Genomic DNA, 57481 nt, shown 5'->3' with positions numbered 1-57481 from the left:
GGAGCTCGTCGAGGCGCCCACGCTCTCCGAGGTCATGACGCGCAGGAGCCTCACCGAGGACGAGGTCGCGAACATCGGCCTGCAAACGCTCAACGCGCTGGAGGCGGCGCACGCCGCGGGCATCGTGCATCGGGACGTAAAGCCCAGCAACATCATGGTGCTGTCCGACGGACGCGTGAAGCTCGCCGACTTCGGCATCGCCCGTGCGATGGACGACCCGGGACTGACGGCGACCGGCGGCATCATGGGTTCGCCCGGTTACATGGCGCCGGAGCTGTTCGCGGGCAAGCAGCCGTCACCGGCGAGCGACCTGTGGGCCTTGGGCGCCACCATGTTCCACGCCGTCGAGGGCCGTTCGCCGTTCCAGCGCGACACGACCGCGGCCACGATGCACGCGATCATGTACGAGGAGCCGGTCCTCCAGCGCACCAGGGGCCCGCTCGCCGACACGATCATGGCGCTGCTGAGCCAGGACGACACGAGGCGGCTCACGGCGGCTCAGTTGCGGGGACGGCTCAGCGGCGCCACGACGGTGGTCAAGCCGCTGTCGCCGTCTGAGCAGACCGTCGTCATCGGACCGGTCACGAGCTACGTCACGCCGAACGCGCCGACACAGGCGGACTGGGACGAGAAACCCAGGTCCCGCAAGAAGATCGGCATCTTCGCCGGTGCCGCGGCCGCAGTCGTGGTGATCGCACTCGCCGCGGTCTTCCTGATCAAGCCGGAGACACGGCAGGGCGAGGCGGTGGCCGCGCAACAGGGACCGGCCTCGGACCAGCCGTCCTCCACGGCGAGCAGCGCGCCGTCCAGCACGGTCTTCAGCAGCAGCAGTGCCGCCCCGAGCAGCAGCGTGGCACCGTCGTCATCGCAGGCGTCGAAGCCCGCCCAGACCACGCAGCCGACCCAGTCCTCGCAGCAGACCACGCAGCCGAAGCCGCCGCGCGAGACGCTCGCGTTCTCCCGCTACCGCAATGGAAAGGGCTGGCACTACAGCGGAACGCCGAACATCGGCGTTCCGGCCGGCTTCACGGTCGAGAACACCGGCGGCCTCGGCAAGCTCCTCGCGAAGCAGGAGGCGAACACCAAGCCGCTGTACAGCTGCGTCGTCAACAACTCGGAGGACCGCATGACGTCGGCTTCTCCCACGTGCGAGGGACAGCAGCGCTACGGCGGTGTGCTCGGCTACATCTTCACTGCCAAGCCCAGCGACGTGAACACGTTGGTGCTCCACCGTTGCAACATGGGCGGCCACCACTTCGACTCGGTGGCGGGCTGCGAGGGGTACACGAAGGAGTTCGTGCAGGGCTGGGTGCTCGCGTGATCAGCGGATGGTAGCGGGCTCCAGACCGATGAGCTGGTCGAGTCGGGCTCAGGGGTGCACGTCGACGCCACGTTCCCGCTGGAAGACGCCGGAAAAGAACATGCCCTGGGCGGGACGGGCCGCACCCAGGGCAAGATCGTGCTGGAGACCTTCTAGCGGCGCCAGGGCTTCTTGCTGCGCGCGGCGTCCCACACCAGGAAGGCGATGATCGAGACCCCGGTGACGACGAGGAAGATGTCCTCGGTCTTGCCGTGGTGGTTGCCGATCAGCATCAGGAAGCAGAAGATCGCCGAGAGCCAGCCCGCGATGCGGGTGCCCTTGGGGAACGTGCCGTGCCAGCCCCACTCGTGCGACGGCTCCTCGTGAGGGTCGACGGCAGGACGCTTGTCCAGTTCCGAGGACGTAGCCACGGTTTCCTCCACTGCTCATCCGGATTACGAAGCCATCGTCGCACATGACGGTGAGCACTGAGGTGTGAGGTACGCGGACGCCTGGGCCAAGGTCAAGACCGGCTGACGGGGAACGACCTCATCCCGCGGATCACCACCGAGTCGCGGAACGCCACCGGCCCCGTCTGCCGCAGCTCCGGCATCCGGCGGATCAGCGCGCGGAACGCCACCTCGCCCTCCATGCGTGCGAGCGTCGCACCCAGGCAGTAGTGGATGCCGCTGGAGAACGCGAGGTGCTCCGGCTTGTGCACGCGCATCACGTCGAACTTGTGCGCCTCCGGGTAGACCTCGGGGTCGCGGTTCGCGGCGCCGATCAGCAGCGTCACCCACTCGTCCTTGCCGATCTGCCCGACCTGTTCGTGCGCGATCCGGCTGGTCATCTGCACCGGCGGTGCCCACCGCAGTGTCTCCTCGACTACCGCGGACGCGAGTTCGGGCCGGGCCTTGAAGAGCTTCCACTGCGCGGGGTGGTCGAGCAGGGCGCGCGTGCCGTTGCCGATCAGGTTCACCGTGGTCTCGAAGCCCGCGACCAGCAGCAGTACCAGCGTGCCGAGCATCTCCTGCGCGGTGAGCTTCTGCTCGGCCTCCGCGGTGACCAGCGAGCTGATCACGTCGTCGCCGGGTGTCCTGCGGCGTTGGGCGATGAGGCGGTCGAACAGCGCGAGCACCTTGTCGTTGGCGTTGGCCATTTCCTGGGTCACCCCGGAGTCGAACGACGCGGCGACGAGTGCGCCGTAGTCCGCGAACTCCGCGGTGTCGGCGTCGGGGATGCCCAGCAGGTTGCTGATCACCGAGATCGGCAGCGGCGCCGCGAAGTCCGCGATCAGGTCGAACTCGTCCTTGTCGAGCAACGACTCCGCGACCTTCTCGACGCGGGACCGGTACTCGTCGATCTTCTTCGGGCTGAACGCGGGCATGGCGATCCGGCGCAGCCGGGTGTGGTCCGGTGGGTCCTGTTCCAGGAACGACTCGGGCAGCAGGCTGCCGTTGCTCGGATAGCTGCCGTCGGAGAGCCGGACGCCGAACCTCCGATCACGCAGGATCCTGTTGGCCAGTGGATGGCTCGTCGTGAGCCACGTGCCGCCGTCCTGGACCAGCGGGCCCTGTGCGCGGAGCCGTTCGTAGATCGGGTGCGGGTCGTCATGTCCGGTCAGTTGTTCCAGCACTGCTTACCCCCTCGAACACCGTGGTCAGTACGAACCGGGGAGCGTCCAACGGCGCGAGACGGCCGTAGTTGATCGCTTCCCAGGCGTTGAAGAGCCCGGCGTAGAGGGTGTGCAGGATCCACCACGCGGGCAGGTCGCGGCGCAGCTTGGTGCCCTGCAGCCGGGTGATCAGGTCGAGCACGGGCCGGTCCATCTCCTCGATGCGCGTCCTCAGTTGCTCGTCGCGCTCCAGGCCGGGGAAGCGGAGCAGGAACTCCACCCGCGGGCCGAGCGCGACCAGACGCGTCATGAGGTCCTCGATCGCGTCGTCACTGCCGAAGTCCACCTGGCACGACACGGAGTCGATCAGGTCCAGCGCGTCGTTCGCGACCGCGCGGACCAGCGCCGTCCGGGTCGGAAAGCGCTTGTGGAGTGTGGTCCTGCCGACACCGGCCGCCCGCGCGACGTCGCTCAGGGACGCGGTCGGGTCCTTGAGCAGTACGGACGTCGCCGTCTGCAGCAAGTGAACACTCATGTTCACAACGGTACACAGGTGTTCACTCGGCCGCGTAGCGCGGGATCCGTCACGCGGCTGGCCGAACTTCAAGCCAGGGCTGTCATGTCTCCCCCTGAGAGATTGATGTGCAGGAGGCGGAGCATGTCGAGACGATCATGCGTGGGGAGGGTCCTTCGAACCTCGTCGAAGCGGTTCCACGCGACCTGGGTCAACCTCGGCGTCAACTTTCGTCGCGGGAATTCGATACTCCAGCGTGCCGCGCGGACATGGGACGTCTCGTAGTTTGAGAGCGTGACTACTGCTGTGCGGACCAGGGCCGAGGCGTTCCGCGCCGACACCCTGGCCCGGCTTCGGGGGCTGACCCCGGTGCGGCTCGTCGGCGACCTGCTCGTCATGGTCGGCGTGCTCGTGCTGGACCTGTGGCCGGGGCCGTGGGCGGAGACGAAGGCGTCGGGCTGGACGCTCGTCGCCTACTTCGCCGTCTACGTGGTGATGTTGCCCCTGCGGCACCTGCTGCCGGCGACGGCCATGATCGCGGGCGCGGCGATTCCGTTCTTCGGTCCGGCCATGATGGTCGTGCTGAGCTACACGGCTGGCCGCCGGATCGAGTCGTGGGTCAAGGCCGTCGTGTCGACCACGATCACGTTCGTCGTCGTGGTGCTGCTGTGGGACTGGGACAAGCGTCCACTCGACATAGAACCCGTCTACGGCATGCTGATCCTGGTCACGATCTTCGGCGTGGGCGTGGCGCTGCCGTTCCTCGTCGGCCGGTACCTGGCGCAACGCGAGGCGCTGGTGCAGGCCATGCAGGACCGCGAGGGGCGCATGCGCGTCGAGCACAGGATGTTGTCGCGGCAGGTCCGTCTCCGCGAACGCAGCCGCATCGCCCAGGACATGCACGACAGCCTCGGCCACCGGCTGTCGCTGATCTCCGTGCACGCCGGCGCGCTGGCGCTGGACCCGTCGCTGGGGGACAAGCAGCGCGAGGCCATCGGGGTGCTGCGCTCGGCCGCGTTGACCGGCATGGGGGAGTTGCGGGCGATCATCGGCGTGCTGCGCGCGGAGGACGGTCCCGACGACGACCCCGCGACACGGACCGCGGAGTCCATCGACTCGTTGGTGAGCGACGCGCGCAAGGCCGGTGTTCTGGTCAGTCTGGTGCGCGGCGGGCAAGCACACCCGTTGCCGTCCCGTGTCTCTCACGCGGCCTATCGCGTGGCCCAGGAAGGCCTGACCAACGCTGCGAAGCACGCACCGGGCGCCGCCGTGCAGGTGACGGTGAAGTACGAGCCGGACGCGCTGGTCGTGGAGGTGCGCAACAACCCGTCGCGCAACGGTTCGCCGGTCCAGGCGCCGGGCGTCGGCCTGATCGGGCTCACCGAACGAGTGCGCGTGGCCGGCGGCATCCTGCACGTCGGCGCGTTGCCCTCCGGAGGCTTCCGCATCGCCGCCGTGCTGCCGTACGAGGAGACGCCGCTCCCCGACGAGCCCGAGGACGAGCAGGACGAGACCGAATCGCCGCGCGGCATCCGCAAGTGGGCGGGCGTCGGCTCGATAGCGGGGGCGTCGGTGGTGCTGACGATCATCATCGGCGGCTTCACCTACCTCGGCTCGCAGCCCGTCACCGACGTCGTGTCGCAGGAGAGCCTCGACAGGATCGAGGTGGGCCAGGCGGAGGCCGACGTGCGCGCGTTGCTCCCGGCCGGTGACGAACCCCTGGTCGCCGACGGTGAACGCAAGTCCCAGGCCAGCCCCGAACCGCCGGGCGCACGCTGCGTCTACCACATCACCGACGAGCAGTCGTACCTCGCGAAAGGCACCCGAGTGGTGCGTTTCTGCTTCCGGGACGGCAAGCTGGTCGAGAAGAAGATCCACGTTCAGAGGACAGGTCAATGATCCGGGTGCTCATCGCCGACGACGAGCCGCTGATGCGCGCCGGCATCAAGGCCATCCTCGGCACCGCCGACGACATCGAGCTCGTGGCGGAGGCCGGCGACGGCCGCGAGGCCCTGCAGATCGTGCGTGAACGCCGGGTCGACGTGGCCGTGCTCGACATCCGCATGCCGCGCATGGACGGCCTGGCGTGCGCGAAGGAACTGCGGGTGGTGGCACCTTCGGTCCGGGTCGTGATGCTGACGACGTTCGGCGAGGACGACAACATCGTGCGCGCGCTGTCTGATGGCGCGGCCGGCTTCCTGCTGAAGGACTCGGCGCCGGAGGAGCTTCTTCGAGCCGTGCGTGCGGTCAACAACGGCGAGGCGTATCTGTCGCCGATGGTCACGTCGCGGGTGGTCGGCATGGTGGCGACGTCGGGGCAGCCGAAGCGGCAGGAGGCGCAGAAGGCCGTCGAGGGGCTGACCGACCGTGAGGTGGAGGTGCTCGCGCTGCTCGGGCAGGGCATGTCGAACGCTGACGTCGGCGCGAAGCTGCACATGTCCGAGGCGACGGTGAAGACCTACGTGTCCCGGTTGCTGGCCAAACTGGGGCTCACGAACCGGGTGCAGGCGGCGTTGCTGGCACGCGACGCGGGCATCGCGACCTGACTGGAGCAAAGACAGAGACCGTTCGGGTGACACCCGAACGGTCTCAAACGTCTGTGCGGCTAAGCGTGACTGCGCTTGCCCGTTACCAGGCGGTAGATGCCCAGCAGGATCAGCGATCCGACGATGGCCAGCAGCCAGGTCCGAAGATCGAAGAACGAGCCCAGGTCGGTCCCGAACACCGCAGATCCGATGAATCCGCCGAGAATCGCACCCACGATGCCGAGCAGCATCGTGATGATGAAACCGCCGGGGTCGTTACCAGGCATGATTGCCTTGGCGATGGCTCCAGCCAGCAGACCGAGCACGATCCATCCGAGGATGCCCACGGAGAGTCTCCTTCCAACGACTTGACGCCGATGGAATGCCCTCGAACTGGCGACTTCACACCTTCAAGACCGCTCCGTTATCAAAGTAACGGGCTGTGCCGTGCTCTCAGGCACTCTCCGGAACAATGAGGGGCGATGAGTACTCCACGCACTGTCCTGGTCCTGGGCTCGACCGGCTCGGTCGGCACCCAGGCGCTCGACGTCATCCGGCGCAACCGCGACCGCTTCCAGGTCGTCGGCCTCGGCGCGGGTGGACGTCAGCTCGGCCTGCTGAAAGAGCAGGCAGCGGAGTTCGACGTGAAGACGGTCGCCGTCGCCAACGGCGCCGAGGTCCCCGGCGTCCGGACGCTGACCAGCATGGCCGACCTGGTCGAGGCGGTCCCGGCGGACGTCGTCCTCAACGCCATGGACGGGTCCAGGGGGCTGGAACCGTCGCTCATGGCGCTCGAAACGGGGGCCACGCTCGCCCTCGCGAACAAGGAGTCGCTCATCGCGGGCGGGCCGCTCGTGCTGAAGGCGGCGAAGCCCGGCCAGATCGTGCCGGTCGACTCCGAGCACTCGGCACTCGCGCAGTGTCTTCGGGGTGGCACCGCGGATGAGGTGCACAAGCTGGTGCTCACGGCGTCCGGCGGGCCGTTCCGCGGCAAGACCCGCAAAGACCTCGAGGCCGTCACCGTCCAGCAGGCGATGGCGCATCCGACCTGGTCGATGGGCCAGGTCGTCACGATCAACTCGGCGAACCTGGTCAACAAGGGCCTGGAGCTGATCGAGGCGCACCTGCTGTTCGGGGTCCCCTACGACCGCGTCGACGTCGTGGTGCACCCTCAGTCCATCATCCACTCCATGGTCACCTTCACGGACGGCTCGACGCTCGCGCAGGCGTCGCCTCCGGACATGCGGCTGCCGATCTCGTTGGGGTTGTCCTGGCCCGAGCGCGTCGCGGGTGCGGCCGCCGCCTGTACCTTTGACACCGCCACCTCGTGGACGTTCGAACCCCTGGACAGCGTCACCTTCCCGGCGGTCGAGCTCGCGCGGCAGGCAGGCACCGCCGGCGGTTGCCTTCCTGCGATCTACAACGCCGCGAACGAGGAGGCACTCGCCTCCTTCGTCGCCGGCCACACGTCGTTCCTGTCGATCGTGGACACCATCGGCCAGGTTCTCGGCGAGGCGAACGACTGGCAGAAGGACCCCGCGGACGTCGCGGAGGTCCTGGCCGCCGAGGATTGGGCACGCGCACGTGCCCGCGAGCTGGTTGGAAGGAACTGAACTTTCCGTGAACACATTCATCAACATCCTCGGGGTGCTGCTGTTCGCGTTCGGCATCGCGGTCTCCATCGCGTTGCACGAGTTCGGGCACCTGCTGACCGCGAAGTTCTACGGCATGAAGGTCACCCGCTACTTCATCGGTTTCGGCCCGAAGATCTTCTCGTTCCGCAGGGGCGAGACCGAGTACGGCCTGAAGGCGATCCCGGCCGGCGGCTTCTGCGAGATCACCGGCATGACGGCGCTGGACGAGGTGCACCCGGACGACCGCAAGCGCGCCTTCTACAACCAGAAGGTGTGGAAGCGCGTCGTCGTGCTGTCCGCCGGTTCGATCACGCACTTCATCCTCGGCTTCATCATTCTGCTGATCCTCGCGATGTCGCTGGGCCTGCCGAACAACAAGGACCTGCCGGTTCTCGCCGAGATCACGCCGTGCGTGCAGGACCACACCGTCGGCCTCACCGCGCCGTGCCAGCCCGGCGCCCCGGCTCCGGCCAAGGACGCGGGCCTGCAGCCCGGCGACGAGGTCATCGCCATCGCCGGCAAGCCGATCTCGACGTGGTCGGAGATGCTCACGATCACCCGTGAGCTGAACGGCCCGACCGAGTTCAAGGTGCTGCGCGACGGCAAGGAGGTCGCGCTCTCGGTGAACGTGCCGAAGGTCACCCGCGAGGTGCTGGACGGCAAGGGCGGCCGCGAGGTCAAGGAGGTCGGCGCCATCGGCGTCACCTGGCAGCAGAACTTCGAGTACAGCCCGCTCGCGGCGGTGCCGGCCTCGATCGCGTTCACCGGCGACATGTTCGTGAACACCTGGAAGGGCCTCATGCGCTTCCCGGAGCGCATCCCGGCCGTCGTCCAGGCCATCGGCGGCGGCGAGCGCGACCTCGACACCCCGATTTCAGTCGTGGGTGCGTCCCGGCTCGGTGGCGACGCCGCGGAACGGGGCCTGTGGGCGTTCTTCATCCTCATGCTGGCCGGTCTGAACTTCTTCGTCGGTGTGTTCAACCTCCTGCCGCTGCTCCCGCTTGACGGTGGTCACATCGCCGTCAACCTCTACGAACGGGTGCGAGACTGGGTGAGGAAGCTGCGCGGGAAGCCCGCCGGCGCCCCGGTCGACTACATGCGCCTGCTGCCACTCACCTACGTGGTCATCTTCATCGGCGGCGCCATCACGCTGCTGACCGTGACCGCCGACATCGTCAACCCGATCAGGTTGCAATAAGTGATCCACGGAAAGGTGCACAACCCATGAGTGACGGCGTGATGCTCGGAATGCCGGCACTGCCGCCGCCGGTGCTGTCGGAACGTCGCAAGACCAGGCAGCTGATGGTCGGCAACGTCGGTGTCGGCAGCGAGTTCCCCGTCTCCGTCCAGTCGATGACGACGACGCTCACGTCGGACGTCAACGCGACGTTGCAGCAGATCGCGGAACTCACCGCGTCCGGCTGCGACATCGTCCGGGTCGCCTGCCCCTCGCAGGACGACGCGGACGCACTGCCGGCGATCGCCAGGAAGTCCCAGATCCCGGTGATCGCCGACATCCACTTCCAGCCGAAGTACGTCTTCGCCGCCATCGAGGCTGGTTGTGCCGCGGTCCGGGTGAACCCCGGCAACATCCGCAAGTTCGACGACCAGGTCAAGGAGATCGCGGCCGCCGCCAAGGACCACGGCACGCCGATCCGGATCGGCGTCAACGCCGGTTCGCTCGACCCCCGGCTGCTCAAGAAGTACGGCAAGGCCACGCCCGAGGCGCTGGCCGAGTCGGCGATGTGGGAGGCGTCCCTCTTCGCGGAGCACGACTTCCACGACATCAAGATCTCCGTCAAGCACAACGACCCGGTGGTCATGGTGCGCGCGTACGAACTGCTGGCCGAGCAGTGCGACTACCCGCTGCACCTGGGCGTCACGGAGGCCGGCCCCGCCTTCCAGGGCACCATCAAGTCGGCCGTGGCGTTCGGCGCGCTCCTGCGCCAGGGCATCGGCGACACCATTCGGGTGTCGTTGTCCGCCCCGCCGGTCGAGGAGATCAAGGTCGGCCACCAGATCCTCCAGTCGCTCAACCTGCGCCCGCGCAAGCTGGAGATCGTCTCCTGCCCGTCGTGCGGCCGCGCCCAGGTCGACGTGTACACGCTCGCCGAGCAGGTCACGGCAGGTCTGGAGGGCATGGAGGTGCCGCTGCGCGTCGCCGTCATGGGCTGCGTCGTGAACGGTCCCGGTGAGGCCCGCGAGGCCGACCTGGGTGTCGCCTCCGGCAACGGCAAGGGCCAGATCTTCGTGAAGGGCAAGGTCATCAAGACCGTGCCCGAGCACGCGATCGTGGAGACCCTCATCGAGGAGGCCATGCGCCTCGCCGAGGAGATGGAACCGGTCGAGGGCGGAACCCCGGCCGTCACGGTCGGCTAGCACGTACGAACGAAAGGGGCGCCTCATGGCCGTGAGGCGCCCTTACCGTGTGTCCAGGCACAAGGCACTGTTGGCTGATGCCACACACGCGGTGAATCTGGCACGCTAGGTGACGTGCTGAGGCTTGCCGGAGCTCGCGTTCTCGACGAGCGCGACCTGATCGACGTGCGCGGGGTCTTCGACAACGACCCCGTGGCGGCGTGCATGGTCGCGGCACGGGTGGAAGCGGCCGGCCTCGACCCGTGGCGCCTGGGCGGCGAGATGTGGGGCTCGGACTCCAGGCCCCTCCGCGGCCGTGTCGACGGCCTGTGCTTCTCCGGGCCGAACCTGATCCCGCTCAGGGGCAGCGCGACGGCCATGCGCATGTTCGCCGATCGCGCCCGCCGCCGTGGGCGCATGTGCTCCAGCCTCGTCGGCCCCGCCGAGCAGGTCCTGACCCTCTGGGACGAGCTCCAGTCCGACTGGGGCCCGGCCAGGGAGGTCCGCGGGGACCAGCCGCTGATGGCCATCTCGACGACCCCGAAGGTCACCCCGGACCCGCACGTCCGCCAGGTCCGCCCGAGCGAGCTGAACCGCTACCTCCCCGCCGCCATCTCGATGTTCATCGAGGAGGTGGGCATCGACCCGTGCGCCGAGGACGGCGGCGCGGGCTACCGGGCACGGGTGTCCGAGCTGATCGCCGCGGGCAGGGCCTTCGCCCGGTTCGAACACGGCGAGGTCGTCTTCAAGGCCGAGATCGGCGCCATGTCCAGCAGGGTCGGCCAGATCCAGGGCGTCTGGGTCCGCCCGGACCGCCGGGGCGAGGGCATCGGCACCGCGGGCACGGCGGCGGTGGCCGACCGGCTGACCAGGGTTCTCAACAGGACCGCGAGCCTCTACGTCAACGGCTACAACCACGTGGCGCAGGCCGCCTACCGGCGAATCGGATTCGAACAGGTCGGGCAATACGCCACTGTCCTCTTCTGAACGGGCATACTCGCGCGAGTGCGCCTTCTCGCGACGATCACGGTGTTGCTGGTGACGGTGAGCGGCTGTGGGCTGTTCGAATCCGAACCAGGGGCACCGGAGATCACCAACGACTTCCTGGCGAAGCTCGCGTCCGGTGACGTGCAGGGTGCCGCCGGGATGACAGACAACCCGAACGACGCCAAGGAGACCCTCGAGAAGTTCCGGGGAGCGCTCAAGCCGGAAGGCCTGAGCAGCAAGGTCGACCAGATCCGCAAGAACGGCGAGCTGGCGTCCGAAGCGTCCGTCACGCTCGACTGGAACCTCGGCAAGAACCGCCACTGGACCTACCCGGCCAAGTTCGACGTGCGCCAGGACGGCGACACGTGGAAGGTGCACTGGGCGTCCTCGGTGGTGCACCCGAAGCTCGCGCCGCAGCAGTCGATCAAGCTCACCGAGCTCACACCGGACCCGGCGCCGGTGCTCGACCGCGACGGCACGCCGTTGCTCGCCCCCGAACGCGTCGTCTCGGTGCTGCTCGTCGGCAAGGAGGCCGGTGACGTCGCGGCGGTCACGAAGTCCCTTGCGGACGCGCTGAACCCGCTCGACCAGGCCATCACCCAGCAGACGATCACCGACGGCGTGGGCAAGACCCCGGAGGGCCAGGCCTACCAGGTGGCGGCGCTGCGGGACGCGGACTACCAGTCGGTCAAGCCGAAGATCTACGACCTGCCCGGCGTGCGGTTCAGTTCGCAGACGTCGTTGCTGGCACCGAGCCGCAACTTCGGCTCCCAGGTGCTGCCCGCGGTGCGCAAGCTCGTTGAGAACGACATCGCCGGTAACGCCGGATTCCGCGTCAGCACGGTCGACGCGCAGGGCACCGAGGTCGAGGAACTGCACTCCAAGGCCCCCGAGCCGGCCAAGGCCGTGAACATCGCGCTGTCGCGGGTGGTCCAGGCCGCCGCCGAGGACGCCGTCGAGCCGCTCACGCAGCCCACGGTCCTGGTGGCCATCCAGCCGTCCACCGGCGACATCCTGGCCGTCGCGCAGAACGACCCGGCCGACGCCCAGGGCGCGCTCGCGCTGACCGGCCGCTTCCCGCCCGGCTCCACGATGAAGGCCGTGAGCGCACTCGCCGCGATCCAGTCCGGCAAGGTCACCGCCGACACCCCGCTGCCGTGTCCCGGCAAGACCACCATCGACGGACGACGGATCGTGCCGAACTCCAGCGAGTTCGAGAAGGGCACCATCCCGCTGCGGTCGGCGTTCGCGTTCTCCTGCAACACCACGTTCGCCCAGCTCGCCGTCGACATGCCGCCGGACCTGCTGACGAGCTCCGCGCTGTCGCTCGGTCTCGGCGTCGACTTCGAGATCGCCGGGCTGACGACGATCACCGGTTCCGTGCCCCCCGCGACCGACGTCGTGGAACGGGCGGAGGACGCGTTCGGTCAGGGCAAGGTGCTGGCCTCGCCGTTCGGGATGGCGCTGGTCTCGGCGTCCATCGCGAAGGGCTCGATGCCGGTGCCGCAACTGGTGCGCGGCAAGGAGACCAAGGCGGACAAACAGCCCGCCGGACCGCCCGCGGCCGCGCTCGACCCGGTGCGGCAGATGATGCGCGAGGTCGTCGACTACGGCACTGCACCACAGCTCAAGCCGTACGGAGACGTGCGGGGCAAGACTGGCACCGCACAGTTCGGTGACGGCGTGCACTCACACGGGTGGTTCATGGGCTACCGGGGCGATCTCGCGTTCGCGACCATCGTTCTCAGCGGGGAGACTTCGACACCAGCCGTGGAGGTGGCGGCGAGGTTCCTCAAGGCGGTGCCGTGATGAGCAAGACCAAGGACCTGACCACGCGTGAACGGCTGATCCGGGCCGGCATCCTGCTGCCCGCGCCGCGCCTGCCGGAGCCTCGTGCCGAGGACCAGGTTCAGGGCGGTCCACGCGCGGACGGCTAATCTGGAGAGCATGTCTGTTCGTGCTCCGCTGCAACCCGGTGTGCAATCCTCGCGGCGTCAGGTGCCCTCGCGCATCGTGCGTCCCGAGTACGTCGACAAGCCCGCGCCCACGCGCGGCACCGACCCGTGGGTGCAGACGCCGGAGATCATCGAAGCCATGCGGATCGCCGGGCGCCTCGCCGCCCAGGCGCTGCAGGAGGCCGGCAAGGTCGTCGTACCGGGCGTGACGACGGACGAGATCGACGCCGTCGCGCACGAGTTCCTCTGCGACAACGGCGCGTACCCGTCGACGCTGGGCTACCGCGGCTTCCCGAAGTCGTGCTGCACCTCGCTCAACGAGGTCATCTGCCACGGCATCCCGGACAGCACCGTCGTCGAGGACGGCGACATCGTGAACATCGACGTCACCGCGTTCATCGGTGGCGTGCACGGCGACACGAACGCCACGTTCCTCGCGGGCAACGTCTCCGAGGAGGCCAAGCTCCTCGTCGAGCGCACGCACGAGGCGACGATGCGCGCCATCAAGGCCGTGAAGCCCGGCCGCGAGCTCAACGTCGTCGGCCGCGTCATCGAGGCGTACGCGAACCGGTTCGGCTACGGCGTCGTGCGCGACTTCACGGGCCACGGCATCGGCCGCGCGTTCCACAGCGGGCTCGTGGTCCTGCACTACGACGAGCCGTCGGTGAAGACGGTGCTGGAGCCCGGCATGACGTTCACGATCGAGCCGATGATCACGCTCGGGGACTACGAGGGCGAGATGTGGGACGACGGCTGGACCGTCACCACGAAGGACAAGAGCTGGACCGCCCAGTTCGAGCACACGATCGTCGTGACCGACACGGGCTCGGAGATCCTCACAGTTTGCTGATCACGGTCTTCAGTGCGGCCGCGACAGCCGACGGCGACGTCGCGGCCGCCAGGTGGTGCGACTCCAGGCGCTCCACGGGCCAGCCGAGTTCCCCGGCGCGAGCCGCCGCGTCCTCGTAGAACGACGACAGCTGCACGTACCCGCACGCGCCGGACCACTCGACGACCGGGCGCTGTTCCTTCATGAACTCCCACGGCACCTCGGGTGCCTCGTCGCGCATCTCCTCGCGCAGGCCGGCGGGCACGAGCTTCAGCGGGTCCGAGTCGAACCAGCGGTCCCAGCGCGGCAGCCTGCCGTCCCGCACGGACGCCTTGAGCTGGTTCACGAGGGCGGGATCGACGGTTTCGCGCCACGCCTTGCCCGGCGTGGGCAGGTCGGAGTCGAGGAACACCAGGCCGGCCACGTCCATTTCGAGGGCGTCGGCGAAGCACGGCAGCAACGGGCCCGCGCCGCTGTGGCCCACCAGCACCAGCGTGCCGCCGACCCCGGCGTCCTCCAGGGCGTCGGCGAAGGCACCGATCAGCCGCTGGTGCACGGGCGCCTCGTTGATCCTCATCTCCAGGTCGACCAGCAGGACGGCCACCCCGTCGGAGGCCAGTTCGTCGGCGAGCGGGCGCATGCTCGAGGGGCCGAGGAACGGGCTGTGCATGAGCACGACGGTGAGCATGGGGGTGATGATGGCAGCATTGGCGTCCATGCGGGGCGCGATGTTGATCTGTGGGACGACCTCGGACGCGGGCAAGAGCGTCCTGGTGGCCGGTCTGTGCCGCTTTCTGGCACGCCAGGGCGTCGACGTGGTGCCGTTCAAGGCGCAGAACATGTCGAACAACTCGTTCGTCACACTCGACGGCGGGGAGATCGGCCGGGCCCAGGCGGTGCAGGCGCGGGCGGCGTTCAAGGAGCCGAGCGTCCGGTTCAACCCGGTGCTGCTCAAGCCCGGCAGTGACCGCACGTCCCAGGTCGTCGTGCTCGGTCAGGCCGTCGGCGAGGTCTCGGCGCTGAGCTACCGCGACCGCAAGCAGCAGCTGCTCGGCACCGTGTTGTCCACTTTGGACGAGCTCAGGCGTGACCACGAGGTCGTGATCTGCGAGGGCGCTGGCTCGCCGGCCGAGATCAACCTGCGTGCCAACGACATCGCGAACATGGGCCTGGCCGTCCACGCGAACCTGCCGGTGCTCGTGGTCGGCGACATCGACCGCGGTGGCGTGTTCGCGCACCTCTTCGGCACGGTCGCGGTGCTGGACGCCGCGGACCAGGCGTTGATCTCCGGTTTCGTCGTCAACAAGTTCCGCGGCGATCCGCGGCTGCTCGAACCGGGCCTGCGCCAGCTCAAGGCCTTGACCGGCCGGCCGGTGCTCGGTGTGCTGCCGTGGAGCGAGGAACTGTGGCTCGACGCCGAGGATTCGTTGTCCTACAACGCGGACGGCGTGATCGGCCGGCCGCGGCCGCCGAAGCGTGACTGGCTTCGGGTGGCCGTGATCCGGTTGCCGCGCGTCTCGAACGCCACCGACGCCGAGGCGCTGGCCTGCGAGCCCGGTGTCTCGGTGCGGTTCGTGACCGAGCCGTCCCGGCTGGCCGACGCGGACCTCGTCGTGCTGCCCGGCTCGAAGGCCACCGTCTCCGATCTCGCCTGGTTGCGGGAAACCGGTCTGGCGCAGGCGATCCAGCGCTTCGACGGCCCGGTGCTCGGTATCTGCGGCGGGTTCCAGATGCTGTCCAAGCGCATCGAGGACGACGTGGAGTCGGGGCGTGGCACGGTCGACGGCCTCGGCCTGCTCGACGTCGACATCCGGTTCCAGCCGCGCAAAACGCTCGCCACGCCGTCGGGCACCGCGTGGGACGAGCCCGTCACCGGCTACGAGATCCACCACGGCCAGGTCGTCCGCAGTGGCGAGAACCCGCTCATCGGTGACGAGGGCGCCCAGACCGACCGCGTGCTCGGCACCCACTGGCACGGCCTGCTGGAGAACGACGCGTTCCGCCGCAGGTTCCTGCGCTGGGCGGCCGAGCGCGCGGGCCGTGACTTCGAACCGGGTGAGGTGAGCTTCCAGGCCGCCCGCGAGGCCCAGCTGGACCTGCTGGGCGATCTGGTCGCCGATCACCTCGACACGAAGGCCGTCATCGACCTGCTGGAACGAGGGGCTCCGGCAGGACTTCCGTTCGTGCCGCCCGGCGCCCCAGCAGCTGCGGAATAGCCAGCCCGACCAGCACCAGGCCACCGGCGACGGCCTGCAGCCCCGTCAGGTCCTCGCCGAGGAACGCCCACGCCGAGAACATGCCGAACACCGGCACCAGCAACGAGAACGGTGCCACGACGGACGACTCGTACTGGCGCAGCAGGAATCCCCAGATGCCGAACCCGAGCAACGTCGAGATCCACGCGACGTACCCGACCGCACCCACGCCGGCCCAGTCGAGGCGGCCGAGCGCGCTCATGTCCTCCGTCAGCGCCGACAGCGCGAACAGTGGAAGCACCGCTACGGCACTCACCCACACCATGAACCGCAACGTGTCCGCCGGTCGTGCGTACCGCATCAGCACGTTCGACACGCCCCAGCAGACCGCCGCCGCGACGATCAGCGCGAACCCGAGCAGTGGCGACGAGAGGCCGTAGTCCCACGCGATCACCCCGATCCCCGCGAGAGCCAGGGCGATGCCGGTGATCTGCACGGGCTTCGGCCGTTCGCGCAGCACGACCGCCGCGAACACTGCCGTGAAGATGACCTGGCTCTGCAGCACCAGGCTCGACAGCCCCGCCGGAATGCCCGCCTTGAGGCCGATGAACAGGAAACTGAACTTCGCGACGCCCAGCACCAGCCCGACCGAGATGACCCAGCGCCACGCCACCGACGGCCGGCCGATGAAGAAGATCGCGGGCACCGCCGCCGCGAGGAACCGCAGCGCGGAGAACAGGATCGGCGGGAACTCGTCCAGGCCGATCTTGAGCACGACGAAGTTGAAGCCCCAGATGGCGGCGACCAGCACAGCGAGCAGAACGTGGCGGGGACTCATGCCCTCAAGCTTGCGCTCGACAACTATTTAGCACTAGTTCCGATTTCTAAGGTCATGGGTTTAGCATCACTACATGCTGGATCTGGGAAGGCTGAAGGCCCTGCACGCCATCGCCGTGCACGGCACGGTCGGCGCGGCGGCCGAGGTGCTCGGCTACACGCCGTCCGCGGTGTCGCAGCAGATCGCCAAACTCGAACGCGAGACCCGCACCACGCTGCTGGAACGCAGTGGCCGCGGTGTTCGCCTCACCGACGCCGCTCGCCTGCTCGCCGACACCGCGAGCCAGGTCCTCAAGCTCGTAGAGGAGGCCGAGGTGGCGCTGGAGGAACAGCGAGGCGCCGCGATCGGCCGCCTCTGCATCGGCTCGTTCGCCACGGCCGCGCGCGGACTGCTCCCGGACGTCCTCGTCAGACTGACCGAGCAGCACCCGGCCCTCGACGTGCGGCTCACAGAGATCGACCCGCCCTATGCCACCGAGGCCGTCGCACGCGGTGAACTCGACATGGCGATCGTGCACGACTGGGCCAACACGCCCCTGCCCGTGCCGGCGTCGCTGTCGCGCGCGTTCATCGTCAACGACGTCGCGGAGGTGCTGATCCCGATCACGAACCCGTTGTCGCGCAAGGAGTTCCTCGAACCCGTCGACCTCGCGGGCGAGCGGTGGATCTGCCAGACGGAGGGGTCGATCTGCTTCGACTGGCTGGAACGGACGTTCCACGGCGCGGGCATCGAACCGGTGGTGGCGTACCGGATCAGCGAGTACCGGACGCAGATGGCGTTGCTGGCCAAGGGGATCGGGGTGGCGCTGATCCCGCGGCTGGGCAGGGGAGAGGTGCCGGGCAACGTGCGCGCCGTGCCGTTGCGGCCGACGCCGACGCGGAGGTTGTACGCGGTGTGGCGGACGCAGGCCTCGCGCAGGCCCGCCATCACCGCGGCACTCGACATCATCAAGCAGATGGCGATCTAAGGAGCGACGACCACGTGCGGCTTCTTGGGCGCCATGATCTTCAGCACCGCCTTGGCCTCGCGGATCACGCCTGCCATGTCCTTCTTGGTGGTCCTGAAGTACGGCTCGATCGTCAGCGTCGCCGCGTCCTTGTTCTCCACCACGTTCCAGGTTCCGCGCAGGAACCCGTCCACGAGGAACGTCGGCGGGAACACGCCGTTGCGCACCGCGCCCCACCGCGACCGCGCGTCCTCGCTCATGATCCGCTTGCGGTCCGCGTGCCCCAGCAACACGTTGTCGAACGCGGGCAACAGCCGTGCGGGTGCCGGCACGTCCTCGGACACGATCACGCCGTCCGGCACGTCGAGCAGCACCTTGCCGTCCTCGTTCTTGTACTCCACGAGTTCGAGCTCCGCCGCGTGCGCCTTGAGCCCGATCAACCGAGACCAGGCCTGCATGTCCGCGAGCGTCGCCGGTCCGAACGCCCGCAGGTACCGCTTGATCAGCTCGGGCACGGCGGCCTGCTCGGGAAGCTCGCGTCCCAGCCACGAGGCCATGGCGACGTTCTGCGGAACGCCGCCCACGCCCCAGATCCCGCGTGGCGGCACCTGGATCATCGGCACCAGCATCTGCGCCTGCGTCGACATCTCGCGGGCCTTGGCCTCGGGGAAGTGCTCCTCCAGGTGCGCGCCGATCTCCGCGACCGTGCGCGGTTCGGCGTCGATGTACTCGCGCGTGATGCGTGCCAGCTTGTCGAGGTCGATCTCGACGCGGGTGGCGGGCGGCATCACGATCTTCGCCCACTTGTTGAGCTCCGGCTGCAACGCGGTGCGCATCAGGTACACGTCGTCGGCCGAGATCAGGTGCAAAGTGCCGCGCCACAACGTCATCCGCACCAGCGAGCGGTCGATGATGAGCTTGCTCAGCGCGTCGACCCTGTACGGCTTTAGTCGCGTCCACAGTGCGAGGTACGGCGGGATCGGTGCCTGGGCCTGAAGGCCGCCGAGGTGCTCGACGGCCTCGACGATCGGCATGGACGTCCGCTCCAGGAGCAGCTGCCGCGCCAGGAGGGTCCGGTTGAGGGTGCGGTTCGAAAGTGTTGTGCTCACAGTGATTCGAAGAACTTCCTGATGTCTTGGACCAGCAGGTCCGGCTCCTCCATCGCGGCGAAGTGGCCGCCGCGGTCGAACTCGGTCCAGTGCACGATCGACGGGATCATCTTCTCCGCCAGCGACCGCACCGGCAGGCTCAGGTCGTGCGGGAAGATCGCGACGCCCGTCGGCACCGTCGAGGGCTGTTGCTGGCCCCACGATGCCGACTGCTCCTTGTAGAGCGCCGCCGAGGAGCCCGCCGTGCCGGTGAACCAGTAGATGGACACGTTGGTCAGCATCTGGTCGCGGTCCACCGCGTCCTCGGGCACGCCCTCGTTGTCCGTCCAGTCGTGGAACTTCTCCGCGATCCACGCGAGCTGCCCGACGGCGGAGTCCGTCAGCGCGTACGACAGCGTGCGCGGCCGGCTGCGTTGCAGGTGCATGTAGCCGGAGAGTTCCTTCTGGTAGTGGTCGAGCGATTCCAGCGCGCGCAGTTCCTCGTCCGACAGGTCGTTGACGCCCTGCGGCCGGAAGGTCTGCAGCATGTTCACGTGCACGCCGATGACCTGCTCGGGGAACACCCGGCCGATCTCCTGCGCGATGCCCGAACCCCAGTCGCCGCCCTGCGTGCCGTAGCGGTCGTACCCCAGACCTTCCATCAGCTTCGCGAACGCCCACGAGACGCGCAGGACGTTCCAGCCGGGTTTGCGCACGGGACCGGAGAAGCCGAAGCCGGGGATCGACGGGATCACGAGGTGGAAGTCCTCGGACAGCGGCTCGATCACGTTCAGGAACTCGACGAACGAGCCCGGCCAGCCGTGGATGAGCAGCAACGGTGTCGCGTCCGGGTTCTTCGAGCGGACGTGCAGGAAGTGGATGCGCTGCCCGCTGATCTCGGTCGTGAACTGGGGGTAGGAGTTGATCCGCTCTTCCTGCGCGCGCCAGTCGAACCCGTCGCGCCAGTACTCGGCGAGCGGGCGCAGGTAGCTCAGCGGGATGCCGTAGGACCAGCCGACGCCCGGCAGGTCCTCCTCCGGCCAGCGCGTGCCGGCCAGACGTGAGCGGAGGTCGTCGATCTCTGCCTGCGGGATCTCGATGCGGAACGGCGTGATCTCCATGGCCCCCACGCTATGAGCTCATGCGGACACCTGCTGTCCGCGGTTCAGCAGAACTTCTCGATCAGCTCCTCGAAGAAACCGCCCGCCTCGATCGCCGCCTTCTCCTGGTCACCGTCCCGGACCGCGTGCAGCAGCCCGGTGTGCGACACCTGGTCCTGGCCGGGCTGGCTGGTGTCGACAGAGGCCGCCACCGAAGCTTTGACCGCCTCGGTCAAGCCCTGGTAGAGCTCGGCTAGAAGCGTGTTGTGCGAGCACTGCACCAAGAGCACGTGGAACGCGGTGTCGTGCTCGATCACCTCGGCCCACTGCTCACCCTCCATCGCCGCGTCGCGCTTGTGCAGCAACTCGGTGAGGCGCGCCAGTTCGGCGTCCGTGCGGTACTTCGCGGCCAGGCGCGCGCCCTCCATCTCGAGGGTGCGGCGGACCTGGAGCACTTCCTTCAGCTCGGTCCCGCACATGCGGCGGACCGCGCCGGAGATCTCGCTGGTCGCGCGGACGAACGTGCCGTCGCCCTGTCGCACCTCCAGCAGTCCGGCGTGGGAGAGCGCGCGCACGGCCTCTCTGACCGTGTTCCGCCCCACCCCGAGCGCGGTGACCAGCTCGGGTTCGGGCGGGATGCGCTGCCCGACGGGCCATTCGCCAGTCGTGATCGCGCCGCGCATCTGCTCGATCACCTGGTCGACGAGACCCGCCCGCCGGGTAGTGGCCAACGGCACAGCGTCATCCTTTCATCCGAACATCCTACGTCTGCGATAGTGGTGCGCGTGACGATGAAGCAGACGACTCTTGCCGCACAGACTGCCACCGATCGCGGTCGCAGGGTGATGGTCGTCAAGAATCGTCACGTTCCGCTGGTCGGGTCCACGCTGCTCGCGATCGGGGTCGCCCTCGCTGCCGCGAATCTCCGCCCTGCGGTGACCAGTCTGGCCTCGGTCCTCGGTGATGTCCGCGCCGCCCTTGGGGTTTCGGCCGCATGGACCAGTGCGTTGACGGCCGTTCCGGCGCTTTGCTTCGGCTTCGCGGCGTTCGCGGCCCCCTGGCTGGGTCGCCGCCTCGGCATGGCTCGTGCGATCGGACTGTCACTAGGGGTGCTCACGCTTGGCCTGGTGCTGCGCGTGATCGACGGTCCGTGGGTCGTGCTGGGCGGCACCTTCATCGCGTGCGGGGGCATCGCGGTGTCCAATGTGCTGATCCCCGTGGTGGTGAAGGCGTCCTTCCCGAACAAGGTCGGCCTGCTTACCGGTGTGTACACGGGAACGCTCTCCGCGGGTGCGGCGTTGGCCGCCGCGCTGACTCCTCGGATGGAGGAGTGGCTCGGCTCGTGGCGTCTGGCCGTCGGCGCGTGGGCGCTGTTGTCGGCCGGTGCGGTGGTCGTGTGGTTCGCCGGGGCGCGGCACGGGGCCGCGTCGACTGTGGTGCGGTCGGTCGCGCCGGTGGAGAAGCGGTCACTGCTGCGCAGCCCGCTGGCCTGGGTGATCACGGTGTTCTTCGGGCTGCAGTCGTTGTTCGCCTACACCGTCATGGGCTGGCTGCCCGCGATGCTCGTCGACTCCGGCGTCGACCGGAACACCGCCGGCATGCTGCTCGCCGTCTCGATGTTGCTGAGCGTTCCGGTGAGCCTGTTCGTGCCGCCGATCGCCGCCCGGTTCTCCAGCCAGGCGCCGATGGTCCTGGCGCTGGGCGTGCTGTCGTTCGCCGGGATCCTGGGCATGCTGGTGGCGCCCGCCGCCGCGCCAGGCCTCTGGATGGTGCTGATCGGGTTCGGCATGGGCATGTTCCCGCTGGCGTTGCTGGTGATGTCGCTGCGCACCAAGTCCACTTCGGACACCGCCCGGCTGTCGGCGATGGCGCAGAGCATCGGCTACCTGATCGCGGCTTCCGGGCCGTTCGCGTTCGGCGTGCTGCGCGAGGCCACCGGGACGTGGACCACGTCGTTGACGCTGCAGCTGGTGCTGCTGGTCGCGCTGACCGTGCTCGGCATGATCGCCGGGCGTCCCCGCTACGTCTAGCCGGTCAGGAATCAAGAAGCCTTGCGTTCGCGCTGGTCCTAGCGTTGCGGGCATGGACATCACCATTCATGCCACGTTCCTCCCGCACACCGACCCCGACGCCTCACTCGCGTTCTACCGCGACCTGCTCGGCTGGGAGGTCCGTGCCGACGTCGGCCAGGGCACGATGCGCTGGATCACCGTCGCGCCGTCCGGTGGCGGCTCTGCCGTCGTCCTGGAACCACCCGCCATGGCCGAAGGGCTCACGGACGGACATCGCGCCGCGATCGCCGAGATGATCGAGAACGGCTCGTACGCGTTCATCAACCTGGCCACGCCGGATCTCGACGGCGCGTTCGAGAAGCTTCAGGCCGGTGGGGCGGACGTCGTCCAGGAGCCGGCCGATCAGCCTTGGGGTGCGCGGGACTGCGTGTTCCGCGATCCCGCCGGCAACACCGTCCGGATCCAGCAGGCGTAGCTAGTTGGACACGAAACCGCGGTGCAGCACCGCGAGCTGGTCGGCGAGGTAGCGGGCCCAGGCCTTGGCGCGGTCCCAGTCCGGTGCCGCGCCGCCGAAGCTGATCGGCCCGGTGGCGCCCAGCCTGCGGACCATGCGCGTGACGTCGTTCGGCACGGGAGGCGTGCCGCGGTGGAACAGCCAGATGGGCGTGTGCTTGAGGGAAACCCTGTGCCGCTTCACGAACCGATGCGCGTCACGGGCCGCCGCGTCACCCAGGATCACGGCACCGAACCCGTACAGCGACTCGGCCGCGGCGACCGGGAGCACGGTGACTCTCAGCCCGCAGCCTGCGAGTTCGGTGCCGATGATCTCGGCGATCTCGTCCGTGGCGGCGATTCTCGACGTGTGGGCGACGAGGACTCTGTCTGTCATCGCTGCATCGTCCTTGGTGCCGCCGGTTTTCGGCAGCGGCGGAAGTCCCTGTCTTTCAGTCCAGCGGCAGGTTCAGGAGCGCGTTCTCGACCAGTTCGGGCATCGCCGGGTGGATCCAGTACTGGCCGCGTGCCATGGACTTCGCGTCCAGGCCGAAGCTCATCGCCTGGATCAGCGGCTGGATCACCGTCGAGGCCTGCGGCCCGATGATGTGCGCGCCCAGCAGCTGGCCGGTGGCCGGGTCCGCGATCAGCTTCGCGAAGCCGGTCGTGTCCTCCATGGCCCAGCCGTACGCGATGGAGGCGTAGGCCTGGCTAGCGGTGACGTAGCGGATGCCCTTCTCCTTGGCCTCTTCCTCGGTGAGACCGACGCTCGCGATCTGCGGGCTGGAGAAGACGGCGGCCGGCACGAAGCGGTGGTCGCTCCTGATCTGGTCGCCGGGGTTCAGCAGGTTGTGCTGGACGACCTTGGCCTCGTGGTTCGCGACGTGCTTGAGCTGGTAGTCCGAGCTGATGTCGCCCAGGGCGTAGATGTGCGGCTGGTTCGTGCGCTGGTACTCGTCGACCTTGACGCGACCGTCTCCGTGCTGGTCGATGCCCGCGTTCTGGACCTGGAGCAGGTCGCTGTTCGGCTGCCTGCCGACCGCGACGAGAAGCTGTTGCGCCTCAACGGTTTCCTCGCCGTTGGGACCTTCGAGATGGAGCTTCACACCGGTCGCGGTCTTCTCGGCGCGCGTGGTCTTGCGGTTCAGCAGGACGTTCCACTTGCCCTTGGCGATCTCGGTGAAACGCTGGGCCACCTCCAGGTCCTCGTGCCGCAGGAGGAGGTTCGACCGGGCGATCATCGTGACCTTGACGCCGAAGCTGCTGAAGACGTGCGCGAACTCCGAGGCGATGAAGCCGCTGCCGACGATGATCAGGCTCTCGGGGAGTTCGTCGAGACGCATGACCGTGTCGCTCGTGTGGAACCCCGTGGAGTCCAGATCCGCGATGTCCGGGATGGTCGGGCGGCTGCCCGCGGCCACGACGATCCGGTCGGCGGTGATCGTCTCGCCGGTGCCGGTGTCGATCGTGTGCGCGTCGACGAAGTGCGCGGTGCCCTCGTAGACCGTCACGTTCGCGTTCTCGTTGGCTCGCCAGTTGCGGCCGCCTTCGGCGATCGGGTCGATCCTGTTGAAGATTCGGTCGCGGATCTCTGGCCAGTGGACTGTGTCCAGGGTGGCGTCCACGCCCAGTTTCTTCGCGTTGGCCGGGGTTGCTGCCTGGTCTGCTGTGTGGACGAACATTTTGGTGGGGATGCAGCCCACGTTGAGGCAGGTGCCGCCGAAGGTGCCCTTTTCCAGGATGGCGATCTGCCAGCCTGCCATGGCTTCCGTCGGGATGCTGTTGCCGGAGCCGGTGCCGATGATGACCAGGTCGAAGTGCCTCACGTGTGGATCCAACCATTTTGGGGGTGGGGGTGTTCCCTGGTTGGGGTTACGGGGGGCTTACGCCGCGACTCTTGTGGGTGGGGGTTGGGTGGGTGGCGGGCGGACGGGTGGCGGCCGGCGGGCGGACGGGTGGCGGCGGACGGGCGGGTGGTCACCTTTGCGTGCCGCGGCCGTGCGGGTGGTCACCTTGCGGGCGGCGACCTTGCGTTGCGTGCTTCCCCTGGGGCTCTGCCCCAGACCCCGGCAATCTGATCAGGGGGTCCACGCCACGAGCGGGCAGATGGCACGCCTGTTGCGATGGGCGGCCGCCGGTTGCTTAGAGAGTGCGTTGGCGGTGGGGTCCCATCACGAGCCGCACCAAGAGCGGGCCACATGCAAGGAGGGGTGTCAAGCGGACGAAAAGCGTGTCCGCTTGACACCCCTCCTTGCATGCAGCAAGAGCTATGGCGCGACTCGTGATGGGACCCCACCGCCTGGCCCGCTTGGTAAGGACGGCTCGCCTGCGGCGTCGCGTTCGATCAGGCGCTTGTGGTGTGGCGTGCGTGCGTCAGTGCTGGTAGGTGGGGGTGATGATGGCCCTTGCCAGGGTGTGGAAGGCCAGGTTGAAGCTCACTACTGCTGGGGAGGCGTTTTCGTCCACGTCCAGTTTTTCTACGTCTACGGCGTGCACTACGAAGTAGTAGCGGTGTGGGTGGTCGCCTTTGGGTGGGGCGGCGCCGCCGAAGGCTCGGGTGCTGTAGTCGGAGCGGACGTGGAAGGCGTCGCCTGGGAGGGTGGCGTCTTCGGCGCCTGCGCCTGTGTCCAGGTTGGTGGTGGTTGCCGGGATGTTCACGGCCACCCAGTGCCAGAAGCCCGACGGGGTGGGGGCGTCCGGGTCGTAGCAGGTTACTACGAAGCTGCGGGTGTCCTCTGGGAAGCCCGACCAGGTCAGTTGCGGGGAGGTGTTGCCGCCCTCGAAGACCTGGGCTTCGGGGAGTTGCTCGCCGTCGCGCACGTCCGTCGAGGTGACGGTGAAGGTGCCGACCTGCGGTAGCAGCTCGTAGGGGTCGGGAGCGACTGGGCGCTCGAGGCTCATGGGGGTCCTCCTTTTGTGATCACTTCGACCCTAGTCCCGTGCAACCATGGGGGCCTGCGCGACGTCTTTCGCGTGGAGGGGGATTTTGATGTCCAAGTTGCGGCTTTTTGCTGCCTTTTTGCTGGTTGCCGGGGTTGTGGCGTGTGGGGACGCGCCTGAGTCCCGGTCCGGTGGGCCGGTGTTGGCTACGTCTTTGCCGCCGGTGACGAGGAGTTCGTCGGAGCGGCCTACGCGGATGTTCGAGCCGCCCTATCCCTACGGGACTGTGCAGGCTCAGGCGCCTGCTGTTGTCGACGGGATGGTGCCCGTGGTCACGCGGATTCAGACTGACAAGCCGTACGTGTTCATCACGATCGACGACGGGGCTGTGCGGCATCCGAAGGCTCGTGAGTTGATGATCGAGGCCGGGGTGTGGCCGTCGGTCTTCCTGAACACGAAGTACGCCGAGGGGCACAAGGACTACTTCAAGCAGTTGCCCGCGACGGTGCACAGTCACACGTCGAACCACCCGAACCTGCTCGGGAAGGGGTTCGAGTTCCAGAAGAACGAGATCTGCGGCAACGCCGACTTCCTCGCCGAGGACTACGGGAAGCGGCCCACGTTGTTCCGGCCGCCGTTCGGGAACTACGACTCGACTACTCGTCAGGCTGCGGCTGGTTGTGGGTTCAAGGCGTTGGTCAACTGGACTGCGGCGGTCAACGACGGGCGGGTGCAGTTCCAGCAGGGGGACAGGCTCCACCGTGGCGACATCGTGCTCATGCACTTCCGGACGACGTTCGTCGAGGATTTCACGGCCTTCCTGAACCGGGCCAAGCAGGACGGGCTGACGCCGGTGCCGCTGGAGGACTTCCTGGGGTAGTGGGGCAACCCGGAGGGCGGCTCGCGCGTGCAGCGCGCGTGGGCGTCTTTTGGGGAAGAGGGGGAGAGATGAAGCGAATCGTTGTCGCGCTCGTCGCCGTAGGGATGGCGATGAGCGTGGTGCCGGCCGCGTCGGCGGCTGAGGGGAACGAGCTCACGAACATCCGGACCGGGCGGCACGACGGGTTCGACCGGGTCGTGTTCGACTTCAACGGGCCGCGGCCCGAGGTGACGGCGGGGCGGTCGTCCGAGCCGTACCACTGCGGGTCCGGCAAGCCGATCTCGGCCAACGGTGACGAGTTCCTGGACGTCACCATGCAGCCCGCGAACGCGCATAACTACGCCGGGCCTCGCTCGTTCGACACGCCTGGGCTGCTGAACGTCCGGAGTGTCACGAACACGTGCGACTTCGAGGCGCACCTGGGCTTCTCGATCGGATACGCGGGGCAGGGACGGGCGTACGACATCTCGTTCCTGGACAACCCGACCCGTGTCGTCGTCGACGTCTATTCGCCCTGACGCGCAACTGTGGCCTGAGTCACACGTCTTGAAGACATCAAGTGAGCCCTGAGAGGGGGCCGAAGATGAACAAACGTCTTGTCGCATTGCTCGTGGCGGTACTGGCGGTCTTCACGCTCGCACCGGTCGCGTCGGCGCAGAGCACGCCCACGCTGTCGAACATCCGGACCGGGCAGCACGTCGGGTTCAGCCGCGTGGTGCTGGACCTGTCCGGCCTGCCGACGGAGCACCGGGTCGGCGAGGTCACGAGCGTGTCGCACTGCGCGAGCGGGAACCCGATCGCCGTTGCGGGGCCCGGGATCAACGAGATCCTGTCGGTCACGTTGATCGGTGCGGCCGCGCACGACGACAACGGGAACCTGACGTACACCGGCTCGCAGAACTTCGCGACGCCTGGCCTGAGCCACATTCGCGGAGTCGCGCTCACGTGTGACTTCGAGGCCACGCTCGGAGTTGCCGTCGGTTACAGCAATCCCTACTCGTGGCACCGGGTGTTCACGCTGACCAGCCCGAACCGGCTCGTCATCGACGTCGGCCTGTAAACACGAAAAGCCTCGTGGGGGCAGCAGTCGCCGCTACTGCTCCCACGAGGGGTCTGTTCCGTTACGCCGCAACGGATGCGACGGTCTCCTTCGAGAGTGCGTGGTCCAGCACCTGGGCCACGTCCGAGACGAAGTGCACCGTCAGCTGCTCACGCACCGACTCCGGCACATCCTCCAGGTCCGGCTCGTTGCGCTGCGGCAGCAGCACGGTCGTGATGCCCGCACGGTGAGCGGCCAGCAGCTTCTGCTTCACGCCACCGATCGGCAACACCCTGCCGGTCAACGAGATCTCGCCGGTCATCGCCACGTCGGAACGCACCGGGCGGCCCGAGAGCAGTGATGCCAGCGCCGTCGTCATCGTGACGCCCGCGGACGGACCGTCCTTCGGCACCGCGCCGGCCGGGACGTGGATGTGCACTCCCCGGTCGGCCAGCGCCGCCGCCCTGTCGTCGTGCGAACGCAGGTAGGACAACGCGATCTGCGCGGACTCCTTCATCACGTCGCCCAGCTGGCCGGTCAGCGTCACGCCGGACGCGCCGGTGTCCTTCGGGGCCAGCGAGGCCTCGATGAACAGCACGTCGCCACCGGCACCCGTGACGGCCAGACCCGTTGCCACGCCTGGGACGGACGTGCGTTCCGCCGACTCGGGCGTGTTCTTCGGGCTGCCGATGTAGGACTTCAGCGACGGCTGGTCGACCGTGATCGGGAACTCCGCCTCGCCCAGTGCCACCTTCGCGGTCGCCTTGCGCAGGATGCGCGCGAGCGCCCGTTCCAGTTGCCGCACACCGGCTTCCCGCGTGTACTCGCTCGCGAGCTGGTGCAGCGCGGGCTTCTCGAACGTGACGTCCTCAGGCGTGAGGCCGGCGCGTTCGATCTGGCGCGGCAGCAGGTGGCTGTCGGCGATGGTGACCTTCTCGTCCTCGGTGTAGCCGTCGAGCTGCACGAGTTCCATGCGGTCGAGCAACGGCGCCGGGATCGACTCCAGGACGTTCGCGGTCGCGAGGAACACCACGTCCGAGAGGTCGAGCTCGACCTCCAGGTAGTGGTCGCGGAACGTGTGGTTCTGCGCCGGGTCCAGCACCTCCAGCAACGCCGCCGTCGGGTCGCCGCGGTAGTCGGAGCCGACCTTGTCGATCTCGTCGAGCAGCACGACCGGGTTCATCGAACCGGCCTCGCTGATCGCGCGGACGATCCGGCCCGGCAACGCGCCGACGTACGTGCGGCGGTGGCCGCGGATCTCGGCCTCGTCGCGCACGCCGCCCAGGGCGACACGCACGAACTTGCGGCCCATCGCCCGTGCCACGGACTCACCGAGCGACGTCTTGCCGACGCCGGGAGGGCCCGTCAGCGCGAGCACGGCGCCCGAACGACGGCCGCCCACGACGCCCATGCCGCGGTCGGCACGACGCTTGCGCACGGCCAGGTACTCGGTGATGCGCTGCTTCACGTCGTCGAGGCCCGCGTGGTCGGCGTCGAGGATCTCGCGCGCCGCCTTGATGTCGTAGGAGTCCTCGGTCCGCTCGTTCCACGGCATCTCGAGGACGGTGTCGAGCCACGTCCGGATCCAGCCGACCTCGGGCGACTGCTCGGAGGTGCGCTCCAGCTTGTCGACCTCGGCCAGCGCGGCCTTCGCGACCTTCTCCGGCAGGTCCGCGGCCTCGACGCGGGCGCGGTAGTCCTCCTGCTCGGTCGCCGGCTTGCCGTCGAGCTCGGCCAGTTCCTTGCGGATCGCGGCCATCTGCTGGCGCAGCAGGAACTCCCGCTGCTGCTTCTCGACGCCTTCCTTGACGTCCTTGGCGATCGTCTCGTTGACGTCGAGCTCGGTCAGGTGCGCCTGACCCCACTCCACCAGCTTCTCCAGCCGGGTGGTGACGTCGCTCGTCTCCAGCAGCCAGATCTTCTGCTGGTCGTCGAGGTAGGAGGCGTAGCCCGCGAGGTCGGCCAACGCCGACGGGTCGCTGATCTGCTGAACCGAGTCGACCATCTGCCACGCGCCGCGCGTCTGCAGGATGTTCGTCACGAGAGCGCGGTACTGCTTCGCGAGCTCGCGGGTGCGGTCGGTGATCGGGGAGTCGTCGGCGATCGTCGCGTTCACCCACAGCGCCGCGCCCGGCCCCGTGGTGCCCGTGCCGATGCGCACGCGCTTGGTGCCGCGCACGACGGCAGCGCGTTCGCCACCGGGCAGGCGGCCCACCTGTTCGATCTCGGCCAGTGTGCCTACGGCCGCGTACTTCCCGTCCAGCCGGGGGACGAGGAGCACTTGATGATTTGCTGCGGTCGTCGCCGCGTCTACGGCCGCGCGGGCCTCGGCGCTCGCGTCCGCACCGGAGATGCGGATCGGCACCACCATGCCCGGCAGCACCACGACGTCGTCCAGCGGCAGAACCGGCAGGGCCAGAGTCTCGCCCATCTCGTCACCCTCCAAAGTTGAGTCTGTACCGCTCAACCAACTGGAGTGGGCCGGTGTTCCCCTGCCGTGTTCGCTGTCAGCGAGCAGCGTCGGTTCGGGTGTGTGGTGGTGGACACCCGTGTGGCGACGACGGAGGATGCGCACGTGATGGAAGAGCTGAAGTGGGTCCCGTCCACGGTCGACGTCACCCGCCCGAGCGTGGCGCGGATGTACGACTACTACCTGGGCGGCTCGCACAACTTCGAAGCCGACCGCGCCGCCGCCAAGCAGGTGGAGCAGATCTTCCCCGGCGTCGCCCAGAGCGCGCAGGCGAACCGCTCGTTCCTGCGCCGGGTCGTCCGCCACCTGATGACGGAGGGCGTCGACCAGTTCCTCGACCTGGGCTCCGGCATCCCGACCGTCGGCAACGTCCACGAGATCGCCCAGCACGACAACCCGGACGCGCGCGTCGTCTACGTCGACTTCGAGCCGGTCGCCGTCTCGCACAGCAACGCCCTGCTGGCCGGCAACCCCAACGCGAACGCGATCCTCGCCGACCTGCGCGCGACCTCCACGGTCCTCGCCGGTGCCCGCGAGACGCTCGACTTCTCCCGCCCGGTCGGCGTGCTGGTCATCGCCGCGCTGCACTTCGTCCCGGACACCGACAGCCCGTACGAGGCCATCGCCCAGTACCTGGCCGACCTGCCGTCCGGCTCGTACCTGGCCATCACCCACGCCACCTGGGACACGCTGTCCGAGGAGGAGCTCGCCGAGGCCCGTCAGGTCGCCAAGATCTACAGCAACTCGGACAACACGCTCACGATGCGCACGCACGCCGAGGTGACGCGGTTCTTCGAGGGCATGGAGATGCTGGAGCCGGGCGTCGTCGCGGTCAACGACTGGCGCCCGGACTCCTTCGACGACGCCCACGTGGGCATCTACGGCGCCGTCGCCCGCAAGCCCTGAAGCAGCCTGTCCCTGATCTCGTTCGTCTCGCGGTCGGTGAGGGTGCGTTCCGGCGCCCTCATCGTCACGCGGATGAGCATGTTCTTCTGGCCCGGCTTCGCTTCCAGCCGTTCCTGAACGTGCGCCGGCAGTTGTTCCGACGGCGTCTCGCTGAGGATCTCTATCTCCTCGACGACGTCCTCGGGCACCAGCGCGCGAATCCGGTCGCCCAGCGTCTCGGCGTCGTCGTCGTTGCCCGCCATGATCGAGATGTCCCTGATCGCGGCCGGGTGCCGGGAGATCGGCCGGTACTCGGTCAGGTCCAGCATCTGGCCGCTGATGCGCCGGTCGGGGTTGCGCAGCAGGCGGATGTCCGGAATTCCCTTGCGCAGCATCAGGATCCGGTCGAGCCCGAGGCCCATCGCGAGGCCGTGCGGGTGGTGTTTGATGACGTGTCGCGCCGCCTGTCCGCACTCGCCGACCTCGACCCACTCGCCGTCGTGCTCCACATCGATCTGCTTGCCGTGCGTGGTGTACGGGTGCTCGGCGTCGATCGTGCGATAACGCTTGCCTGGCAACAGGGTCGTGACGACCGTGTGGATCAGGTCGTCGAGTGGTTCGAGGTCGGTGCTGATCCGCCAGACGTCGAGCTGGTGCGGTGTGCCGGTGTGCAGGCGGTCGACCGTGTCGCGGCGGTAGACGAGGCCGGGGCAGAGCAGCGTCACGTCCGGGGACGCGTCCTTGAGCGCGGGCGGGATCATCGCCGTGGTGTGGCTACGCAGCATGCAGGTCTCGCTGACGTACCTGGTGTACCGGGCGTCGCGGGTGATCGCGTCCCGCGGGTAGCCGAGGTGCTCGTAGTTGTGCTCCACCGGGACGAGCGGGTGGTGGCGGACTTCGCGCGGGCGGTCCAGCACGGCTTTGAGGTCGGCGATCAGGAGCTGCATGGCGTGCGGACCCTGCGCGGGATCGGTGAGATCGCGGACGTTCAGGGCGTGCACGAGTTCTTCGGTGCGGTACATGGGTTTCCCGTTCTGCTGGCCGAGTGGGTGCGGAGTCCCCCGACCAACGGGAATTTCAGGCGCGCGCCACCCACGCGGGTCGGGGGTGGCTAAATCGCGTCACGGGACCAGGCTAGCGCGCCTACTCGGGTGGCGTCAGCCGCAAATCGGGATCGACCGGCGGCACCCCGTCGAACGGCCCGTCGTCCTTGAGCCGTCCGACGTGGTCCAGTGCGACCTCGATCCCGGCCCGGAACGGATCACCGTCGGCCGGGGGAGTGCGGAACCAGTCGTGCAGCTCCTCGGGGATCTCGAACCGCTCCAGCAGTTCCTCGTACAGCGCGTCGCGGTCGGCGGCCTGCGCGCCGAGTTCCTGGTACTCGCGCAGCGCGATGCGCAGCCGGATCCAGCGGTAGCGGTCGGTGTTCTGCTGCTGCTCGAACCGTTCGCGCAGCAGGTCACCGGCCCGCTGGCCGCGCAGCGCGAGCTTCCGGATCGTGGCCGGCGGCATGAACAGGTTCGAGCCGCCCTCGTCCTCGGACTGCCGCACGTGAGCGATGCGGCCCCGGTAGCCAGGCAGCGCCGACTGCATGGTGTCGCGCCAGTCCAGGAACGTGTTCAGGATGGACACCAGGAACCGCGGCATGGACCCGATCGACGAGTACGGCGTGCCCGAGGCCGACGCGTCCTGTTCCGGCAGCCACACCTCGTTCGTGTCGCCGTTCGGGTAGGGCTGCAGGCTCAGGCCGAACGTGGGCCAGCGCGGCAGCAGCGTGTCGAAGAAGTGGATCGGGAAGTTGCTGGTGATGCCGCCGTCGGAGAACCAGTGCACGCGCCCGTCCCGGCACAGCGGCACCGCGGCGATCAGGCCGGGGAACGACAGCGACATCCGCACGGCGACCACGACCGGCAGCTCGTCTTTGGCAGGCAGGTCCAGCAACGGCATGTGCTCGTGCAGCGGGCACTTCGTGGCCGTCCTGCGCCCGTTCAACTGCTCGACCACCCGGCGCGGCAGCACATAGCCGAGACACTCCTCGCAGTACTGCCACTGTTCCTTGAACGGCAACCGATACGGCCGTCCCTCGGACAGGTCGGTCGTCATCAGCACGAGGTTGATGTCGCCGAGGTCGCCGAACGTCAACGCCTCGCCGGTCCCCGCGATGTCGTCCAGCCGGTCCGCGATCCAGTCGGCCAGCGGCGGCACACCGGTCGACTTCGGCACCCCGGCCAGCCGGTCGAGCCACGACGGCCTGAAGTCACCGGTACCCGGCACGAGTCCGAAGTGGATGGACCGCGCGTGGTTCGCCAGAAACCGCTGCATCGCGTACCCGTACGTGACGATCAGCGCGCTGACGGCCGCCAGCGACAGCACCAGCCACACCAGCAGCACGATTGCCGCCGTCGCGTAATGCCGCGAGAACACCAGCCCCAAAACGAGCGGCACCGCCGCGAAAACCCAGGCAGGCCAAGGCAAACTCGACCGCAACGGCCACAGCACGATCACCAGGCACGCCAGCGCCACCACGACGACGACCGCCGCGAGCCACCCCGGATACGCCGACGGCGCGAGCCACGCCGAGAACAGCACGGGCCCGCCCAGCCACAGCAACGCCATCAGCGCCAGCACGGACTTCGCCCGCAACCCCACCGCACCCAGCAACGCGAAGAACAGGCACGAGATCGCACTACGCCCGGTCGTCTCGCGCTTCTGCATGGACGCAACGACGATCCGGTACAGCGCACGCGTCTTCTCCGCCGGCTGGAACAGCTGCGCCATCCGCCACCGCTCAGCGCCAGACCCGGACGTGAACCAGTCGATCAGCCCGGCCAGCTTCTCGAAGCCACCGGAGGAGCGCCCACGTTCGGCCGCCGCCGTGAACCCCGCGGCGATCGCTCCGGCGGACGCGCCACCGATCTGCTTGAACTCGTAGTGGCGGGCCAGCGAGGCGACCGCGAGCGGGTACACGACACCACTGGTCGTACCGCCGCGCATGGTCAGGTCGCAGTAGCGGTCGTACTCCATGTGCCGATGATCGCGCGGTCAGCGTGATCTGGCGGGAAAGTTCACTCGGACGCCACCGAACCGAGTCACGACCGTTCCGCGGCCGGCCCAACCGGGCCGGTGATCAGCAGTGCCTTCACGGAGCGACCGCGGCGAGCTCGGCGGGCGTGCCGGCCATGATCACGCGGACGTGTTCCGTCACCTTCTCCACCGGCCAGTCCCACCACGCGATGCGCTCCAGCAGCTCGACGTCGGAGTCGCTGTACCGCGTCCGAAGCAACCCAGCCGGGTTGCCGCCGACGATGCCGTACGCGGGAACGTCCGACACCACCACGGAACCGGCGGCGATGATCGCGCCGTTGCCGATCCGCACGCCCGGCATGATCACCGCGTTGTAGCCGATCCAGACGTCGTTGCCCACCACCGTGTCCCCGCGAGAAGGCGCCCCCAGGGCGATGTCGAGCGTCTTCTCGCCCCAGACGCCGCCGAAGATCGTGAACGGGAACGTCGACACGCCCGCCATGCTGTGGTTGGCGCCGGACATGATGAACCGGACGCCTTCCGCCAAGGCGCAGTACCGGCCGATGACCAGCTTTTCCAAGCCGAAGTTGTAGAGCACGTTGCGCTGCTCGAACTCCGTGGCGTGGTGAGGGTCGTCGTAGTAGGTGTACTCGCCGATCTCGATCTGCGGGTTCTTCACCAACGGCTTGAGCAGCACGGTGCGCGCGTAGTCCGGCAACGGGTAGAGGTTGTCCGGCGAGGGGATGGTCACGGTGCTCCGATCGGCTCTTCACTGAACTGAGTGCGGTACAGCTTGGTGTAGTGGCCTTCCAGGGCCAGCAACGCTTCATGCGTACCACGTTCGACGATCTGCCCCTTGTCCACGACCAGGATCTGGTTCGCCGCCCGGATGGTCGAGAGCCGGTGCGCGATCACCAGGGACGTCCGGCCGGCGAGCGCCTCGACCAGCGCCTCCTGCACGGCGGCCTCCGAGCGCGAGTCCAGGTGTGCGGTCGCCTCGTCCAGGATCACCACGCGGGGCTTGGCCAGCAGCAGTCGCGCGATGGTCAGCCGTTGCCGTTCGCCGCCGGACAGGCGGTAGCCGCGTTCGCCGACGACGGTGTCCAGCTGATCCGGCAGCGACGACACCAGGTCCGCGAGCCGGGCACGGGTCAGCGCGTCCCAGATCTCCTCGTCCGTGGCCGTGGGTGCGGCGAGCCGCAGGTTCGCGCCGATCGACTCGTGGAACAGGTGCCCGTCCTGCGTCACCATGCCGACGGTCTCGCGGATCGAGTCGAACGACAGGTCGCGAACGTCCACACCGGACAGCCGCACGGTACCGGAGTCCGTGTCGTACAGGCGGGGCACCAGCGAGGCGATCGTCGACTTGCCCGCACCCGACGCGCCGACCAGCGCGATCAGCGAACCGGGCTCGGCGACGAACGACACGCCGCCCAGGATCTCCTCGCCGCCGCGGGTGTCGAGCGACGCCACCTCTTCCAGCGAGGCCAGCGACACCTTGTCGGCGGACGGGTAGGCGAACTTCACGTCGGAGAACTCGACCTGCACCGGACCGTCGGGCACGGAGACCGGCGACGGCTTCTCCTTGATCAGCGGCGGCAGGTCCAGCACCTCGAAGACGCGCTCGAACGACACCAGCGCCGTCATCACGTCCACCCGTGCGCCGGCCAACGCCGTCAACGGCGCGTACAGCCTCGTCAGCAGCAGCGCGAGCGTCACGATCGTGCCCGGCGCCATCTCCCCGGCGAACACGAAGTACCCGCCCAGCCCGTAGACCAGCGCCAGCGCCAGCGACGACACCAGGGTCAACGCCACCAGGAACAGCCACTGCGCCACCGCGGTCCGCACGCCGATGTCACGCACCCGCCGCGCCCGCGACCCGAACTCGGCGCTCTCGATGGAGGGCCGGCCGAACAGCTTGATCAACGTCGCGCCCGGCGCGGAGAACCGCTCGGTCATCTGCGTCGTCATCGCCGAGTCGAGGTTCGCGGCCTCGCGGTGCATGGACGCCAGCCGCTTGCCCATCCGCCGCGCCGGGATCAGGAAGATCGGCAGCAGCACCATCGCGAGCACCGTGACCTGCCACGACAGTGTCAGCATCACGATCAGGGTCAGGACCAGCGCGATCACGTTCGTGACCACACCGGAGATCGTCTCGGAGAACGCCCGCTGCGCCGCGATCACGTCGTTGTTCAGCCGCGACACCAGCGCACCGGTGCGCGTGCGGGTGAAGAACGCGATCGGCATCCGTTGCACGTGGTCGAAGACGGCCTGCCGCAGCCGCAGGATCAGGTCCTCGCCCACCCGCGACGACTGCCACCGCTCGACCAGCGAGAACCCGGCCTCCAGCACCGCCACGCCGGCGATCGCCAGCGCGAGCCACACGACCAGCCCGAAGTCACGGCCGCCGATGATGGTGTCGACGACCCGTCCGGCCAGCACCGGAGCGGCCACCGCGAGCACGGCCGCGACCGCGCTGGTGGCGAGCAACGCGTACACGGCACGGCGTTGCGGGTGGGCGAACCGGGCGACACGCTTCAACGTCGCCCGGCTCACGCGACGGTTTTTCTCGTCCTGCATCGCGCTTTCGAGCGCGTACCAGGCGTTGAAGTCGATGTTCATGACGACCAGTCTCGAACCTCGACCTACAACGAGGTCAAGCTGTTTTCAGGAACTCGTCGACCTCGGCGAGTGCCGCCGCACGCACTGGCTCAGGCGACAGGAACAGGTCGTGCATGCCGGCCTTGATCTCCACGACCCGGACCGATGATCCGATCTTCGGACCCCATTTGCGCATTCCCTCGACGTCGAGCACGGCGTCCGCCTTCGAGACGTCCTCGCTCCACTCCCGGGCGTTCAACATGCTCTTGTCGGAGTGCAGCACCAGCACCGGGACTCGCACGTCAAGTCCCTTGTGGACCTTCTCCTGCGCCACCAGCACGGCCCGGATCCATCCGGCCAGCACGGGGAAGCCCGCGAGCGGCTTCCACTTCAGGTCGAAGTCCCACTCGCCGTTGCGCGAGTTGTGGATCGCGGCACCGTACGCGTCGCCGAGGTTCGCGCGGATCTTCACCTTCGGCGCGAGCCCGCCGATCAGCTTCACGACCCGCCGCACCAACGGTGGCTCGACGACGTCCAGCCACGGGCTGTTGAGCACCAACGCGTCGATGAGCTCGCTGGAGCGTCGTTCGTGCGCCCACAACGACGTGGTGAGGCCACCTGTCGAGTGACCCATGAGGACCACCCGCGAGTGCTCTTCCCGAATGACGGCGATCGCCGCGTCGATCTCCTCGAAGTACACCGCCATGTCGGTCGTGTAGTTCGGCACCTCGCCGTCCCGCAGCGAACGGCCGTATCCGCGCAGGTCGACGGCGTAGAAGTCGTAACCCTGGGCGGTGAAGTGCTCGGCCACGTGCTCCTGGAAGAAGTAGTCCGCGAAACCGTGCACGTAGAGGATCGCGCCGCGGTCGTTGGCCGCGGCCCGGCGCCGGACCAGGGTCGCTGAGGCTCCGCCGCGCAACGGCAGAACCGTGGTGTCTTCGTCGCTGCTCACCGGGCCAGTTTGCAACGGTCCGGTGCCGATTCCCTGCAGGCTTGTCCGGATCGTGTCTAACCTGGGGGAGTGACGGGGGATATTGAGCAGTCATCGAGGGTGCGGTTCCCGGGTATCAGCCCACGCGCCTATGAGCATCCTGCCGACCGAGGCGCCCTCGCGGTGCTGAGGGCGGTGCCCGCCGTGGCACCGATCCTCAAGGCGGTCGCCGGGGCCTTCACCGAGCGGGGTGAGCGCCTGCTTCAGGTGGCGTCCTCCGTCCGGGTGGGTCCCAAGCAGTACCCGCAGCTCGACCGCATCCGCAACGAGGTGGCGGCGGCGTTCGACCTCGCCGAGGTGCCCGAGCTCTTCGTCGAGCGCAACTCGCAGGCGTACGGCTACACCTACGGCATCGACAAGCCGTTCATCGTGATCAGCACCGGCTCGGTCGACCTGCTCGACAACGAGTCGCTGCGCTTCCTGATCGGTCACGAGATGGGCCACGCGATGTCGGGCCACGCGCTGTACAACACGCTGCTGCGCCGGCTGATCGACCTGACCACGTCCTTCGCCTGGGTGCCGGCGGGCGCGATCGCGATGCGCGCGGTCATCGCTGCGTTGCGCGAGTGGCAGCGCAAGACCGAGCTCTCCTGCGACCGGGCGGGCCTGCTCGCCTGCCAGGACCCGCAGGCCGCGCTGCGCACGCACCTCGCGCTGGCGGGTGACCTGGGCGGTCAGGTCGACATCGCGTCGTTCCTCGCCCAGGCGAAGGAGTACGAGGAGGTCGAGGACATCCGCGACAGCCTCCTCAAGCTCCTGCACACCGAGCACCGCACGCACCCGCTGGTCGTGGTGCGGGCCGCCGAGCTGCAGCGCTGGTCGGCGAGCGAGGAGTACCGCGAGATCCTGACCGGCACGTACCCGCGCCGCGAGGACGACCGGCCGACGACCAACCTCACCGACGACATCAAGGGCGCCGCCCGGTCGTACAAGGAGTCCATGGGCAACTCCGCCGACCCGTTGATCAAGACGATCAACGACATCGGCGAGTCGGTCATGGGCGCGGCCGGAAAGCTCTGGAGCAAGGTTGCTCCGAACGGCCCAGCGCAATAGCTACCATCTGGAGTCATGAGACGACTCCTGGTGCTGGTTCTCTCCGCAATGCTCGCGTCGACGGGCACCGCCGCCGCCAACGAACAGGTCGTTGGCGGCGAGCGGGCGTCCATCCAGGCCAATCCGTGGGCCGTCTACCTGGTCGACGACCGCGGCACCCAGTTCTGCGGTGGCACGATCGTCGCACCGTCCAAGGTGCTCACCGCCGCCCACTGCGCGCTCGGCCGCTCGCCGAAGGACGTGCAGGTCGTCGCCGGTCGTGAGGACAAGCAGGACCGCAGGGCCGGGGTGACGGCCGCCGTCACCAAGATCTGGATCCACCAGCAGTACGTCTCGGCGGACGAGGGCGAGGACATCGCCGTCCTGACCCTGAAGGACGCGCTGCCGTACGAGCCGCTGCCCTTCGCCGAACTGTCCGATCGGGCGCTCTACCAGCCCGGCACGATGCTGCGCGCGCTCGGCTGGGGGCGCACGTCCGAGAACGGCAGGACGTCCCGCTTCCTCATGCAGGCCTCCGTGCCGGTGCTGCCGGACGAGTTCTGCGTGGACACCTACCCGCAGTTCGTGCAGGCGGACATGTTCTGCGCCGGCTACGAGGGCGGCAAGGTCGACACCTGCCAGGGCGACTCGGGCGGCCCGGTCGTGGTGGACGGCAAGCTCGTCGGCGTCACGTCATGGGGCGAGGGCTGTGCGCGCAGGAACAAGCCGGGTGTGTACGTCCGGATCTCCCGGTACGCCAGGGATCTGCACTCGGTCGTGGACGCTTCGCCGCTCGACCTCTAGAGCACGAGCCCGACGGACATCGTCAGGAAGACGGCGGCGCACACCGCGTCCAGCGCCGTCGTCACGCCGGGCCGCTTGAGCTTCCCGGCCACCCGCGACGCCGCCAGCACGATCATCAGCTCCCACACCGCCGCGAGTCCGAGGAACACGACGGCGAGCATCACGAGCTGCGGTGCCGGTTCACCCGATCCGATGAACTGTGGCAGGAACGCCAGCGAGAACAGGATCATCTTCGGGTTCGTGATGTTGGTCAGGAAGCCCTGCCGGAACGGCCGCGCGCTCATGACCTCCTCCGGGGTGTCCGCGGTGCGCCTGATGAGCCCGCGCGTGATGGAGATCGCCAGGTAGAGCAGGTAGCCGGCGCCGATCCAGCGCAGTGCCACGAGCACCATCGGGTACTGCGCGAGCAGCACTCCGAGGCCCGAGATGACCAGTGCGACCTGGACCGCCGCGGCCGTGTGGATGCCGCCCAGCGCGAGCAGGCCGGCGCGGGTGCCGGACCGCAGTGACGTGCGCAGCAGCAGGAACGCGTCCACGCCGGGGGTCACGATGACGACCGCGCACGCGATGAGAAAGGCCGGAACCTGGCCGAAGTCGAACAACACCGTACATACCCCCGTGATCTGCGCCACTGACCGCAAAATCTCCGGCCTAACGGGACACTAACATGAAAATCTCCGGTTTTGACGCCGTCCTAGCGTGATCGCTACGGTAGGTGACCGATCGTCCACCTGGCGCAACGAGGAGTGGTCCGTGAGGGGTAAGCGATTTGCCGTGCTGGTGGCGGTGATGGCCCTGGTCAGCGGTGCGACGTCCGCCGATGCGATCGTTGGGGGGACACCCGCGCGGGTGGCCGACACGCCGTGGGTTGTGGCGATCACCACCACGGACGGTCAGCTGATCTGCGGTGGCGCGCTCGTCGCCCCGGACAAGGTCATGACCGCCGCGCACTGCGTGACGCTCAAGGGCGTGTTCGGCAGGAACCAGCGTTCCGCCGAGCAGCTGCGCGTGGTCGCGGGTCGCACGGACCTCAGGAACAAGGGTGAGGGCATCGAGGCGGTGGTCGCGGGCGTGTGGCGCCACCCTGGGTACGTCGAGGTCACCAAGGGCGACGACGTGGCGGTCCTGACGCTGGCCCAGGCCCTGCCGTACCGGACGATCGCGCTCGGCGAGGCCGGTGCCGACGGCGTGGTGCTCGGCTGGGGCCGCACCGCCGAGAACACCCCGCCCGCCATGTCACTGCGCAAGGTGACGGTGCCGATCCTGTCCGACTCCGAGTGCCTGCTGAAGGAACCGGACTACCGGCCGGGCGCGATGCTGTGCGCCGGGCGCGGTGGCCGGGACGCCTGCACCGGCGACTCGGGCGGGCCGCTCGTGGTGCGCGGCAGGCTCGCGGGCGTCGTGTCGTTCGGTCGCGGCTGCGCCCGGCCTGATGAACCCGGTGTCTACACCCGGCTCGCGAACTACCGGCAGACGCTGGGCTTCTGATATCCACGACCAGGTGCGAACCACACAGTTTCCCGCCACCCTGCGCCGCCGGTGGGGGCTCGACCTGAGCCCCGCCCAGCTCTACGCGATCCTGCGACTGCGCCAGGACGTCTTCGTCGTGGAGCAGAACTGCGTCTACGCCGACGTGGACGGCCGTGATCTCGACCAGGGGACACGGCACTTCTGGCTGGAGACGGAGGGCACGCTCGATCCACTCGCCTACCTGCGGCTGGTCGAAGAACCCGACGGCACGTTCCGCGTCGGACGCGTCGCCACGGCACGCATGGCCCGCGGCCGCGGCTACAGCCGCCGGCTCATGCAGGCCGCGCTCGTGGACATCGGCACCACGCCGTCAGTGCTCGACGCGCAGACGTACGTCGCCGACTTCTACGCGTCGTTCGGGTTCGTCGCCGAGGGCACCGAGTTCATCGAGGACGGGATTCCACACCTGCGGATGCGGCGCTCTCCCTGATCACGCGCACCGCGCGCTCGATGTCGGCCTCGGTCAGATCGGCGCGCGCGGTGAGCCGCAGCCTGCTGATCTGGTCCGGCACCGACGGCGGTCGGAAGCAGCCGACGACGACGCCGCTCGTGCGGCAGGTCTCGGCCCACTGGAACGCCTGCTCCGGCGAGGGTGCCCGCACGCTCACGACGGCCGCGGTCGGCGTGCTGACCTGGAAACCGGCCTCCTTGAGGCGGTTGCTCAGGTCGTGCGCCACGGTCAGCGCCCGCTCGGGACGGTCCGGCTCCTCGCGCAGAATCTTGATCGCCGCCAGGGCCGCCGCCGCGCTGCTCGGCGCGAGACCGGTGTCGAAGATGAACGGGCGCGCGGTGTCGATCAGGTGCCTGATCACCCGGCTCGGGCCGAGGACCGCACCGCCCTGCGCGCCCAGCGACTTGCTCAGCGTCAGCGTGGTGATCACGTCCGGCGCCTTGATGATGCCCGCCGCGGCGACCGCGCCCCGGCCACCGGGCCCGACGACACCGAGGCCGTGCGCGTCGTCGACGACCAGCGCGGCGCCGGTCGCGCGGCACGCCTCGTGCAGTTCGTTGAGCGGGGCGATGTCGCCGTCCACGCTGAACACCGAGTCCGTGACGACGATCGCGCGCCGCTTGCCGCGGGTCTCCAGCGCGTGCCGGACCTTGCCGACGTCGCAGTGGTCCGTGACGACGACGTCGGCCTTCGACAGGCGCGTGCCGTCGATCAGCGAGGCGTGGATGTGCTGGTCGGCGACGATCGCCGTACCGGGGCCCGTCAGCGCCGTGACCGCGGCGAGGTTCGCCATGTACCCGCTGCTGAACACCAGCGCCGACTGCGAGCCGCAGAAGTTCGCGAGCTCGAACTCCAGCTCGGCGTGCAGCTCCGTCGAGCCCGTGACCAGGCGCGATCCGGTCGACCCTGAGCCCCACTTCAGCGTTGCGGCGGCCGCGGCACCCGCGACGCGCTTGTCCTTGGCGAGGCCGAGGTAGTCGTTGCTCGCGAGGTCGAGGTCCGTCGAGTTCGACGTGCGCGGCCGCAGCCGCCGGCTCAGACCGGCCTTGGCCCGCGCTTCGGAGCGGACGTCGATCCAGTCGAGCGTCGACTCACCACCAGTGGAGATCGCCTCGGTTGTGCTCACGGTCACCGCCTGAGTCTCCCATTCGCCCGCTAGCGTGCCGCTCGTGGACCTGTTCACCTTCACGCGCGCCGAACTCACCTCGCCGGTGCAGTTCATCGGCGGACGCTGGGTGGTGTCGGCCTACGACGACGTGCGCGCCGTGCTGGCCGACCCGGTCACCTTCCTGCCCGACAACGCGCTGACCGCCGTCACCCCGGTGGCTCCGGCCGCCCTGCGCGCCCTGGTGCGGGCCCGCTTCTCGTTGCCGCCGACGCTCGCGAACAACGGGTCCTCGTCGCACGCCGACCTGCGGCGGCTCGTGGCCTCGTTCTTCACGCCGGCTCGTGTCGCCGCTGCGGAGCCTCGCATCCGGTGCCTGGTTTCGGAACGCCTTGGTGGCGCGGATCTCGTGCGCTCGCTCGCCTGGGACCTGCCCGCGATCGTGCTGATGGACCTGCTGGGGCTGCCGAACGTCGACATCCCGACGCTGAAGCGCTGGAGCACCGGCTCGCTGGAGTTCTTCTGGGGCGACATCACCCGCGAACGGCAGATGGAACTGGTCGACGACGTCGGCGACTTCCACCAGTGGCTGATCAAGCGCTACCACGCGCGCGACGGCGAGCTGTTCTGCGCGCTGGCCGACGCCGGAGTGTCCGCCGAGGACTCCGCTGGCCTCTGCTACTTCCTGCTGATCGCGGGCCAGGAGACGACGACTCAGCTGCTGTCCACGGCGTTGCGCCGGGCGTTGCAGGATCGCTCGCTGTGGGCGCGCCTGCCCGAACCCGGCGTGGCCGAGTCGTTCGTCGAGGACGTGCTGCGGACCGAGACGCCCGTGGTGACGTGGCGGCGGCTGACCGCGCGTGAGGTCGTGCTGTCCGGTGTGCGCGTGCCTGCCGGTGCGGAGCTCGTGTTGTTGTTGAGCGGTAAGGAAACCGACCCTCGGCATCTCGCGTTCGGCTATGGCCGGCACTTCTGCCTCGGGGCGGGGCTGGCCCGGCTGGAGGCCGCCGTGACGTTGCGGACCGTCGCCGAGCACGAGCCGTCGTTGCGCCTGGCAGGTCCGGAGCCGGAGTGGCTGAACCTGCTGTCGTTCCGCGCGCCGAAGTCGGTGGCAGTGACTCGCTGACCTGAGGTTTGATGCCCGGGTGTTGAACCGTCAGCTCTCCGGAGTCAGGAAGCGAACCCTCCTAGAGGAACTCGGCCCCGTGCCGGACGTCGAGCCCGACCGCTACGGCGACGGCGGCCCGGTGGAGGCGCTGGAGACCCGGGTGGCCGGGCTCCTGGGCACCGAAGCCGCGCTGTTCGTGCCGACCGGGACCATGGCGCAGCAGATCGCCCTCAAGTGCTGGGCCGACCGCACGCACAACCCGATCGTCGCGATGCACCCACAGGCGCATCCGCTCAACCACGAGGACGACGCGCTGACCGTGCTGTCCGGTCTGCGCCCGATCAAGGTGCCGAACGCCGAGGTCGCCACCTGCCCGGAGCCGTACGGGACGCTGCTGCTGGAGGTGCCGGACCGGGAGGCCGGGTTCGTCCTGCCGACCTGGGACGAGCTGACCACGCTGGTCGGCCAGGCACGGGAACGGGACGCGATCGTGCACCTCGACGGCGCGCGGCTGTGGGAGAGCACGTTCGGCCTGGGCAAGCCGCTGGAGGAGATCGCCGGCCTGTTCGACTCGGTGTACGTGTCGTTCTACAAGTCGCTGGAGGGCATGTCGGGCGCGGCGCTGGCCGGTACCCGGGACTTCGTCGACCAGGCACGGGTCTGGCGGCACCGGTACGGCGGCATGCTGTTCCAGCAGTGGCCCGCGGCACTCTCCGCGATGCACGGCCTGGACACGGTGCTGCCCCGGCTGGGCGCCCAGGTGCGGCACGCCAAGGTCGTGGCGGAGGCGATGGGACTGCCCGAGCCGCACACCCACCAGTTCGCGCTGCACCTGCCGGGTGACCCGGCGCGGCTCAAGGAGCTGAGCGGGAAGTTCCTCGGCGGGTTCTGGCGGGACGGGACGCTCGCGAAGACCGAGATCACCATCGCCGAGCCCGCGCTGGAGTGGACGGCGGACGAGGTCCGGGAGGCCTGGGCGGAGTTCCAGAGCGTGATCTAGGGCGACGTCGCTCACCTGGCTGTTGGACCCGGCGGTGCGAAGTGCGACGATGCCGGGGCTGTGAGGGGAGTGCGAGGAAGCCGGTGCGAATCCGGCGCCGTCCCGCGACTGTGACCGACCTGGGTCGGGAGTCAGGAACTCGCCCCCCTCTTCACCCACCGACCGCGGGCGTGGACACCCGAGGAAGGACTTCGCCGAGCATGTTCCCCTTTTCGGCTGTCGTCGGACATGACGATCTCCGCGTTGCCCTGCTGCTGAACGCCGTGCACCCCGGCATCGGCGGCGTTCTCGTCCGCGGTGAGAAGGGGACCGCGAAGTCGACCATCGTGCGTGCCCTCGCCGCGCTGCTGCCCGACCTCGATGTGTCCAGGGGCTGCCGCTTCGGCTGCGCACCCGGCACCACCGACTGCCCCGACGCGCCGCACGAAGGCATCGAACGGCGGCCGGCCCGGCTCGTGGAACTGCCCGTCGGTGCCACCGAGGACCGGCTGGTCGGATCGCTCGACCTGGAGAAGGCGCTGACCGAGGGCGTGCGGGCGTTCCAGCCCGGCCTGCTGGCCGCGGCGCACCGGGGCGTGCTCTACGTCGACGAGGTCAACCTGCTGCACGACCACCTGGTCGACCTGCTGCTGGACGCCGCCGCGATGGGCCGCGCGCACGTCGAGCGCGAGGGCGTCTCGGTCTCGCACCCGTCCCAGTTCCTGCTGGTCGGCACCATGAACCCCGAGGAGGGCGAGCTGCGCCCGCAGCTGCTCGACCGGTTCGGGCTGACCGTGGCGGTGAAGGCCGCGCGGGACGTCGCCGTGCGCACCGAGGTCATCCGGCGGCGGCTCGCCTACGAGGCCGACCCCGTCACGTTCGCGGCGAAGTGGGCCGGGCAGGACGCCGAGCTCAAGCAGCAGATCACCGACGCGCGCTCGAAGCTGGCGGAAGTGTCCCTTCCGGACAGCGAGCTGCGCCGGATCGCCGCCGTCTGCGCCGCTTTCGAGGTCGACGGCATGCGCGCGGACCTCGTCGTCGCCCGTGCCGCCACCGCCCACGCGGCGTGGCGCGGCGCCACCGAGGTCGAGGAGACCGACATCGAGACCGCGGTCCGGCTCGCGTTGCCGCACCGGCGCCGCCGCGACCCGTTCGACGAGCCCGGCATCGAGGAGCAGCAGCTCGAGGACGCGATGCGGCAGGCGGCCGAGCACGCGGAGGAGCCGCCGGAGGGCCCGGACGACGACGGCCCCGGCGGCGGTGAGCTGCCCGAGCCGCAGGAAGGCCCCAAGGGCAACGGGAACGCGCCCAGCGACCGTCCGGCACCGGAGCCCGCGCCCGCGTTCAAGGCACGGCTGCTGGAGGTTCCCGGAGTCGGCGAAGGCGCGCCCGGCAAGCGTTCCAGGGCCCGCGCCCGCACCGGACGGATCGTCCGTTCGTCCAAAGTGGACGGCAGTGGTCTGCACCTGGTCGACACGCTCACGAACGCGGCGCCGCACCAGGCAGCGCGGGGCCGCAGCGGTCCCGGGCTGCTGCTCACAGCCGCCGACCTGCGCAAGGCGGTTCGGGAGGGCAAGGAGTCGAACCTCGTCCTGTTCGTCGTCGACGCCTCGGGCTCGATGGCCGCGCAGAAGCGGATGTCGGCCGTCAGCGGCGCGGTGATCTCGTTGCTGCGCGATGCCTACCAGCGCCGCGACAAGGTCGGCGTGGTGACGTTCCGCGGCACTCAGGCCGAGCTCGCGCTGCCCCCGACGACGTCCGTCGACGCGGCGGCCACGCGCCTGAAGAAGATGCGCACCGGCGGCCGGACGCCGCTCGCCGACGGCCTGCTGAAGGCCCACCGCGTCCTGGAGATCGAACGGATGCGCGACCCGCGCAAGCGCCCGCTCGTCGTGCTGCTGACGGACGGCCGCGCGACGTCGTCCGGCCTGGGCGGCGACCCGACGAAGGACGCGTTGAAGGCCGCCGGACTGCTCGAGAAGACCGCCGTGGTGGTCGTGGACTGCGAACAGGGCCACGTCCGCCTCGGCCTCGCCCAGAAGATCGCCGACGCGCTGCAGGGCACCTGCGTCAAGCTCGACCAGCTCAGCGCCGACCACCTCGCCGGCGTCGTCCGGGCCGCGTGAGTTCGCGCCGGACGACCAGCTTCCCGGCGAACTCACCGGAGTCTGCGGAGCAGCGACCAACGAGCAAGGAGAACCCAGTGCCTCAAGGACAACCCACCGAGGTGCCGAAGGACGGCCTGACCACGCGCCAGCGCCGGAACAGGCCGTTGCTGATGCTGCACACCGGTGAGATGAAGGGGAAGTCGACGGCGGCGTTCGGCATGGCGCTGCGCGGCTGGAACCAGGGCTGGGACATCGGCGTGTTCCAGTTCGTGAAGTCGGCCAAGTGGAAGGTGGGCGAGGAGTCCGCGTTCAAGGCGCTCGGCCGGCTGCACGACGAGACCGGCGAGGGCGGCGCGGTCGAGTGGCACAAGATGGGCGAGGGCTGGTCCTGGACCCGCAAGCAGGGCACCGAGGACGACCACGCCACGGCCGCGCTCGAAGGCTGGCACGAGATCCAGCGCAGGATCAACACCGAACGCCACGGCTTCTACGTGCTCGACGAGTTCACGTACCCGCTGCACTGGGGCTGGATCAACGTCGACGAGGTGGTGGAGACCCTGGCGAACCGGCCTGGCCACCAGCACGTCGTGATCACCGGCCGGTACGCGCCGCAGAAGCTCATCGACGCCGCCGACCTCGTGGTGGAGATGACCAAGGTCAAGCACCCGATGGACGCCGGGCAGAAGGGCCAGCGGGGGATCGAGTGGTGACCAGGCTCGTCGTCGCCGCCCCGGCCTCGGGCAGCGGCAAGACCACCGTCGCGACGGGCCTGATGGCCGCGTTGCGCGCGGCCGGGTCGCGGGTCGCGCCGTTCAAGGTGGGACCCGACTACATCGACCCCGGCTACCACTCGCTGGCGACCGGGAGACCGGGTCGCAACCTCGACCCGGTCATGGTCGGCGAGCACCGGATCCCCGCGTTGTTCGCGCACGGCTCCAAGGGCTGTGACATCGCCGTGGTCGAGGGCGTGATGGGGCTGTTCGACGGCCGCATCGACACCGCCGGCATCGGCTCGACGGCGCACGTCGCCAAGCTGCTCAACGCCCCCGTGCTGTTCGTCGTGGACGCCCGCGGGCAGAGCCGGTCGCTCGCCGCGCTGCTGCACGGGTTCCGCGGCTACGACCCGACGGTCCGGCTCGGCGGCGTGATCCTCAACCAGGTCGGGTCGGAACGGCACGAGCAGGTGCTGCGGTCGGCGTGCGACGAGGTCGGCCTCGACGTGCTCGGCGTGCTGCCGCGCGATCCGCAGTTTTCCTTGCCCTCACGGCACTTGGGGCTCGTGACGGCGGCGGAGCACGGGCCGGAGGCCGTGGCCGCGGTGGACGCGATCGCCGCCGCGGTGGCCAAGCACGTCGACCTCGACGCGGTGCGCAGGCTGGCGTCGTCGGTGCCCACGATGGCGGTCTCTGGGTGGGAACCGCAGGTCGAGCGCGTCGAGGACGAGCCGGTGGTCGCGATCGCGGGGGGAGCGGCCTTCACGTTCGGCTACGCCGAGCACGTCGAGGTGCTGAGGGCGGCGGGCGCGGCCGTGGCCGTGGTCGACCCGCTGCACGACGAGGATCTTCCGGAGGGCACGGCGGGACTTGTCCTCCCGGGCGGATTTCCGGAGCAGCACGCGGAAGCGCTGTCGGCCAACGTGAAGTTGCGGGAGGCGGTGGCCCGGTTCGCTCGATCGGGCGCGCCGGTCCACGCCGAGTGCGGAGGGTTGCTGTACCTCGCGAGATCACTCGACGGGCACCCGATGTGCGGCGTGCTCGACGCCGAGGGGTTCATGACCCCGAAGTTGATCCTGGGTTATCGCGACGCGGTGGCGTCCACCAGTTCACCGCTGCACCCACCGGGCAGCCGCGTGACCGGCCACGAGTTCCACCGGACCCAGCTGTCCACACCGCACTCGATCCCGCCCGCCTGGCAGTGGCGCGGTGTCGACTCACGGCCGGTCGCCGAAGGTTTCGTGGTGGGCGGCGTGCACGCGTCGTACCTCCACACGCACCCGGCCGGTGATCCGGAGGCGGTGGCCCGTTTCGTGCGGGCCTGCCACCCGTTCGTGGCAGGAGTGGCAGACGGTACGGTCATCGCCTAAGTCTCTCCCCAAACCCCCTGTGGAGCTGTCGTGACGACGACCGGTCGGGTCTCCTTCGTCGGCGCCGGTCCCGGTGCCGCCGACCTCATCACTCTCCGAGGCGCTCGCCGCGTCGCGGAAGCCGACGTGGTCGTCTGGGCCCCCAGCGTGGTGGACGCCGAGTGCGTCCGCGAGCACGCCCGCGCCGACGCCGAGCTGGTCGACTTCTCGCGCGTCACGCCCGAGGAGATCACCGACGTGTACCGCCGTGCCGCCGCGGCGCGCCAGGTCGTCGTGCGCCTGCACTCGGGCGACGCGGCGACCGGTGGTGGCGTTCAGGAGCAGCACGACCTGTGCGTGCGTCTCGGTCTTGAGGTCGAGGTCGTGCCGGGCGTGTCCGTCGTCGCCGCGGCGGCCGCCAAGATCGGCCGGGAGCTCACGCTGACCGAGGCGTCCTCCACGGTGCTGATCTCGCCGGAGAGCAGCGAGCTCGTGAGTGAGTTCGCCGCGCTGCAGACCACGATGGCCGCCACGGTCTCGGGCGCGCGCACCGGCCAGTTCGTGGAGAAGCTCCTGCAGGGCGGGTACTCCGAGGCCACGCCGGTCGTCGTCGCGTACAAGGTGAGCCAGGCCGACGAGCTGGTCGTGCACACCACGATCGGTGAGCTGGAGTCGGTCGTGAAGCAGCACAAGCTGTACCGCCCGACGTTGTTCCTCGTCGGTGCCGCCGTGAAGGCGCCCACGCGTCGTGTCTCGGCGACGGCCACGACCTCGGTGGACGAACCGCTGCGCGCCGCCCGCCCGACCCGCTGGTCGCGCCGTGCCGCCTCGCGCATCGCGACGCGCACGGACGAGCCGATCCCCGCTGCCGCTCCCGCCGCGCCCGCGGCCGAGCCGAACCCGGCGTGGACGGCGGTCGAGGAAATACAGCAGTCCGTGCGCAGGCCCGCCGAGGAGCCCGCGCCGAAGCCGAAGCTGACGGTGGTCGCGGCGGAGATGCCGAAGCCGCCGACCGTCAACGCCTCGACGGCCACGCCGAGGAAGAAGCCGGTCCGCAAGCCCAAGCGGTCCGCTAACTGATGCCGGTGGAGAAGCTGCGGGAGGCAGCGGGCCGTCCCGTCGAGATCGTCGACGCCGAGGACGGCCTGCGCCCCGCGCTGAACGTGTGCCGCGCCCACTCCGCCGTGATCGTCAGGCTCGCCGAGGGCATCGGCCCGGCCGAGATCGGTGCGGGCCTCGCGGGCTGGCGCCGCACGCTGACGGTGCAGGACGGCGACGAGCTGATCGCCGTGGACCCGCGCGACGCGGTGACGCGCCGCTGGGGCGCCCCGGACGCCGTGTTGTGCCTGGCGGACAGCGAGTTCCTCCGCTCGAACGACGGCTGGGCACTCCCGGACGACGCCTACGGGAGCCGCACCCACGTGCTCGGTGCCGAGGTGCGCGCGTTCGTGCTGGCCCGCCTCGCCCCGCGCCCCGGCGTGCTGGTGTGGGACGTGCTCGCGGGTTCCGGCGCGGTCGGCGTGGAGTGCGCCCGGCTGGGTGCCGCGGTGATCGCGGTCGAGCCGGACCCCGTGCAGTGCGTGCGGATCATCGCGAACGCCTCCGCGCACGGCGTCGACGTCCGCGTCGAGGAGGCCGAGCTGGACGCGCCTTCGTTGCCACGCCCGGATTCGGTGTTCGTCGGCCGGGGTGAGCTGAGCGCGGTCAAGGCCTCGGCCGCGGTGTCGGCCCGTCGGATCGTGGTCGCGACCGAGAGTGTCGACGAGATCGTGCCCGCGCGCGACGCGTTGCAGGCCGCCGGGTACGAGGTGGAGGGCGTGCACTGGACCGCCTCGCGCCTGCTGGACTCGGGATTCGCTCCGGCGACCCCGGTGACCTTGTTGTGGGGAAACAAGAAGTGATCGGAGTGTTCGCCGGCCCGGCGCAGCGCGGTGACGCCGCTGACCTGGCCGGGTTTCTCGGTGCCGATGCCGTCGTCCCCGACGGACCGGTCAAGCCCGCCGTCCGCAGCCTCTGGCCCCGCCTGGGCGCCGTCGTGCTGTTCCTGGACGCGGGGTCCGCGGTCCGGCTGGTCGCGCCCCTGTTGCGGGACAAGGGATCCGACCCCGCCGTGGTGTGCGTGGACGAGCACTTCGTCGTCGCGCTGGCCGGTGACGCGGACGTGTTCACCCGCCACGTCGCCGACGTGCTGAACCGCACGGCCGTGGTGACGAGTGGTCCGATGGTCGACTCGATGCTGGACGAGCTGGTCGAGCAGCTCGACGCCACCGCGGTCGGTGACGTCGAGGGCTGCACCGCCGCCATCGAGGCGGGCGAGACGGTCGTGCTGCGCAACCCGTTGAACTTCCCGCTGCCCGCGTTGCCGCCCAACGTCGTCGCGGGTGGTGAGGACGCGACGTGGGTGATCGTCGTCGACGACCGCGCCGCCGCGGTGAAGGAGAACGTGTTGCGGATCGTGCCGCGCACGCTCGTCGTCGGGGTGGGGTCGACGCGCGGTGCGTCGGCCACGAGCGTCGGTGCCGCGCTGTCCGAGTTGGACGTTCAGGGCGGCCTGGACCTGCGTGCCATCAAGGCCTTCGCGACAGCGGACGTCAAGGCGGACGAACCCGGCATCGTGGACGCCGTGGAGGACTGGGGTTTCTGGCACGGCGACACGGCCGAGCTGCTGACGTTCCCGACCGGCGAGCTCGCCGAGATCGGGGTGCCGAACCCGAGTTCGGTGGTGCGCAACTCGATGGGCACCGCGAGCGTCGCGGAGGCGGCCGCGTTGCGTGGTGCGCGGAGCGTCGGGCACGGCGGCCCGATCGAGCTGGCGGCCGAGAAGTTCAAGCGGGACAACGTGACCGTGGCCGCGGCACGCGTGCTGCCGCGCGGCCGGCTCGCGTTGGTCGGGCTGGGGCCGGGCCCGGCCGAGCAGCGCACACCCCGTGCGGAGGCGGAGATCCGGCGCGCCGCGTTCGTGATCGGGTCGCCGGAGGCGATCGACTCCGTGCGCCCGCTGCTGCGCTCCGGCACCGAAGTCGGTCACGAGGGCGCGTCCGACCTGGCCGCTCGTGGTGCCGCGGTCGCGTTCGTCGCTTTCGGAACCGGTCCAACACTGGACAATCCGGTCGAAGCAGACGTAATTGTTGTTCCCGGAGTCTGGGAACGCTGATGTTTTTCCTTCTTTCGTAGGGTCTGCGCCGAAGTTTTCCGGATTAGCGTCGCCATGCACACGGCCCCACCCTGCTCGGGCCCGAAGCACTGGAGACCGGCATGAGAGCCCGTCGTCTCGTCGCTGTCGCCTGCACCGCCGGCGTCGCACTGTCCCTGCTGACGATCACCGCCCAGGCTGCCGCGCCCAAGGAAGGCCTGCGGCTGCTGACCGTTCGCGACTCGCTGACCGCCACGCACACCTGGTACGAGCAGACCTACGACGGAAAACCGGTGCTGGGCGCGTACTACGTCGAGCACGTGGACAAGGTGACCGGCGAGAAGACCGTGGACGACGGCCGGCTGACCGTCGGTTCGGTCGACGTCACGCCCGCGGTGTCCGCCGAGGACGCCAGGTCGAAGTCCGCAGGTGCGCCCGAAGGCGCGAGCCTGAAGGTGCTGCCCGGCACCGGGCTCGTCTACGAGGTGATCTCCGACAGCGGCAGGGGATCCGAGCGCACGCTGGTGCACGCGGAGTCCGGTGCCGTCGTCAGGACCGAGAGCCTGGTCAAGCACGCGGACGGCACCGGCAAGGTGTTCAGCCCGAACCCCGTGTCGTCGCAGCAGAACCAGAACCTGCAGGACGGCGACGACGCCGACTCGGCCGTGCCCGCCGCCGCGTACAGGTCGGTCACGCTGTCCGACCTGGACGGTTCCGGCTACCTCAGGGGCACCTACGCCCAGCTGACCGGTGCCAAGAGCAAGCTCGCGTACAACAGCGGCAACAAGTTCGAGTACACCCGCGCGAACGACCTCTTCGAGCAGGTCAACGCCTACTGGGGCGTGACGGAGTCGCAGAGGTACATCCAGAGCCTCGGGTTCAGGAACATCAACAACGAGTCGCAGAAGATCACCACGCTCGGCCTGAAAGAGGACAACTCGTTCTACGACCCGAACAAGGACCAGATCACGTTCGGCACGGGCGGGGTGGACGACGCCGAGGACGTCGAGGTGGTGTGGCACGAACTCGGCCACGCGATCCAGGACGCCCAGGTGCCCGGCTTCGGCTCCACCGTCGAGAGTGGCTCGATCGGTGAGGGCTTCGGCGACTGGTGGGCGTTGATCATGTCCGCCGCGGACGCCCAGGACACGGCCACGACCCCGTTGGCGTGCATCATGGACTGGGACGCCACGGCCTACACGACCGAGACGCCGCACTGCCTGCGTCGCACCGACACCGACCTGAAGTACGCCGACCGCAAGGGCCAGGTGCACTTCGACGGTCAGATCTGGTCGCGGGCGTTGTGGGACATCTACCAGAAGTTCGGTCGCGACAAGTCCGCGACGATCGTGCTGGAGGCGCAGTTCTCGTACTCGCCGTCGACCGACTTCAAGGCGGCCGCGGCGGCCACCGTCGCGGCGGCCGAGAAGCTGTACGGCGACGCGGACGCCGCATCTGTCCAGGCGGCTTTCACGGCGCGTGGCATCGGTTGAGTCAACAGTGAAGCCGGACATGACCGACTAATGGCGGTTATGCCGCCGATTCTTCGCCCGTGACGCTGTGTGTGCCGTGCTTCACACCCTGCATACACAGCGTTATAGGGAAGGACTGGCAACATGGCGAAAACCCTGCATCGCCTGATCGTGTCCGTCGTGGTGTCCGCTCTCGCGAGCATCTTCTTCGTCGCCCCCGCGGCCAACGCCGGCGACGTGTCGCCGATGATCGTCGGTGGCACGCGGGCAAGCACCGCGACGTACCCGTGGGTCGTCTACCTGGCGTCCACGTCCGGATCGCAGTTCTGCGGCGGAACGCTGGTGAAGGCCAACAAGGTCGTCACGGCCGCCCACTGCGTGTCCGGTCGTTCGGCCTCCAGCACGCGTGTCGTGCACGGACGTGACGACAAGCGAAGCACCGCGGGCACGGTCGTGAACGTCACCCGCATCTGGGTCCACCCGAGCTACCGCACCGCGACGTCCGGGTACGACGTCGCCGTGCTGACGCTGGACCGCAACCTCAACTCGGCCACGCTGCCGCTGGCCACGCCGCAGGACACCGCGCTCTACGCGGCGGGCAACTCGGCGTTGATCCTCGGCTGGGGCACCACCTCGTCCGGTGGTTCCGCCTCGCGCTACCTGCTCAAGGCGAACGTGCCACTGACCTCGGACGCGACCTGCAGGTCCGCGTACTCGCAGTACAGCAACACCTCCATGGTGTGCGCGGGCTTCCCGCAGGGTGGCACCGACACCTGCCAGGGCGACTCCGGTGGCCCGCTGGTCTTCGGTGGCAAGCTCATCGGTGACACCTCGTGGGGCCGCGGTTGTGCCGCCGCCGGCTACCCCGGCGTGTACGGCCGCATCGCGTCGTACTACTCCGCGATCACTGCCCAGCTCTGAGCCGTCGTTTGTCTGTTGCAGGGTGCGTGCTCCGGCGCGCACCCTGCACGCATGGCTGATCTGGAAGCTGTGCCCGAAGACTGGTCGAGCGCGCTGGTCGTCGTCGCTCACCCCGATGACATGGAGTACGGCGGTGCGGGCGCCATCGCGCGTTGGACCGCCCAAGGCAAGAACATCAAATACCTGCTCGCGTGCCGTGGTGAGAACGGCATCGACTCGATGGAACCGGCTGCCTGCGCGCCGTTGCGGGTCGAGGAGCAGATCGCGTCCTGTGCGGCCGTCGGCGTGACCGAGGTCGAGTTCCTGGACCACCCGGACGGCACCATCGAGTACGGCATCCCGTTGCGGCGCGACATCGCGGCCGCCATCCGCCGCCACCGCCCGGAGTTCGTGATCACCGGCAACTACCGCGAGACCTGGCCCGGCGGCGGTCTGAACATGGCGGACCACATTGCCGTCGGGCGCGCCGCCGTCGACGCGGTCAGGGACGCGGGCAACCGGTGGATCTTCCCGGAGCTCGGACTGGAGAAGTGGGAAGGCGTGAAGTACGTGGCGGCGGCGTCCTCGCCGTTGGCGACGCACGCCGTGGACATCACCGACTCGTTCGACGCTTCCGTGGCCTCTCTGCGCGCGCACAAGGCGTACCTGGAGGCGTTGAGCGGCGACATGGCCGACCCGGAGCCGTTCCTCCGTTCGATGGCAGAAGCCGTGGGGCAGCGCTTCGGAGGGGTGCTGGCCACCTCTTTCGAGCTGTTGTCCGTGTGACCATGTTCCCTTCGGCTGGACACGGCGTGTCCGGTGTGGATGCTTCTACGCATGCCCTTTGAACAGCACTACCTGGCCGGCCTCGACCTCCGGGGCCGGCGCGTCCTCGTGGTCGGCGGAGGCACGGTCGCGCAGCGCCGTCTACCTCGCCTGATCGCGTCCGGCGCCGTCGTCGAGCTCGTGTCGCCGTCCGTCACCCCCGCCGTGCAGGGCATGGTCGACGCGGGGGAGCTGACGTGGCACGAGAGGCGTTTCGAGGCCGGCGACGTCGAGGGCGCGTGGTACGTGGTGGCGTGCACGTCCAACGTCGAGGTGAACACGCAGATCGGTGAAGAAGCGCTCTCGCAGCGTGTGTTCTGCGTGCGCGCGGACATCGCAGTCGACGGCACGGCCGTCACTCCGGCCACAGGGATGCACGACGGCATGTTGATCGGTGTGCTGGCGGGTGGCGAGCACCGCCGCTCGGCCTCGGTGCGGGACGGCCTCGTGGCGGCGTTGCGCGACGGCCGCATCGCGGACCAGGCCACGCCGCCCGTCGGTGTGGCCCTGGTCGGTGGCGGTCCCGGCGACCCCGAACTGATCACCGTGCAGGGCAAGCGTTTGCTGGCTCACGCGGACGTGGTCGTCGCGGACCGTCTCGCCCCGCGTGAGCTCCTGGAGGAACTGCCCGCGCACGTCGAGGTCGTGGACGCGGCGAAGATCCCCTACGGCCGTGCGGCGACGCAGGAGTTCATCAACCAGACACTGATCGACCGCGCCAAGGAGGGCAAGTTCGTCGTCCGACTCAAGGGCGGCGACCCGTACGTCTTCGGACGCGGCTTCGAGGAACTACTGGCGTGCGCGGAGGCCGGCATCCCGGTGACCGTCGTGCCAGGCGTGACGTCGGCGTTCGGTGTGCCCGCATTGGCAGGTGTGCCGGTAACGCACCGAGGAGTGGCGCACGAGGTCGTCGTCGTCTCCGGCCACGTCGCGCCGGACGACCCGCGCTCTCTCGTCGACTGGTCCGCGATCGCACGCCTTCGTGGCACCGTCGTGCTGATGATGGCGGTCGAACGGGCCGGCGCGTTCGCTGCGGCGTTGATGGAAGGCCGTCCCGGCTCCACGCCGGTAGCCGTGATCCAGGAAGGCAGCACCGCGGCCCAGCGCGTCCACCGGTCCACTTTGGACACCCTGGGCGCGGACGTGAAGGCCTGGGAGGTTCGTCCGCCGGCGATCATCGTGGTGGGCCCGGTCGCAGGCCTTGCTTCCGCAAATAGTTAAGTTCCTTTGTGAAGCCGCCGGTGGACTCTGCATTCACGTCGCCTGAGTCCACCGGTTTTGGCACGTGGTCGACACCCGCACGTGCGCGCGCAGTGACTTCAGGCTGAGGAGTCCCACCGCGGTGCGGAGCGTCACTGCGACGTACCAGGGCGCCAGCAGCCCGAAGGAGTCCGCCGTCAGCCCGCCCAGCAGCGCGCCGACCGGCTGAACACCCCAGGTGACCAGCGTCTGCGCGCTGCTGACGCGGCCGAGCAGCTCCGTCGGCACCACACGCTGCCTGAAGCTCGACGTCGCCACACCCCACACCGCAGTGCAGAACGAACTCACCACCGCGAACGCCGCGACCGTGACGAGATCGTGGGCGAGCGTGGCGATTCCCAGCCACATCAACGGAATCAGCACCACAGTCGCCGTAACCGTGTTCCGGTACCTCGCGAGCAACCGTTCGGCGAGCAGCCCGCCCGCAACACCCCCACACGCGAGCGTGGCCAGAAAGGCGCCGAACCCCGCGCCGCTCAGCCCGAGCCGTTGCTGGGCGAACAACACCAGCGTCGCCATGGTCATAGCGATGCACAGGTTCGTAGTAGCCGACACGACCGTGATGGTCCTCAGCGCCTTGTGCTTCAACAGCCACCGCAAGCCTTCCCTGGCCTTAGGCCTGGCCGCAGGCACTTTGCGTTCCGTACGCATCCTGCTGACCAGCAACGCCGCGACGGCGAACGTCAGCGCGTTGACCCAGAACGGCGCAGGCACAGCGATCACGAACAGCAGCCCACCCAGCGGCGGCCCAACGAACTGCAACGCCACAGCCTGCGAAGCGAACAGCCTGCCGTTCGCGCGCTCCAGCAGATGGTTGTCCACAGTGGCCTTGATGAGCGGCTGCCCCACGGCCCGTGGCACGTTCTCGGCCGTGCCGATCAAAAAGGCCATGCCGTACAAAAACGCGATGTGCGCGCTGTGAAACACGGCAAGCAAGGCCATGAGCGCACACTGAACCCACAACGCCGCCAGCAGAAGGCGCCTGCCGTCGAACCGGTCAGCCGCCGCACCGGCCGGCAACGCGGCCAGCAACCAGGGCAGCGCGCCGAAGAAGCTGACGCCGGCGATCAGCTTCGGATCCTGCGTGATGGTCGTGGCGAGCAACGGAAGTGCCGCCAGGAAGATGCCGTCCCCCAGTGCCGAGATGGCGCTACCGCTCCACAACAGATACCAGTTCCGCCCCATGGGGCACCCTACGTGCCACAACCCAAACCAACCGCAGCCGAGGCCCCGCCCACCCAGGGGGCTGACCACCAACCTCCACTCAACCTAGCGACGATTCGCGCGTGTCAACCCACCGCTCACCGATCTGTGGACAACTCGCCGTCGGACATGGCAAAGGCTGCCTCGCCGAGGCGGGGAAATGGCGTTCGGCGGCGGTCGGGGGCAGCCGCCGCGGAGGCGTCGTTCGGCTGTCTGCGGTCGGCTTCGGGTTCGTGAACGGCGCGAAATCCACTCCGAGGTGGGAGGCGATCTTCGTGGTAGATCGAGGCAGCTGTTGCCGATCACTTGTGTGCGGCCGACTTCGGTCTCGTGGATGGCTGGAGCCGCCCC

55 protein-coding genes and 1 riboswitch (1 of these 56 cut by a window edge) are annotated in these 57481 nt (G+C 69.1%); of the genes, 34 read left to right on the top strand and 21 right to left on the bottom strand.

What is annotated here, in order from left to right; translation table 11 throughout:
* Positions 1–1321 carry the 3' portion of a serine/threonine-protein kinase gene (locus tag BLR21_RS36250; protein WP_338061087.1) on the top strand. The gene continues 248 nt to the left of window position 1, outside the view, so 1321 of the gene's 1569 nt are visible here — the last part of the coding sequence; its start codon lies beyond the left edge, outside the window; the stop codon is at positions 1319–1321.
* 152 nt (positions 1322–1473) lie between these two features.
* Here BLR21_RS36250 and BLR21_RS36245 read toward each other — a convergent pair whose 3' ends face one another.
* From BLR21_RS36245 to BLR21_RS36235, 3 genes are all read right to left on the bottom strand, one after another.
* Positions 1474–1731, bottom strand: a complete 258-nt coding sequence (locus BLR21_RS36245) for a DUF2631 domain-containing protein (protein ID WP_090013859.1) — start codon at positions 1729–1731, stop codon at positions 1474–1476.
* Positions 1732–1823: 92 nt separating this feature from the next.
* The gene (locus tag BLR21_RS36240) at positions 1824–2936 is read right to left on the bottom strand and encodes a cytochrome P450 (protein ID WP_143028032.1); all 1113 of its coding nucleotides are present in this window, start codon (positions 2934–2936) and stop codon (positions 1824–1826) included.
* Entirely contained in the window at positions 2911–3450 is a 540-nt protein-coding gene (locus BLR21_RS36235) for a TetR/AcrR family transcriptional regulator (RefSeq protein WP_090013857.1), read from the bottom strand. Before BLR21_RS36235 ends, BLR21_RS36240 begins: the two co-directional genes overlap by 26 nt.
* A 273-nt stretch (positions 3451–3723) precedes the next feature.
* Between BLR21_RS36235 and BLR21_RS36230 the strand changes: the two genes are divergently transcribed.
* Positions 3724–5328: a sensor histidine kinase gene (locus BLR21_RS36230; protein WP_143028031.1), complete on the top strand. Its 1605-nt coding sequence runs from the start codon at positions 3724–3726 to the stop codon at positions 5326–5328.
* Entirely contained in the window at positions 5325–5975 is a 651-nt protein-coding gene (locus tag BLR21_RS36225; protein WP_030479625.1) for a response regulator, read from the top strand. Before BLR21_RS36230 ends, BLR21_RS36225 begins: the two co-directional genes overlap by 4 nt.
* Positions 5976–6034: 59 nt before the next feature.
* Here BLR21_RS36225 and BLR21_RS36220 read toward each other — a convergent pair whose 3' ends face one another.
* A complete protein-coding gene (locus BLR21_RS36220) occupies positions 6035–6301 on the bottom strand; it encodes a GlsB/YeaQ/YmgE family stress response membrane protein (protein WP_090013716.1) in 267 nt (88 codons plus the stop codon).
* Between the two features lie 135 nt (positions 6302–6436).
* Here BLR21_RS36220 and dxr point away from each other — a divergent pair, with 135 nt between their 5' ends.
* The 7 genes from dxr to map all read left to right on the top strand — a co-directional run bounded on the left by dxr (position 6437) and on the right by map (position 13738).
* Positions 6437–7567: a 1-deoxy-D-xylulose-5-phosphate reductoisomerase gene (dxr, locus tag BLR21_RS36215; protein ID WP_090013713.1), complete on the top strand. Its 1131-nt coding sequence runs from the start codon at positions 6437–6439 to the stop codon at positions 7565–7567.
* Between the two features lie 7 nt (positions 7568–7574).
* Complete coding sequence (locus BLR21_RS36210; protein ID WP_256335164.1) at positions 7575–8786, top strand: M50 family metallopeptidase; 1212 nt, start codon at positions 7575–7577, stop codon at positions 8784–8786.
* A 50-nt stretch (positions 8787–8836) separates the two neighbouring features.
* Positions 8837–9967 carry a flavodoxin-dependent (E)-4-hydroxy-3-methylbut-2-enyl-diphosphate synthase gene (ispG, locus tag BLR21_RS36205; protein WP_036016096.1) on the top strand — a complete coding sequence of 377 codons (1131 nt, stop codon included), beginning with the start codon at positions 8837–8839 and terminating at the stop codon, positions 9965–9967.
* 114 nt (positions 9968–10081) lie between these two features.
* The gene (locus tag BLR21_RS36200) at positions 10082–10933 is read left to right on the top strand and encodes a GNAT family N-acetyltransferase (protein ID WP_176929946.1); all 852 of its coding nucleotides are present in this window, start codon (positions 10082–10084) and stop codon (positions 10931–10933) included.
* Positions 10934–10951: 18 nt separating this feature from the next.
* A complete protein-coding gene (locus tag BLR21_RS36195; RefSeq protein ID WP_256335163.1) occupies positions 10952–12742 on the top strand; it encodes a penicillin-binding transpeptidase domain-containing protein in 1791 nt (596 codons plus the stop codon).
* Positions 12742–12870, top strand: coding sequence for a hypothetical protein (locus BLR21_RS44205; RefSeq protein WP_256335162.1), 129 nt, complete (start codon positions 12742–12744; stop codon positions 12868–12870). Before BLR21_RS36195 ends, BLR21_RS44205 begins: the two co-directional genes overlap by 1 nt.
* Before the next feature lie 10 nt (positions 12871–12880).
* Complete coding sequence (gene map / locus BLR21_RS36190) at positions 12881–13738, top strand: type I methionyl aminopeptidase (RefSeq protein ID WP_030479618.1); 858 nt, start codon at positions 12881–12883, stop codon at positions 13736–13738.
* On the opposite strand, the gene BLR21_RS36185 is transcribed toward map, so the two are convergent.
* Positions 13725–14405, bottom strand: a complete 681-nt coding sequence (locus BLR21_RS36185) for an alpha/beta fold hydrolase (RefSeq protein ID WP_090013851.1) — start codon at positions 14403–14405, stop codon at positions 13725–13727. The two genes, map and BLR21_RS36185, sit on opposite strands and share 14 nt — an antisense overlap.
* A gap of 28 nt (positions 14406–14433) precedes the next feature.
* Between BLR21_RS36185 and BLR21_RS36180 the strand changes: the two genes are divergently transcribed.
* Positions 14434–15933: a cobyric acid synthase gene (locus BLR21_RS36180; RefSeq protein ID WP_090013709.1), complete on the top strand. Its 1500-nt coding sequence runs from the start codon at positions 14434–14436 to the stop codon at positions 15931–15933.
* On the opposite strand, the gene BLR21_RS36175 is transcribed toward BLR21_RS36180, so the two are convergent.
* On the bottom strand, positions 15857–16750 hold the full coding sequence (locus BLR21_RS36175) for an EamA family transporter (protein ID WP_090013706.1): 894 nt from the start codon (positions 16748–16750) through the stop codon (positions 15857–15859). The two genes, BLR21_RS36180 and BLR21_RS36175, sit on opposite strands and share 77 nt — an antisense overlap.
* A 73-nt stretch (positions 16751–16823) precedes the next feature.
* On the opposite strand from BLR21_RS36175, the gene BLR21_RS36170 reads away from it, so the two are divergent.
* The gene (locus tag BLR21_RS36170) at positions 16824–17717 is read left to right on the top strand and encodes a LysR family transcriptional regulator (RefSeq protein ID WP_090013702.1); all 894 of its coding nucleotides are present in this window, start codon (positions 16824–16826) and stop codon (positions 17715–17717) included.
* Here the strand turns inward: BLR21_RS36170 and BLR21_RS36165 are convergent.
* Genes BLR21_RS36165 through BLR21_RS36155 form a run of 3 tightly spaced genes read right to left on the bottom strand, consistent with a single transcriptional unit; the run spans position 17714 to position 20621 of the window.
* Complete coding sequence (locus tag BLR21_RS36165) at positions 17714–18805, bottom strand: winged helix DNA-binding domain-containing protein (RefSeq protein ID WP_090013700.1); 1092 nt, start codon at positions 18803–18805, stop codon at positions 17714–17716. The genes BLR21_RS36170 and BLR21_RS36165 overlap by 4 nt on opposite strands.
* Positions 18802–19905 (bottom strand): epoxide hydrolase family protein, encoded by a 1104-nt coding sequence (locus tag BLR21_RS36160; RefSeq protein WP_211257825.1) that lies wholly within the window; start codon positions 19903–19905, stop codon positions 18802–18804. The genes BLR21_RS36165 and BLR21_RS36160 overlap by 4 nt, the downstream gene beginning before the upstream one ends.
* Positions 19906–19949: 44 nt before the next feature.
* On the bottom strand, positions 19950–20621 hold the full coding sequence (locus BLR21_RS36155; protein WP_030479609.1) for a FadR/GntR family transcriptional regulator: 672 nt from the start codon (positions 20619–20621) through the stop codon (positions 19950–19952).
* 54 nt (positions 20622–20675) lie between these two features.
* On the opposite strand from BLR21_RS36155, the gene BLR21_RS36150 reads away from it, so the two are divergent.
* Positions 20676–21914 carry an MFS transporter gene (locus tag BLR21_RS36150; RefSeq protein ID WP_090013849.1) on the top strand — a complete coding sequence of 413 codons (1239 nt, stop codon included), beginning with the start codon at positions 20676–20678 and terminating at the stop codon, positions 21912–21914.
* Positions 21915–21966: 52 nt separating this feature from the next.
* Positions 21967–22371: a VOC family protein gene (locus BLR21_RS36145; protein ID WP_090013695.1), complete on the top strand. Its 405-nt coding sequence runs from the start codon at positions 21967–21969 to the stop codon at positions 22369–22371.
* On the opposite strand, the gene BLR21_RS36140 is transcribed toward BLR21_RS36145, so the two are convergent.
* The 3 genes from BLR21_RS36140 to BLR21_RS36130 form a co-directional block, all read right to left on the bottom strand.
* Positions 22372–22785: an NADPH-dependent FMN reductase family protein gene (locus BLR21_RS36140; protein ID WP_090013693.1), complete on the bottom strand. Its 414-nt coding sequence runs from the start codon at positions 22783–22785 to the stop codon at positions 22372–22374.
* 55 nt (positions 22786–22840) lie between these two features.
* Positions 22841–24214, bottom strand: coding sequence for a mycothione reductase (locus tag BLR21_RS36135; RefSeq protein WP_090013690.1), 1374 nt, complete (start codon positions 24212–24214; stop codon positions 22841–22843).
* A 547-nt stretch (positions 24215–24761) separates the two neighbouring features.
* Positions 24762–25289, bottom strand: a complete 528-nt coding sequence (locus BLR21_RS36130) for a YbhB/YbcL family Raf kinase inhibitor-like protein (protein ID WP_090013688.1) — start codon at positions 25287–25289, stop codon at positions 24762–24764.
* A gap of 307 nt (positions 25290–25596) precedes the next feature.
* Here BLR21_RS36130 and BLR21_RS36125 point away from each other — a divergent pair, with 307 nt between their 5' ends.
* The 3 genes from BLR21_RS36125 (at position 25597) to BLR21_RS36115 (ending at position 27208) form a co-directional block, all read left to right on the top strand.
* The gene (locus tag BLR21_RS36125) at positions 25597–26148 is read left to right on the top strand and encodes a polysaccharide deacetylase family protein (protein ID WP_338061086.1); all 552 of its coding nucleotides are present in this window, start codon (positions 25597–25599) and stop codon (positions 26146–26148) included.
* 68 nt (positions 26149–26216) lie between these two features.
* Entirely contained in the window at positions 26217–26666 is a 450-nt protein-coding gene (locus BLR21_RS36120; RefSeq protein ID WP_143028030.1) for an AMIN-like domain-containing (lipo)protein, read from the top strand.
* A gap of 65 nt (positions 26667–26731) precedes the next feature.
* Positions 26732–27208: an AMIN-like domain-containing (lipo)protein gene (locus BLR21_RS36115; protein ID WP_143028029.1), complete on the top strand. Its 477-nt coding sequence runs from the start codon at positions 26732–26734 to the stop codon at positions 27206–27208.
* A 61-nt stretch (positions 27209–27269) separates the two neighbouring features.
* Here BLR21_RS36115 and lon read toward each other — a convergent pair whose 3' ends face one another.
* A complete protein-coding gene (lon, locus tag BLR21_RS36110; protein ID WP_090013679.1) occupies positions 27270–29618 on the bottom strand; it encodes an endopeptidase La in 2349 nt (782 codons plus the stop codon).
* 108 nt (positions 29619–29726) lie between these two features.
* Here lon and BLR21_RS36105 point away from each other — a divergent pair, with 108 nt between their 5' ends.
* A complete protein-coding gene (locus BLR21_RS36105) occupies positions 29727–30563 on the top strand; it encodes an SAM-dependent methyltransferase (RefSeq protein ID WP_256335161.1) in 837 nt (278 codons plus the stop codon).
* Here the strand turns inward: BLR21_RS36105 and srmL are convergent.
* From srmL to BLR21_RS36080, 5 genes are all read right to left on the bottom strand, one after another.
* Entirely contained in the window at positions 30536–31564 is a 1029-nt protein-coding gene (gene srmL / locus BLR21_RS36100) for a PheS-related mystery ligase SrmL (protein ID WP_090013677.1), read from the bottom strand. The genes BLR21_RS36105 and srmL overlap by 28 nt on opposite strands.
* Positions 31565–31685: 121 nt before the next feature.
* Entirely contained in the window at positions 31686–33566 is a 1881-nt protein-coding gene (locus tag BLR21_RS36095) for a patatin-like phospholipase domain-containing protein (RefSeq protein ID WP_090013674.1), read from the bottom strand.
* Positions 33567–33681: 115 nt separating this feature from the next.
* Positions 33682–34317, bottom strand: a complete 636-nt coding sequence (locus BLR21_RS36090) for a CatB-related O-acetyltransferase (RefSeq protein WP_090013672.1) — start codon at positions 34315–34317, stop codon at positions 33682–33684.
* The gene (locus tag BLR21_RS36085) at positions 34314–36188 is read right to left on the bottom strand and encodes an ABC transporter ATP-binding protein (RefSeq protein WP_090013668.1); all 1875 of its coding nucleotides are present in this window, start codon (positions 36186–36188) and stop codon (positions 34314–34316) included. The genes BLR21_RS36090 and BLR21_RS36085 overlap by 4 nt, the downstream gene beginning before the upstream one ends.
* A 34-nt stretch (positions 36189–36222) precedes the next feature.
* The gene (locus BLR21_RS36080; protein WP_218131071.1) at positions 36223–37119 is read right to left on the bottom strand and encodes an alpha/beta hydrolase; all 897 of its coding nucleotides are present in this window, start codon (positions 37117–37119) and stop codon (positions 36223–36225) included.
* A 69-nt stretch (positions 37120–37188) separates the two neighbouring features.
* On the opposite strand from BLR21_RS36080, the gene BLR21_RS36075 reads away from it, so the two are divergent.
* Positions 37189–38211 carry a M48 family metallopeptidase gene (locus tag BLR21_RS36075; RefSeq protein WP_090013664.1) on the top strand — a complete coding sequence of 341 codons (1023 nt, stop codon included), beginning with the start codon at positions 37189–37191 and terminating at the stop codon, positions 38209–38211.
* A 15-nt stretch (positions 38212–38226) separates the two neighbouring features.
* Entirely contained in the window at positions 38227–38994 is a 768-nt protein-coding gene (locus tag BLR21_RS36070; RefSeq protein ID WP_090013662.1) for a S1 family peptidase, read from the top strand.
* On the opposite strand, the gene BLR21_RS36065 is transcribed toward BLR21_RS36070, so the two are convergent.
* A complete protein-coding gene (locus tag BLR21_RS36065; RefSeq protein WP_256335160.1) occupies positions 38991–39626 on the bottom strand; it encodes a LysE family translocator in 636 nt (211 codons plus the stop codon). The two genes, BLR21_RS36070 and BLR21_RS36065, sit on opposite strands and share 4 nt — an antisense overlap.
* A gap of 121 nt (positions 39627–39747) precedes the next feature.
* Here BLR21_RS36065 and BLR21_RS36060 point away from each other — a divergent pair, with 121 nt between their 5' ends.
* Together BLR21_RS36060 and BLR21_RS36055 are read left to right on the top strand one after the other, a co-directional pair.
* Complete coding sequence (locus BLR21_RS36060) at positions 39748–40482, top strand: serine protease (RefSeq protein WP_256335159.1); 735 nt, start codon at positions 39748–39750, stop codon at positions 40480–40482.
* Positions 40483–40495: 13 nt separating this feature from the next.
* Positions 40496–40954, top strand: coding sequence for a GNAT family N-acetyltransferase (locus BLR21_RS36055; protein ID WP_030479587.1), 459 nt, complete (start codon positions 40496–40498; stop codon positions 40952–40954).
* Here the strand turns inward: BLR21_RS36055 and BLR21_RS36050 are convergent.
* Entirely contained in the window at positions 40908–42107 is a 1200-nt protein-coding gene (locus BLR21_RS36050; protein WP_245816261.1) for an 8-amino-7-oxononanoate synthase, read from the bottom strand. The genes BLR21_RS36055 and BLR21_RS36050 overlap by 47 nt on opposite strands.
* A 37-nt stretch (positions 42108–42144) precedes the next feature.
* On the opposite strand from BLR21_RS36050, the gene BLR21_RS36045 reads away from it, so the two are divergent.
* The 12 genes from BLR21_RS36045 to cobA all read left to right on the top strand — a co-directional run bounded on the left by BLR21_RS36045 (position 42145) and on the right by cobA (position 55888).
* Positions 42145–43206, top strand: coding sequence for a cytochrome P450 family protein (locus BLR21_RS36045; RefSeq protein ID WP_218131070.1), 1062 nt, complete (start codon positions 42145–42147; stop codon positions 43204–43206).
* Between the two features lie 79 nt (positions 43207–43285).
* Positions 43286–44188 carry a threonine aldolase family protein gene (locus BLR21_RS36040; protein ID WP_218131069.1) on the top strand — a complete coding sequence of 301 codons (903 nt, stop codon included), beginning with the start codon at positions 43286–43288 and terminating at the stop codon, positions 44186–44188.
* 15 nt (positions 44189–44203) lie between these two features.
* Positions 44204–44349, top strand: a riboswitch (cobalamin riboswitch).
* Between the two features lie 39 nt (positions 44350–44388).
* Positions 44389–46293 carry a putative cobaltochelatase gene (locus BLR21_RS36035; protein WP_090013651.1) on the top strand — a complete coding sequence of 635 codons (1905 nt, stop codon included), beginning with the start codon at positions 44389–44391 and terminating at the stop codon, positions 46291–46293.
* 77 nt (positions 46294–46370) lie between these two features.
* Complete coding sequence (cobO, locus tag BLR21_RS36030) at positions 46371–46985, top strand: cob(I)yrinic acid a,c-diamide adenosyltransferase (protein WP_090013648.1); 615 nt, start codon at positions 46371–46373, stop codon at positions 46983–46985.
* Positions 46979–48358 (top strand): cobyrinic acid a,c-diamide synthase CobB, encoded by a 1380-nt coding sequence (locus tag BLR21_RS36025; RefSeq protein WP_256335158.1) that lies wholly within the window; start codon positions 46979–46981, stop codon positions 48356–48358. Before cobO ends, BLR21_RS36025 begins: the two co-directional genes overlap by 7 nt.
* 30 nt (positions 48359–48388) lie before the next feature.
* Positions 48389–49417, top strand: coding sequence for a cobalt-precorrin-4/precorrin-4 C(11)-methyltransferase (locus tag BLR21_RS36020; protein ID WP_090013645.1), 1029 nt, complete (start codon positions 48389–48391; stop codon positions 49415–49417).
* A 5-nt stretch (positions 49418–49422) separates the two neighbouring features.
* A complete protein-coding gene (locus BLR21_RS36015; protein ID WP_143028028.1) occupies positions 49423–50238 on the top strand; it encodes a hypothetical protein in 816 nt (271 codons plus the stop codon).
* Positions 50235–51491 (top strand): cobalamin biosynthesis protein, encoded by a 1257-nt coding sequence (locus tag BLR21_RS36010; protein ID WP_090013640.1) that lies wholly within the window; start codon positions 50235–50237, stop codon positions 51489–51491. Before BLR21_RS36015 ends, BLR21_RS36010 begins: the two co-directional genes overlap by 4 nt.
* A 101-nt stretch (positions 51492–51592) precedes the next feature.
* Entirely contained in the window at positions 51593–52963 is a 1371-nt protein-coding gene (locus tag BLR21_RS36005) for a M36 family metallopeptidase (protein ID WP_090013637.1), read from the top strand.
* A gap of 123 nt (positions 52964–53086) precedes the next feature.
* On the top strand, positions 53087–53863 hold the full coding sequence (locus BLR21_RS36000) for a S1 family peptidase (protein WP_090013634.1): 777 nt from the start codon (positions 53087–53089) through the stop codon (positions 53861–53863).
* Between the two features lie 51 nt (positions 53864–53914).
* Complete coding sequence (locus BLR21_RS35995) at positions 53915–54628, top strand: PIG-L deacetylase family protein (RefSeq protein WP_090013631.1); 714 nt, start codon at positions 53915–53917, stop codon at positions 54626–54628.
* Between the two features lie 51 nt (positions 54629–54679).
* On the top strand, positions 54680–55888 hold the full coding sequence (cobA, locus tag BLR21_RS35990) for a uroporphyrinogen-III C-methyltransferase (RefSeq protein ID WP_090013628.1): 1209 nt from the start codon (positions 54680–54682) through the stop codon (positions 55886–55888).
* A 33-nt stretch (positions 55889–55921) separates the two neighbouring features.
* Here the strand turns inward: cobA and BLR21_RS35985 are convergent, their stop codons facing one another.
* Complete coding sequence (locus BLR21_RS35985; protein WP_090013625.1) at positions 55922–57112, bottom strand: MFS transporter; 1191 nt, start codon at positions 57110–57112, stop codon at positions 55922–55924.
* Positions 57113–57481 lie beyond the last annotated feature (369 nt).

The sequence above is a fragment of the Lentzea albidocapillata subsp. violacea genome (assembly GCF_900100275.1).
GTDB lineage: Bacteria > Actinomycetota > Actinomycetes > Mycobacteriales > Pseudonocardiaceae > Lentzea > Lentzea violacea.
Note: the sequence above shows the minus strand (reverse complement) of the source record. Positions and strands in the feature narration are given on the sequence as shown.

Coding starts and splice junctions, on each gene's coding strand:
- BLR21_RS36235 (WP_090013857.1), bottom strand. CDS start 3,450: ATGAGTGTTCACTTGCTGCAGACGGCGACGTCCGTACTGCTCAAGGAC.
- BLR21_RS36225 (WP_030479625.1), top strand. CDS start 5,325: ATGATCCGGGTGCTCATCGCCGACGACGAGCCGCTGATGCGCGCCGGC.
- dxr (WP_090013713.1), top strand. CDS start 6,437: ATGAGTACTCCACGCACTGTCCTGGTCCTGGGCTCGACCGGCTCGGTC.
- ispG (WP_036016096.1), top strand. CDS start 8,837: ATGCCGGCACTGCCGCCGCCGGTGCTGTCGGAACGTCGCAAGACCAGG.
- BLR21_RS44205 (WP_256335162.1), top strand. CDS start 12,742: ATGAGCAAGACCAAGGACCTGACCACGCGTGAACGGCTGATCCGGGCC.
- map (WP_030479618.1), top strand. CDS start 12,881: ATGTCTGTTCGTGCTCCGCTGCAACCCGGTGTGCAATCCTCGCGGCGT.
- BLR21_RS36185 (WP_090013851.1), bottom strand. CDS start 14,405: ATGCTCACCGTCGTGCTCATGCACAGCCCGTTCCTCGGCCCCTCGAGC.
- BLR21_RS36180 (WP_090013709.1), top strand. CDS start 14,434: ATGCGGGGCGCGATGTTGATCTGTGGGACGACCTCGGACGCGGGCAAG.
- BLR21_RS36175 (WP_090013706.1), bottom strand. CDS start 16,750: ATGAGTCCCCGCCACGTTCTGCTCGCTGTGCTGGTCGCCGCCATCTGG.
- BLR21_RS36170 (WP_090013702.1), top strand. CDS start 16,824: ATGCTGGATCTGGGAAGGCTGAAGGCCCTGCACGCCATCGCCGTGCAC.
- BLR21_RS36160 (WP_211257825.1), bottom strand. CDS start 19,905: ATGGAGATCACGCCGTTCCGCATCGAGATCCCGCAGGCAGAGATCGAC.
- BLR21_RS36150 (WP_090013849.1), top strand. CDS start 20,676: ATGAAGCAGACGACTCTTGCCGCACAGACTGCCACCGATCGCGGTCGC.
- BLR21_RS36145 (WP_090013695.1), top strand. CDS start 21,967: ATGGACATCACCATTCATGCCACGTTCCTCCCGCACACCGACCCCGAC.
- BLR21_RS36140 (WP_090013693.1), bottom strand. CDS start 22,785: ATGACAGACAGAGTCCTCGTCGCCCACACGTCGAGAATCGCCGCCACG.
- BLR21_RS36130 (WP_090013688.1), bottom strand. CDS start 25,289: ATGAGCCTCGAGCGCCCAGTCGCTCCCGACCCCTACGAGCTGCTACCG.
- BLR21_RS36120 (WP_143028030.1), top strand. CDS start 26,217: ATGAAGCGAATCGTTGTCGCGCTCGTCGCCGTAGGGATGGCGATGAGC.
- BLR21_RS36115 (WP_143028029.1), top strand. CDS start 26,732: ATGAACAAACGTCTTGTCGCATTGCTCGTGGCGGTACTGGCGGTCTTC.
- lon (WP_090013679.1), bottom strand. CDS start 29,618: ATGGGCGAGACTCTGGCCCTGCCGGTTCTGCCGCTGGACGACGTCGTG.
- srmL (WP_090013677.1), bottom strand. CDS start 31,564: ATGTACCGCACCGAAGAACTCGTGCACGCCCTGAACGTCCGCGATCTC.
- BLR21_RS36095 (WP_090013674.1), bottom strand. CDS start 33,566: ATGGAGTACGACCGCTACTGCGACCTGACCATGCGCGGCGGTACGACC.
- BLR21_RS36085 (WP_090013668.1), bottom strand. CDS start 36,188: ATGAACATCGACTTCAACGCCTGGTACGCGCTCGAAAGCGCGATGCAG.
- BLR21_RS36070 (WP_090013662.1), top strand. CDS start 38,227: ATGAGACGACTCCTGGTGCTGGTTCTCTCCGCAATGCTCGCGTCGACG.
- BLR21_RS36035 (WP_090013651.1), top strand. CDS start 44,389: ATGTTCCCCTTTTCGGCTGTCGTCGGACATGACGATCTCCGCGTTGCC.
- BLR21_RS36005 (WP_090013637.1), top strand. CDS start 51,593: ATGAGAGCCCGTCGTCTCGTCGCTGTCGCCTGCACCGCCGGCGTCGCA.
- BLR21_RS36000 (WP_090013634.1), top strand. CDS start 53,087: ATGGCGAAAACCCTGCATCGCCTGATCGTGTCCGTCGTGGTGTCCGCT.
- BLR21_RS35995 (WP_090013631.1), top strand. CDS start 53,915: ATGGCTGATCTGGAAGCTGTGCCCGAAGACTGGTCGAGCGCGCTGGTC.
- cobA (WP_090013628.1), top strand. CDS start 54,680: ATGCCCTTTGAACAGCACTACCTGGCCGGCCTCGACCTCCGGGGCCGG.
- BLR21_RS35985 (WP_090013625.1), bottom strand. CDS start 57,112: ATGGGGCGGAACTGGTATCTGTTGTGGAGCGGTAGCGCCATCTCGGCA.